This is a genomic window from Colwellia sp. D2M02 (assembly GCF_018860755.1).
GTDB classification, from domain to species: domain Bacteria; phylum Pseudomonadota; class Gammaproteobacteria; order Enterobacterales; family Alteromonadaceae; genus Colwellia; species Colwellia asteriadis.
This window is the reverse complement of record NZ_JAHKPW010000033.1, coordinates 1-57,671: the sequence shown is the minus strand read 5'-3', so window position 1 is coordinate 57,671 and position 57,671 is coordinate 1. Positions and strand designations below refer to the sequence as shown.

The window sequence follows — 57,671 nt, the reverse complement described above, 5'->3', positions numbered from 1 at the left end:
GGTTTTTCTTGTCTGTGTAGCGTTAAAAACACAGTGTAATGGTTAAGGTAAATCTTGATATTCGGCTCATGTTATTTAGTTAGCGGACTACCCTAATAACTTATTTAAAAGGAACAGCCATGACCGCCTCCAACTCAGTTACTGCAATAGCAAATAATTCAGTAAAAAATAGTGCTAATAACATTCACGTTAATGCTGAGCACGTTTTAATTACACCAGCTGCTTTACGAGCAGAGTTACCTTTGTCAGACAGTGGTCGAGAGTTTGTATTACAAGCTCGAAAAACTATTGCTGATATTGTTCACAAACGAGACCCTCGTTTATTAGTAATTTCTGGGCCATGTTCAGTGCACGATGTTGAAGCGGCTAAAGCTTATGCGAGAAAGTTAAAAGCGTTGCATAACAAATACCAAGGTTCGTTATATGTAGTGATGCGTGTTTACTTTGAAAAACCACGCACTACAGTTGGCTGGAAAGGTTTAATCAACGATCCGCATATGGATGGCTCGTTTGATGTTGAAACAGGTTTACGTAAAGCACGTGAACTTATTTTGTACTTAACAGAGCTAGGTTTACCGTTAGCAACCGAAGCACTTGACCCAATTAGCCCGCAATATTTAGCAGAGGTATTTAGTTGGTCTGCTATTGGCGCTCGTACTACTGAATCGCAAACGCATCGTGAAATGGCGAGTGGTTTATCTATGCCTATTGGTTTTAAAAATGGCACAAACGGTAGTTTAGGTGTTGCTGTTAATGCAATGCAGTCAGCGGCATCTCCACATCATTTTATGGGCATTAATCGTGAAGGGCAGGTGGCACTTATTCAAACCTCTGGCAATCCCGATGGCCATGTGATTTTGCGAGGCGGTGGCGGCAAGTCAAATTATGACGCTGATAGTATTTTAGCCTGTGAAGAAGCTTTAGCGAAGCAAGAGCTTGACCCAACAATTATTGTTGATTGTAGCCATGGTAATTCAAACAAAGACTACACTCGCCAAAGTATTGTTGCCAATGATGTTATAGAACAAATTTGTGCTGGTAATAAGTCTATTATTGGTATTATGCTGGAAAGTAATTTGGTTGCGGGTAATCAAAGCAGCGAACTACCTAAAGAAGCGCTACAATATGGTATGTCAGTAACAGATGCTTGTATTGATTTTGAAACTACAGAACAACTCTTAGCTGATGCTAACACTAAATTGTCTAGCTGTTTAAGCGCACGTATTGCATAGTGATTAAAAATAGCTCGTTGGAAGCTTAAAGAATAGGAATTTATGAGTAATATTGACAACAATGCTGATTTTGATAATAAGCTTAATGCATTGCGTAATGAAATTGATGATATTGACAGTGAGTTAGTCAATTTATTGCGTCGACGTTTAAGCGTTACCACTAAAGTGGGTGAGTTAAAAAGCGGTGTTGGGATGCCTATTTATGACCCTGTACGTGAGGCGAGCTTGTTTAAAAAACGCCGACAACAAGCGAGCGAAGCGGGCTTATCTCCAGCGCTTATTGAAGATGTGCTGCGTCGTTTAATGCGCGACTCCTACGTAAGTCAAGATGCGAGCGGTTATCGTTGTGTAAACCCCGACTGCAACAAAGTGGTTGTGGTTGGTGGTAAAGGTCAATTAGGCAGTGTTTTTGTTGATCTTTTTACTCGTTCAAATTATCAAGTGGCGATTATTGAACAAGAAGATTGGCCAAATAGCGCAGCTATTTTGGCTGATGCCAGTGTTGTGATTGTTGCGGTGCCTATTCGCCTAACCTCAATGGTTATTCATCATTTAAATCAATTACCTTCTGATTGTATCTTGGCTGATTTAACCAGCATTAAAGAGTCACCTTTGTATGAAATGAAAAAAGCGCACCAAGGGCCTGTCGTTGGTTTACACCCAATGTTCGGTCCTGATGTAACCGGGTTAATTAAGCAAACAATTATTGCTTGTGAAGGGCGTTTTCCTGAAAAATATCAGTGGCTACTACAACAGTTTCAAGTGTGGGGAGCAAAAATTTATCCCGTTGAAGCCCATGAGCATGATCAAGCGATGTCAATGGTGCAAGTGATGCGTCATTTTTCTACTATCGCTTACGGCTATCATTTAATGGCTGAAGGTGCTGATATAGAAAAACTGGTAGATATGAGTTCACCTATTTATCGCTTAGAGCTGATTATGGTTGGGCGACTCTTTGCGCAAGACCCAGTACTGTATGCAGATATTATTTTCTCAAACAAAGAAAATGTGAATATGATGAAGCGCTTTGCTTATCGTTTCTTAGAGTTATTAGAAGATGTTGAGCAAGATGACAAAGATGCCTTTGTTGATATGTTCAAGCACGTTTCTGATTGGTTTGGTGATTATGCTGAAACTTTCTTGGAAGAAAGCAAATTAATGCTACTTAAAGCGAATGAGCTTAAAAAGCATTAACAGTAATTAAGTTGCCGTTGTAAGCCTAAATGCCTAAAAGAGTGTTTTGTTTGAAGGTTTAATATTATTACTCAGCTTGTTGCCAGTTCTGCTTTGCAGCGTTTAGGGAGTTGTTGATAAAAGTGTTCAGCTAAACTCTTATCAATTTTCATACTCTCGAGGGTGTTATTGAACTCTGTCACAAACTCAGGGGTAACGGACTCTTTGTTAAAAATAAAATATATAGGGGTTTCAAAAAGGACTTCAGTGTTTATAACTATATTGCGATAACCATTACGCTGTAACTCACTACATAATACCATTTCGTCATCTATTACGGCATCGACACGACCTAAGTGCAACATTTTTAACCGGTTAGTCGTTGTAGGGCTATAACTGAAGTTTTGGTATTTACTTTTAGCTGTTTCTATTTCTTCACCATACCAACCCGCATAATTAATGGCTATGATCTTGTTCAAGTTTAATAGCCGCTGTAAGCTTTTTGTCGGTGTGATATCAGCATCATCTGCGCGATAGGCAAATTTGTTTATTTCATTACGATAAGCGGTTGAATAAAAAAATTCTTTAGCTCGATCTGCCGTTTTACTAGCGCCCAGTACAATATCAAATCGCCCAAGCTTTAATTCTAATAAGGCACGACGTTCAGGAAAGTGGAAAACCTCTAACTTGCATCCCATACGCGTTAAAATGAGTGAGAGTAATTCAACATCAGTACCTGTACTTACCCCGTTTTCATCTTGATAAATATAAGGGTACCATTCAGATGTTGATGATAGTCTTAATGAGGTTTTACACTCGTCAAATTTAGCTAATGCAAAACAAGAGTATGATGTTAATAAGGTTAGTAATAAATACTTTATAAATAATGTCATAAGCTCAGTATAGTGTTAGTAAAGTAATAAACATGTGTATTGCTGAGTGAAGCAGCACTTGTTCAGTACTATACTTTTATTATCGTTTACTTTAGCAGTCTTGAAAAAATATCATGTGTAACGAATGTAAAGATTAATCTTCTTGATAGCTTTGAATTAAGCCCTCTATGGTAAAGTTTAAGCGTTGTGTTGAGCTTTGAGAAAACCTCGAAAAGTTAAAGTTGTTAATTTTTTTTAACTGTAAGTACTTGGTAAAAGGTGTAAAAGTGGTGTGCAAACTCGACTCAAAGATATCAATGACTTTAAAGCGTTGTGCAACAGGTAAGTTGTTTTGTTCAATATCTTTAAGCATCACTAACGATAATGCTCCTAAGGTGACATGCCCGCCAAAAGATAAGTTAACAGGGTAGTCTATATCATCTATATCCCAGTTCACCCCGCCAATAATAACAGGGTTGCTAAGCGCAGATTCCATTACCGCTTTTTTTGCGCCAAATGCCATAGCATCGTTGGCGGCCCAAATAATATCTATACGGGCATGATGTAATATGCCTTTTACTTTATTGTAAGCTTGCTCTTTAGACCAATTAGCGGCGGTTTTATCTAATAAATTTATCGTAGCTCTTGTTTTTATTGCGTCTAATAAGCCTTGCTCCCGTTCAAGAGCTGCTGGTGTACTATAGTCGCCCGTTAGCGCTAATAAGTTTGGCGAAGGGAGATGTTTTTCTTTATTTGATGGCGCATAGTAAAGATTCAGTAAACCATCTGTTAGCCTTTTACCAGCAAGGTAATTATTAGGGACTAAACTCCCCTTGATAATGCTTTGCTCTTTTTTGTTTAATAAGCTTAATTCTTGCTCATTAAAGCTATTTAATAACATGAATACAGGGATATTATGGGGAGATAGCTCTTTAATAAGGTTTAAAGCCATCCCCTTTTCATTAACTAAAATAATATATTTAGGCTCGTGAGCAAGTATTTTTGTTGCGAGTGACTTCATTACAATATGATTTCGCTCAGCATATAAGGTGATCAACTCTATATTTAAGTCTTTTGCAGCAGCATCCATAAATAAGTTGACGTTTGGCCAAAAGCTTCCGGTACTATTTTCTTTAGCGTGACCAGGGTTTAAAAAAACTACTTTAAAGCTACTTTCCTGAGCACTTACAGCTGATGTTATTTTTATTAAAAATAATAGACTGAGTAGCAATGTTTTGAGCATAAAGTTATATCTTATCCGTTATATAAAAGTAAGTTTAGCCTACTTATTTTAAAGTAGTATAGTCAGGTTTTTTAACGTTAATAACGTAACGGTATCACTTGCTTTGCTTATTATTCAATAAACTAGGCATTTTTAGTTCATTACTTTTTTAGTCATTATGTTTTTCGTTCATTATTTGATATTTGCGTTAGCATTTGTTTTGCCAAAGGTGCATTATTTTTGACGATTAGCTGCTGTGCTAACTGCTTGGTAATTACGTTTGGCTTGTTTTGGCTTAGCTTAAAATTTCCTTCAATCATGGTAATGGTTAACTCAATAAAAGTAATCGCTTTTAGCATTTGTTTAATTGCACTGACAGGAACATCTGTGATTAGCCATGGATTATCACTATTGCGCTCAAAATACTGACTGGTTTGACTCATTAAATGATATTTTTGTGCTTCATCGGCCACCTCGGTAGCCACAGCGGTTAACTGTACTTTGCAATAATTCCACGTTGGTACTTTATGAGCCCCTCTATTTTGTGCAGTAAGATCATTAGGTGAAATATAGCCTTGCTCTCCGTGAAACACTAAGTTGACACAAATATTGTCAATATCATTTTGCTTGCTATCTCTGTTTGCCATTAACATTTTTGCTAACGGATGCTGATTACTGACATGAGTGATAAGTTGTTTGTTTTTCTGATGATCCTCTTGATCTTTTATTTGTTTGAAGTGACAAGGTATATGGCTAATGTGTAGTGGTTTATTTGTTAAAGCGTTTGTCACTGTGCTCTTTACAACCTCAGTCGATAAGGTTTGCTGAACAATCAATGTCGCTAACGGGTTCTGCTCAATTAAATTAATGAGTGGAAGTTCAATTTTACAGGGATGAGTTAAGCGGTTAGCACCAATTATGAAGTGTTTAGCTGGATACATAGCAAAACTCCTCTTCACTTTTACCGCTTTTGAGTAAATGAGCTTTTATCTTCGGCCATTCATCGTCAATAATACTAAAAATCGCCGTATTACGAGAGTAACCGCAAGGGCTGCGCCTATGCTTGCGTAATATTCCTTCAAAGGTGCCACCTATGCGAATGATGGCATTGCGTGATTGTTGGTTATTTTCATGGGTACAAATTTCAACACGCACCATCCCTAATACCTCAAAAGCATATTGAAGCATTAAAAACTTAGCGTGAGAATTAACATAACTCCGTTGATATGAAGGAGTGATAAAGGTATGACCTATTTCAATAGTTTTATCTTGCTGGTTGAGCCTAAAAAGCCGCGTTGAGCCGACCACAGTATTACTTACTTTATCGCGCGTTATAAAAGCAAGTTGTTGTCCTTGGCTCATCTCATTAATAGCTATTTGCATCCAAGCTTGAGCGGTTGCTTTATCTTGACAGCGATTTGTCGGCATATGCTGCCATACTTTAGGGGACTTTCCTGCGAAGTAAAAATCATTGAGGTGTGCAAGGGTCATCGGCTCAAGCTTAATAAGCTGACTTTCGAGTATTGTTTTCGTTAACATGTCATTTCCTTCTGTATGGCAAAATAAATTACGAGGTGTATATATTAAGTATGTTGTGATTATCGTTATTTTTGGTATAACAACTACAACCAAAAAATATAAAGTAGCTAGACCAAAGTGAAAGCCCTATCTCTTAATTTAGAAAAGCAATACCTCGCGCAGCAAATGATCACCGTTAAAAAGCAGGCTAAGTACTTACAAATCGCAGCAGCGTTTAGAGAGACAATAAAGCAAGGTTTTTTGATGCCAGATGAGCCTTTACCTTCAAGCCGAACACTTGCTAAACAACTTAATGTTAACCGTCATACGGTAATGGCAGCGTTAGCTGAATTGGTCGCTCAAGGTTGGTTAGAAACAAAATTACGCTCGGGTTATCGTGTTGCGGCTGCTTTACCTATTCAAACAAGTAAATCGCTGAGCCCTATTATCATAAAAAAGGGTAATAAAAGTGTGATCAATGAAATAAATCCAGCCACTTTTCAATGGCGGTTTCGTCGTCAAGCAACTGTTGCAGTATCGCTAGCTAAAAAGGCCAGTGATTATCGGTACAATTTTTCTGGCGGTTACCCTGATATGAATAGCTTTCCTTTTGATGAATTTAAAAGCTGTTTTAATGATTTTTGTCAGCGCCCTAAAATACCTTCATTATCTTATGGTGACTCGGCAGGCGAGCCTGAGCTAATTAGTGAAATTTCTAAGTATTTAAGGCGTGTTCGTTCGATCAAAAATAAAGAGCTATTAGTTTGCAATGGCTCACAAGAAGGGCTTTATTTAATCTCACAATTATTGCTGGGAGTAGGTGATGGAGTAGCTGTTGAAGAGCGTGGCTACCCACCGGCCTGGGCTGCATTTAAAAGTACTGGCGCTAACTTAGTCACTATTAAGCAAGATAAACATGGCATTATACCTGAGCATTTGGCGGTGCAATTATCCCATGGCAATATCAAACTGATTTATTTAACGCCTTTGCACCAATACCCAACGACAGTGACCTTAGTGGTAAGTCGACGAATGAAAATTTATCAACTCGCTGCTCAATATGGTATTGGTATTATTGAGGATGATTATGATCATGAATTTCATTATAACAGTCAGCCCATTGCACCTATGGCGGCAGACGATCCGCTAGGTTTAGTGATTTATGTGTCTACTTTTTCTAAATTGATGTTTGGTGGTGCGCGTATTGGCTACGTAGTGGCAAATACAGAGTTAATCGCTAAGTTAACAGCCTATAAAGCGTTAATTAATCATAAAACGAACGTTATGATGCAGCAAACGGTGGCTAAATGGATGCAACAAGGTGGTTTTGAGCGACATTTAAGGCGAATGACCCGTTTATACCACAAGCGGCGTGACTTTATGATTAATGTACTAAAAGGTTATCAGCAGCAAGGACTGCCAATATCTTTTACTTGTCCTGCCGGAGGTATGGCGCTTTGGGTTAATATGGGTAAATCAATCGTCGGACTAAAAGAAACGCTGTTAAGTAAAAACGTTTACTTACAAACCGAAGTTGAATTCAGCTTAGCTACAGATAGCGAAAAGGAGGATTATCGTTTTGTTCGTTTGGGATTTGCTGCAATGAGTGAGACCGAGTGCGTACAAGGTATAAAAATCATTGTGGAAAGCTTGTATCGTTAAATTACCATTTAAGGTTTTAAGAAGATAAATTTAGTAACAAGTTACCCTTGCTATTACCTGTAAAGTAAGGGATAACAGGCTTTTATTTTTTTATTAATTGTTAGTAGTAGAGGTGTTTTTTAGGTGTTAGCAGATATTTTAGCAGGGCCAATATTACGCCGATTAACCGAGCAGCAACTCGTATTATGGTGGCTAAGTCCCTATGAGTGTCAAGGGGAGTTCTGTTGTTTTGAGGAAGATGAAAAAATACTAACGGTTGAATTAACGAGTGATAACTTATCAACCTTTAGAGTAGGCGAATACGCGGTGGTACACTTACTCGATATTGATATTAGCCTACCGAGCGAAACCTACCTTGAATATGACCTGCTGATAACCGCAGCAGATAAAAAAGTGCGTAAACCTTTATCAGAAACAGTGCCGCATATAACCTATGATAATTGCACTAGACCCTCTTTTATTATTCAGCCAACTATTACTAACTTATTACATGGCTCGTGTCGAAACCCACATAACAGTAGTGGTGATAGCCTATTAGTGGGCGATAAAAAAGTCGCAGACGCATTAACCGATGTGACACAAAGGCCGTCACTATTGATGATGAACGGTGATCAAATTTATGCGGATCATGTTGCAGGCGCTACTTTGTATGCTATTCATCAAGTGATTGAATTATTGGGCTTATATGGTGAAAAATTTACTAATGTTGACTTTGTTGATGAAGAAAACCACCCCAAAGACTCAGGCATAAGTTCAGGTATAAGCTCAGATAAAAAGTCAGCTGCCAGCTCAGGTAATAATAAAAAATCGCACCAGCGGCCTGCTAAAGCTAATACCATAACGTTAACCGATAGTGAGCAGCTGTACCAGTTAACCGACAAGTACTTTAAACGTGAAGACGTTTTACCTAGAACGACACTATCAAGTCCGTGGTATAGCCCATCATCGGCACAACCTATTTTTACTTCAACGTATGCACATAACCATTTAATCACTTTTGCTGAAATGATGGCAATGTACTTATTAGTTTGGTCGCCGACACTGTGGCAAGAAGTTGAGTTAACAGGTTTTAGTGTACCTGCAGAGCATGAGAAAACTCATCAAAGCGAAGTGGCTGCCCTAGAAGGTTTTATTGAAGGTTTAGCTAATGTTCAGCGCTTATTAGCTCATATCCCTACTTATATGATTTTTGATGATCACGATGTAACCGATGACTGGAATTTAACAGCGCAGTGGGAGCAAGCGGTTTATGAAAATCCATTAGCCAAACGCATTATTGGAAATAGTTTATTTGCTTATTGGCTATGCCAAGGGTGGGGTAACGAACCTAAGAATTTCAAAGGCGACTTCTGGCAAATGATGAATAACTATCAACAATCCCCTAATGCTGAAAACCAAGATAATGTGATTGATTACCTACTTGGCTTTTCTCAATGGCAATACACTGTTGATACCTCGCCTAAATTAGTGGTACTTGATAGCAGAACTCGGCGCTGGCGCTCAGAGCAATCACTGGCTGAGCCTTCAGGGTTAATGGACTGGGAGGCGTTATGTGAATTACAGCAAGAGTTGATTGGCCATGATGCTATTTTACTTGCTTCACCTGCGCCTATTTTTGGGGTTAAAGTGATTGAAACCATTCAGCGCATGGCAACCATCATAGGTAAACCACTTGCGGTTGATGCTGAAAACTGGATGGCACATTCAGGCTCTGCCAGTACTATTTTAAATATTTTTAAACACCCGAAAACGCCACAACATTTTGTTATATTATCAGGCGATGTGCATTACTCTTTTGTTTACGACATTGAACTACGTTTTAGCCGTAACTCTCCTAAAATTTGGCAAATTACTTCCAGCGGTATTAAAAACCAGTTTCCACAACCACTTATTGGTATTTTAGATCGGCTGAACCGTGTGCTTTATGGGCCTTATTCGCCGCTAAACTTATTTACTAAACGCCGTGCTATGCGTGTAACCGGGCGAAAGTTAGTTACCAAAAATGAGAGTGGTGATCAGAAAAAACATAAACCACTGAGCTTAGGTCATCAGCGTTTGATGCCTAAAGCGGCCTTAGGTTATTTGGAGCTTAATGACGATGGCTCGCCTGAGTATATTGCCGATTTACACCCAAATGGTAGTATTACTGAATTTATTGAAAGTGATGAAGAGTTGATGCATTAATACTTCATCAACATAAATAAAGGAGCTTTATTCATGTTGATTTGCTGTTTATATAAAAATTAGCATAAACACTACTAGCCTTTTGATAATAGCTTGTCTAACCAGTGCGTTGGTAAAATACGTTTAAAAACTGCAAACAATTTAGTGGGGACGGTAATTCGATATCTAATTTTAGGTTTATTACTCTCTAGAGCATGAATAAGCGCTTTGGTTACATCTTTCGGTTCTAACGTAAATGCAGCGGTTGATCTTTCACTCGAAAGTCGAGCTATTTGCTGCTGATATTGAACATGATAAACGCTATTTTTAGCATCAATACAGTGTTGAAAAGCCTTTAATGAATTGGCTCTAAACTGAGTGTTAATAGGACCAAGTTGTAATAAAATCACTGAGATATTGGCTGACTTTAACTCTAAGCGTAAGGTATCGCTTAAGCCTTCAATGGCATATTTTGAGGCGTTATAAGCACCGCGATAAGCCATAGATACAAAGCCTAATACTGAGCTGCATTGAATAATTCGCCCATGACCTTGTTTACGCATTACCGGAATAATCATTTTGGTTAGTGCGTGCCAACCAAACACATTGGTTTCAAACTGTGCTTTAAGTGCTTGCGTTGGTAAGTCTTCTAATGCGCCCGGTTGACCGTAAGCTCCATTATTAAATAAAAAATCTAAGCTACCGCCAGTTTCTTTTAATATGGCAGTAACGGTAGTTTCAATACTGTTCATGTCAGTTAAATCAAGGTGGTAGGCATTTAAGCCTTTGTTTTGAAGACTTTGTACATCAGCTTGGTTACGTGCGGTTGCAAAAACTTGATAACCTCTGATTGATAATGCCAATGCAGCATCTAACCCGATACCACTTGAGCAGCCGGTTATTAATATTGATTTGGTCACGTGGTATTTTTTACCTTCAAATAGAGCTAGTATTTAGCGCTTTATTTACCATAATAAAGCGCTATTCTAACGAATAAAATACCTAATCGGTACTTCAATTGATAACCGTTGACTTAAAATATGTGCTGGAGGTTTAGGTAAAGGGTTTGCCTTAGCAATTAGCTGCACTGTGGCATTATCGAGCATTCTAACACCGCTAGCTTTGGCTAGTGAAGACGAGAGAATTTCACCTTCTTTGTTAATGTTAAATGATAACTATTATTACTTGGTGTTGTGGTTAAGATGTTTTCTAGGAAAGTTTTAGCTAATTAGAATACTTTTTAGGAGTTGATTGACTATTAAGTAAAAAACGGAGAAAAAGCGATTGCTAATTGAGCTGAATTGAGTTTAGCTGAATTGATTAGGTGTGATTAAGCTCCATGGCTGTTTTTTCAATACCATGATCTGGGGTATAACGCTTAAACTCAACAAAACCGTGTTTTTGATATAGTGCAATAGCAGGTGCATTAACAACTGCTGTTTCTACTGTTGCTTGTGCAAAGTTAAACGTTGCTAATGCATAACGTATTAATTGGCTCGCGATACCTTGTTTAAAGTAGGAAGGGGCAACGGTTAGGCTATTAATATGTAAACGATTACTTTCTACAGTAACTTCGATAACCCCAGCTAAAACTTCATCAACATAAAAACCATAAAAGTGCGTTAGTGATTTTTGAATATCCTCAACACTTCTTGATAATGGCGGGAAGTTAAGAGTACCAATAAGGTTAGCCTCTACTTGGTAAGCGCTTTGGAAAACGCTGTAAATTGGGCTAGCAAGACTTAGCTTGGTATTATCGAGTGCTTTTATCATATTTACTTAACCTTATAGACCGATATCAATATCTAAGTCGACATTACCATCTTTATTACGAAAGATACGACCGATAAAGCGTAAAATCCAGATAAAAAACTCTACAGGTAGTTCAATAATAATTTCGATAATATCAACAAAGCGATTTTCTTGGTTTCTTTGACCTCGACGTTTACTGGGCCAAATAAAGTAAGCGATAATAAAACAGCCAACACTGGTTAACACGCTGCCCCAAGAAAAATCATCTATTACAGCATAAATAAGGGCGACAGCTAACATAAAAATAAAAATTGCCAAACATTCTCTTAATGTTTCCATATACATATTCCATTGCATGATAAGGGGAGTTAACTCCAAGACACAGCAGGTAAAAGAATTTATTTTACCTCTGTACTTATTGTTAATAACGCCGTTTGTTATTTATTATGTGGTGAAGGTTAGTAGTTAAGGTTAGTAGTTAAGGTTAGTGGTTTGAGTTTTTTCGCTGAGGTAGCATCCGCGTTAATGTATCATCTTTTTGCCAATAATGATGGACCAAAGCAGCAAGTGCGTGCAAGGCTATTAAGTAATAGCCAACTAACCCAAAAGTTTCGTGTAGTTCTTCAATATCATGACCTAAGGCTTTATCGGGGCTAACTAATGGCGGCAGTTCTAAGCCAAAAAAAGGAATGACTTTTCCTTCTGCGCTTAGAATTAACCAGCCCATAATTGGCATTATTACCATAAAAGTATAAAGCACGATATGGCCTAGTTTTGCTGCGGTGTGTTGTAACGTTGAAAGCATCGGCGTGATTTTAGGGGTGATTTGACTTATTCGTAAATAGATACGTGCAACAACCAACACTAATACAGATAGCCCTAACATAAAATGCCACATTTTAAACAGATCACGTGTTTCTGTACCTTTTTCGAAAAATACGCGGCACTCAATTGAAGCAAACACGAAAATCATCAGTACTACCATTAGCCAATGCATGCTAATAGATAAAGCGCCATAACGGTTTTCGCTGTTTTTCCATGACATCATCAAATTATCCTTTATTAATTTGCGGCACAAAAGTACTCGCTAAGTCACTAATTTCTTCAACACTTTGTGCTAAGGTATGCATTTGTTCTGAGACTTTCTCTGTTTCAAGCCAAGTTGTTTCAGTGGTTTGGGCAATGCCGTGCAGGTGATCATTAATTTCATTGGAAAGCATAGACTGTTGCTCTGCGGCACTAGATATTTGCATGGCGGCAACATTAACGTTTTGCATGCTGTTGACTACTTCATCTATTTTTTGATGAGATATTTCAGCGCTTTCAACACAGTAATTAGCTTCTTCCTTATTTTTATTCATCAATAATACCCATTGCGCAATAGTATCGAGCATTGCGGTCAGTCGTTGATGTATTTTTAACGCTGACTCTTGAGTGCGAGACGATAAACTTCTTACTTCTCCTGCAACTACCGCAAAGCCTCTACCATGTTCACCCGCGCGTGCAGCTTCAATAGCGGCATTTAAGGCAAGTAAGTTAGTTTGATCGGCAATAGATTGTATTTCTTGCATAAGCTCGCCAACACTATTGGCAGATTGCGTTAAGCTATCGGCTGAACTTGAGGCGTTTTCTACAGCATGAGCGAGCTGCTTAATTTTGTCAGTGGTTTGAGCAATGCTGTCTTGAGATTGTTCACATTGACTGAAGGTTTTTTCAAGATCATCAGCGGCACTTACCGTATTTTTAGCGATATCCTCGGTTGAGGTTTGCATTTGCTCCATGGCATCACTTAATTGAGCTAAGTCATGCTTTTGTTGGGCTAATGTCGTTCTGTTTTGCTCTAATCCTTGGCTGACGGCATTCATTACCGACTTTATTGGCGCTGCGGCATCAAGAGTTCGTTCAATAATAGCTTTTATTTTGGTTTTGAGTAATGAAAAAGTAAAGTCAAAAACGCTCGCCGTACCTTTACCAAAATAGACTTTACGTGAAATGGAGTCAAAGGTGTTTTGGATATTTTTAGCGCGTATTGCGGTGGGAATAATATCAGACCAAAACACTAAAATAGGGGTGATGGCACTTAAGGCTGCAACAATCGAAGCGGCTAGCCCTAAATGAGTATAAATAAAACCTTGAGCAATAAGTGAGAGTAAAATTAAAAAAGCAAACTTATGGTTTTTAGTAACTTCAAAAGTAGCCCATGACTGCTCGTTATTAAGCGCTTGATATATATGCTTTGCGTTTGTGATTAACGCTGGCCTTGCCAAAGTACTAATTGACTGATAGCCGATTACTTTACCGTGACTATATTGCGGGGTAATAAAGGTGTCAAACCAGAGTTCTTGTTTGTTATTGCCTTCGATATGTAATAAGCCCTGCCATGATAAGCCTTGTGCAAGTGTACTTGAAAGCTCTTCTAACACTAATCGTGGCATTTTGTGATGAGTTAAGCGGCGAGTATCAGTGTTTAGTAAGGTCTCTTCTGGATAACCTGTAGTTTCACAATAATCATTATTAACATAAGTGTAGTTACCGTTTAGATCGGTAACGGAAATTAATTGAACCGTTGTCAGTGACATAAAAGTAGCTCGCCTTGCTGAGTTTATAAAATACTATCATAGCCAATATAAACGCTACTATAGCAAATATGAGTTAATGCTACTTGATCTAGGTTGTATAAGTGAAAGTTTATCAGGTAATTATTATAAGATTGTAACGTGTCTTAAAGCACCGTTACCTCCTAATTAAATAAGGTTTTTTGTTTCAGCCCCTTTGGCTCGGTGGTTAATTAGGGCTAAAACGATAGAGTACAAGCTATGGTTTCATGGCTTGTACTTTTTCTAATAAGCGTCTAAGTATTTCGCCGCCTACTTGATTACTGGCTAAACCACTTACATCGCCAACCTCACCTAAACTAACGCCTTTAAATGAGTACACCTTAGTTTGCTTATTTTGAGTAACGGTTAAGGTTAACTCATTAATAATAATAGCTTGTACAGCGATACGGGTTTTAGCTTTGCCTAATAGCTTATTTTGTTTTCTTTCTGCTTTTGAAGCAATAACGGCTTTGTTTACTTCTGTTTTTTCGCTTGGTGCTGTCGCTACATGTGACTTTTTAATAAGTTCAGCGTCTAACTCTGGGTGCTCTTTTGCGTAAAGTTTAGCTGCTACATTAGGGTAAAGCGCAGGGTAATCTTTAGCGAGCTGTAGTGTTACTAACTTATTTAAGTTAGCTATGTTGCTGATACTGTTATCTCGAACCTCAAAGTTAACCGACACTTTGTTTAAAGTTAACTGCTCTACGGTAATTATTTGGCTAGTACTTAAACCGCGAGTTAATTGCTGTGGCTGAGTGCTTTCTTGTGGACTGAGTAAAGTGGCACTAATTTTATCAATAATAAGTGCCACTGGTTGAGTGTAACCTTTTAAATTAGTAAGAGAAAATTGACTAAACAGCGCAATATTGGTTTCTGGTATATATTGAGCTTGACCGATACGCGCTTGTTGTCCGCTATAATAATGTCCTTGTAATATCACTTGGCTTCTCAAGTAATCATCTAATGAGCCTTTAGCTAGGTACCATAATATGGCACTTAAAAAGAGAAGTAATGAGAAAGCTAATACCGCTAATTTATTCAATGTTATTATTCCGTTTGCGTTCAATGGGCAGTATTTTAAGCTAAGTTACTGATGGGGTAAATGCTATTAACAGGTCTATCAGTTATAGTAGATAAGCTTTGTTAAGTTATGTTGTTTTTTTAAATTTTTATGCAAAAAATAGTTATTTTAAGTAAGCAATATAAGTGGTCTTTTAAAGTGCAGTTTTAAATAGCTTAGCATTGTTCATATTCTTTTTTTCTTATTCGAGAGCTATGTATGTCAAATAATTCATCTGCAGGTAAGTCATCTTTGGCGAGTCGCATCCCTTTATTATTAATAACAGTAGTATTAGTTGGACTAATTATTTACTTACAATGGCCAGCGAGTGAGCAAGCGCAAAAAAGCTTTAAACGTGAAGTGTCAGTCAAAATGACGAAAGTAGTGTTGGCTGAATTTGTTGATAGTGTTGAAGCCGTTGGTACTGCCAGAGCAAATGAGCAGGTATTATTGACCAGTAAGTACTCTAATTTGATTGATGAAGTGTATTTTGAAGATGGTCAGGTAGTAAAAAAAGGAGATCTTCTGGTTAAGTTTACTAATCAAGAAGAGTTGGCCAAAGTAAGTGAGCTTGAGGCTAATTTATCAGAGTCTACCGCGCAATTAACACGATTATCTGAGTTGCTTACAAGTAAAGCCACGTCAAAGTCTATTGTTGATCAACAAACGGCCAAAACTAAAGCTATTGAAGCACAGTTAGTGAGTGCTCGTTCTAAAGTAGAGGAGTTAACGATTCGTGCTCCTTTTTCTGGGGTTTTAGGCTTTCGAGAAGTGAGCAGAGGCTCTTATATTAACGCTGGTAGCGTCATTACTAATTTAGATGACTTGTCTGCCATTAAAGTTGACTTCTTTTTACCTGAGCGTTTATTAACGCAGATTGTTATTGGGCAGAAAGTAAGTGCGTCAAATACAGCGTATAAAAATGAACAGTTTATTGGTGAAATAAGCGCAATAGATAGTCGTATCGACGCCAGTACTCGTATGATCAAAGTGCGTGCGAGTATTAAAAATGAACACCTTAAATTACGTCCTGGTATGTTACTTAGCATTGAGGTGTTATTAGCAACTGAAAATACATTACAGCTACCTGAAAGTGCCATTATTCCTATTGAAGATAAGCATTATGTTTTTGTGGTTATTGATAATAAAGCGGTACGTAAGGCTATTGTGTTAGGTAGAAGACACCCTGGCGTGGTTGAAGTCGCTTCTGGTTTGATTGAAGGCGAAAATGTTGTTGTTGAAGGCGCGTTAAAGCTTAGAGATGGCGCAGCCGTGAAAGTGATTGGAGCTGTAGAAGATACAGCAACTGATACTAACGATAAAGGAGCGTAACCCTCGTGATATTATCTGATTTATCGGTAAAAAGGCCTGTTTTTGCAACGGTAATTAATTTATTAATTGTTACTTTTGGTATTGTGGCATTTATGATGCTACCGCTGCGAGAGTACCCTGATATTAACCCGCCAGTTGTTAATATTAGTACCAACTACCCAGGGGCTTCAGCAGCAATCGTTGAAACTAAAATTACACAATTACTCGAAGATAGAATTAGTGGTGTTGAAGGTATTAAAGCCATTAACTCTAATAGCCGAGTAGGGCGCTCAAATATCACTATAGAGTTTGAGCTAGACCGTGATATTGATGCGGCAACAAACGATGTGCGCGATAGAATTTCACGCGCGTTAAATAACCTACCAGAGCAAGCGGATCCACCTGAAGTTTCAAAAGCCAATGACGATGAAGACGTTATTGTTTGGTTTGTACTGCAAAGTGAAACCATGAGTTCACTTGAACTAACTGATTATGCTAATCGCTATATTGTTGATCGCTTTGCTGTGGTTGACGGTGTTGCTCGTATTAGAGTTGGTGGCGGACGTACTTACGCCATGAAAATACGCTTAAACCGCATTGAAATGGCGGCGCGTAATATTACTGTAGACGATATCGAAAGCACTTTACGTAAAGAAAATATTGAATTACCTGCCGGGCGAATTGAATCAGTAGACCGTGATTTTTCTATTCGCGTAGAGCGTAGTTATTTAACTGAACAAGACTTCTCTCGTATGGTGGTTAGTCGCTCAAAAGATAACTCTTTAGTGCGTTTAGGCGAGGTCGCTGATGTTTTTGTTGGCGCGCAAGACGATGAAAACATGTTCCGTGGTAACGGGAAAAACATGGTGGGCTTGGGGGTTATCAAACAATCAACGGCTAATACCCTTGATGTTGTCAAATCAGCGCGCGAAGAAGTATTAGCTATTCGTAATGCTTTGCCTGTTGGTACCACAATCACTAATAGTTACGATAGCTCAGTGTTTATTCAAGGCTCTATTGACGAAGTTTATAACACCTTATTTATTGCAATGTTAATGGTGGTATTAGTTATTTTCCTTTTCTTAGGAAATGTTCGTGCAACGTTAATTCCTGCAGTTACAGTACCTGTCGCGTTAATCGGCTCAATGATTGTATTATCTATGTTTGGTTTTTCTATTAACCTATTAACCTTGCTTGCTTTAGTACTTGCTATTGGTTTAGTGGTTGATGACGCCATTGTGGTACTTGAAAACATATACCGCCGTATAGAGAACGGACAAACGCCATTAATGGCAGCCTATGAAGGGGGGCGTGAAGTTGCCTTTGCGGTTATTGCGACCACGTTAGTGTTAGTCGCGGTTTTTGTACCGTTGGTCTTTTTGTCGGGTAATGTTGGTCGCTTATTTACCGAGTTTGCCATTGCCATTGCCGCGGCGGTTGTTTTTTCTAGCTTAACTGCTTTATCGTTAACACCGATGATGTGTTCTAAAATGCTAAAGCATCGTGAGCGAAGTTCATCTTTTGGTCAAAAACTAGATCGCGCTTTTAGCCGTTTTGAGGAATATTACGGTGGAGTACTAAAACACAGTATTCGCCAACCGTTGATGGTAGTGGTGATATTAGCGCTATCGCTTGCATCGGTATATTTTCTATTTAACAAGCTTCCTTCTGAATACACACCAAAAGAAGATCGCGGAAATTTCTTTTTGATTATGCAAAGTGCTGAAGGTGCAAGTTATGAAAATAATGTTGTCAATATGCAGAAAATAGAAAAGAAATTATTAGCTTATCAAGAAGAAGGCGAGTTAGAGCGAGTATTAGTACGTGTACCGGGTTTTGGTGGCTCAGGCGGAATTGCCATTGTAGGTTTACCTGAGTGGGATAAGCGTAGTGTAGATACCTTCAGCTTTATCAATAAAATTAATAAAGATGTGCAAAGTATTACTGATGTGCGAGCTTTTGCTATTATGCGTCGTGGTATTGGCGGCGGTGGAAGTAATAACCCCGTTGAATTTGTTTTACAAGGTAATACTTTTAGTGAGCTAGCGCAGTGGCGTGACATTGTCATTGATGCGGCACAAAAGAACCCTAAATTGGTTAATATTAATAGTGATTACAAAGAAACGTATCCGCAGCTTTTAGTGCAAATAGATAAAGACCGTGCTTATGATTTAGGGGTGTCGGTTGGCGATATAGCTAAAACCCTTGAAACTATGATGGGACAAAGGCGAGTTACTACTTTTGTTGATCGGGGTGAAGAATATGATGTGGTGATTGAAGGGGATGAACATCAATTTAAAAGCCCTGCCGATATTGACCATGTGTATGTGCGCTCAGCAACAACCAATAAACTTATTCCGCTAGCGAACTTACTTACTATTGGTGAGAATGCTACAGCGTCAAGACTTAATCGCTATAATCGCTTACGCAGTATTACCATCACGGCGAGTTTGGCTGACGGTTATACATTAGGTGAAGCGTTAGACTTTTTAGTTGATGTTACTAAGGCGGAACTGCCTGAGCATGTGCAAATTGATTACAAAGGTGAGTCGTTACTACTTAAAGAGTCAGGCAGCTCTATCTTATTCGTGTTTTTATTAGCGTTACTCATTACCTATTTAGTGCTAGCAGCACAATTTGAAAGCTTTATACATCCATTAGTTATATTACTGACCGTACCTCTTGCATTAGTAGGGGCTTTGGCCGGATTAGAGTTTATGGGAATGAGCTTAAATATTTACAGCCAAATTGGTATTGTAATGCTTATTGGTTTGGCGGCTAAAAACGGTATTTTAATTGTTGAGTTTGCTAATCAATTACGTGATCAAGGTATTGCCTTTGAAGAAGCAATTGTTGGCGCTGCACAGCAACGACTGCGCCCAATAGTCATGACCACTTTCACTACGGTTACCAGCGCTATTCCATTGGTATTAGCGGTTGGTCCAGGAGCTGAAAGTCGCATGGTCATAGGTGTTGTAATTTTTGCCGGCGTTTCATTGGCGAGTATCTTTACATTATTTATTGTGCCTGGTGCATATTACTGGCTATGCCGTAATACCGGATCGCCAGAGGCCATTGCCAATGAAATAGCTCAAATTGAGCAACAAACAGGCTCAGCTCCAAACGATGCAAAGCCAGCTAAAAGTTAGCTTAGTACTTATTTAGAATTGATGTAGCATGAAGTCCATAAAAAAACCGTACTCTTTCAAGTACGGTTTTTTTATTTTAAGTAACCTGAATTCAGGTTAAGTAACTAAAGCAAAAAATAAAGCAAAAAAATGAAGACGCTAGATCTCATCACTTGGCACATTGGTTGGGCTAATGTGCTCAATCGGGTAACAACCTAGCACTTTAATGAAGTTAGTGTGCTGAGTAATTGTGTTAATTGCTTCTTGTAAGGCAAAGCTCTTTAAATTAGCTTCTACATCAATGTAAAACATTTCTTCCCAAGGGCGACCTTGAATAGGACGAGACTCTAGTTTACACATATTAATGCCTTTTTCTTTTAACACTAATAAGCATTCAACCAATGCACCTGCTTTTTGTCCTGTCGCTAATATAAGCGCCGTTTTTGCAGGTATTTGTTCAGCAACTTCTACCGACTTACGTGCAACTAAAATAAAGCGAGAGTGATTTTCACGTTGATTAGCAATAGACTTCTCTAAAGCGTGTAATTGGTATAATTGCCCACCTTCTTCACTGCCAATAACCGCAATAGTTTCATCTTGTAATTCAGAAGCTTGCGCCATGGCATCAGCAGTACTGTCACAATACTCAATACGAATGTTTTTTTGCTTATCCAGAAAGTTACTACATTGTGCAAAAGGTTGACCATGCGCATAAATAGTACGGATTTTATCTAAACTGGTATTAACTGCCGTTAGTAAACAATGTTCAATTGGCTGAGTTATTTCACCTACTATAGATAAGTTAGTATGTTGTAGTAAGTCGTATACTTCATTGATGCTACCTGAGCTTGTATTTTCAATGGGTAGCATGCCGTAATCTACTTGACCTGATTCTACTTGTTGTAAAATATCCGCAAAATTTTGACAACCTGATTCAATAATTTTTTCAGCACGACGTGAGAAATAACGGTGACTAGCTAAGTAGCTATACGAGCCTTTATTCCCTAAAAAGGCAACACTAACCGTTGGTACTTGAATATTTGGATTCGCTAAGCTTTGTAAATATGCTTGTTGATTTAATACAGAGTCTTCAATAATAGTTTGAAACACACTGGTAACGTAATGGGCGTCTAAGCCTAAGGTTTTACCATGCTTAATTAAACGTACTAAAAGCTCTTGTTCACGCTGTTGATCACGTATTGGGCGTATTTGTTGTACTTTACTTTTAGCAACATTCAAGGTTAAGGCACGGCGCTTGGCAAAAAGCGTTAACAGCTCTTGATCTAACACGGTGATTTGTTGACGTATTTCGTTTAAGTCTAATATTTCGCTCACTTGCCTGCCTTTTATAAATGTAATGTCTGTAAGTGTGTTCTTATTATTTCGAGCACCTATTATTTCGAGCACTTACTCTAGCTATCTTAGCTAAATAGTGTCAACAATTTCCTTATACCTTTTTCTTAGGTGTTGTAGAAACTTTACGGTTGTTCTATTTATAAGTAAGGCGTAAAGAATAAGAATAGTGACGTTACAATAATATTACTTGGTAATAAAAGAGCAAAAATAGTAGTTAATGCATTAACTGATCGACAAGCTGTGTCATATTTTGTACTTGCTTTGTTTGTTGTATTTATGTGCAATAAAAGCAAATATTGGTATTTTTATTTTTCTATCTTTTTTGTGAATATATTCGCAAAGAGTAGCTTATTTTTAACTCTTAAGTAGGTTTGTTGACAATAAAGAGCAAAAATAATAGTTAACGTATTAACTGGTTGATAAGTATGTGTCATACTTTGTTTATTATATATATCGATTTAGTTGTATTTATGTACCAAAAAGCGTTGTTAGTACTTTTTATTTCTTTTGTTTCTTTTTTTTATATGTTCGCAAAGAGTAGTTTAGCTGAGCCTTTAAGTAGAACAGCACCATTAACTAAAAAAGAGTTTGAACAACTACAAAGCGATATTAGGCAGGCTTATGCTCGAGCACCGCATACTGCTTTAAAACAAGTTGAAGGTATTTTAGAAAAGGTGGCATTGGAGCCCAAACACTATATTGCCTTCTTAAACTATAAAGCTTGGTTTCAGCTCGACACTAACCAACTTTCAGAGGCTATGCGCACTTTAGTGCTTTATAAAAGCAAAGCTGATTCGCCAGAATTCCCAGGTTTGATGTATGGTTATTATAATATTTCCGGTGGTATTTATATTCAGTTAAATTTACATCAGCAGGCATTAGAGAGCCTTTTAGCGGCACTTGAGCAAGCTAAAATCCTTAATAAAAGTTTGATTAATCAAACCTTAAACAATATAGGTAATGTTTATTTAGCCTTAAATAGGTTAGATGAAGCTGAGAAAGTATTTACCGACTATAGTGAGTATGCTGTAAGTGTTAACCAACCGCTTAGTGAAGTTATTGCGAAAAGAAACTTAGCAGAAACGCTATTTTTAAAACATGAACACCAAAAGGCAGAACAATTATTAATTGAGCTAATAACTCTGCAAAAAGAACATAATTTTAATCGCTACTTAGCTAAGTCTTACTTACTATTAGGGCAAGTTAAACAAGTAAAAAAAGCCTATGCTCTTGCTATAAACTATTATGGTCAATCTCTTGAACTGTTGACGAAGTTAAATATCCCTGATGAGATCATTGAGGTATATTTTAATCTAGCAAAAAATTATGCAGATATGGGAGATGATGAACAAGCTCAGCTATATATCGATAAAGTAGCAGCTCAAATTAACAGTGATACTAACTTAGTTTTTGTTTCAGAATTTTATCAATTTAAATCGACTTATTTGGAAGCTAAAGGGCATTATAAAAAAGCGATTAATGCCTATAAAAAACATAATGACGCACAAGCGCAGCTTATTAAGCGACAAGGCGATGTTAATCTCGCCAAAGCAATTGCAGAAATTGACTTAAAAGTTAAAGAAGCTGAAATTGCCGTATTGACTCGTGAAGCTCAACTAAAAGAGGCGAAAGCCAAAGCCTTTCAAAATTTATCATTAGCTATTGCTACCTCTTTACTTGTCTTTTTGTTGGGCGGGTATTTTGCGATAGTTAGCATTCATAAAAAAAATAAGCGCTTAGCTGATGCGTTAAGCAAGTTAGAAAAAACACAAAAACACTTAATTGAGGCTGAAAAGGTCGCTTCATTAACGGTGCTTGTTTCAGGTATGGCGCACCAATTAAATACACCTATTGGCACTATAGTGACAGCCAACTCTATTTTAGAAGATAACTTACAGTCGGTTTCTCAACAATTTAGCGATAAAAAGCTTAGCGCTGCAAGTTTTAGCCAATTCATTGAAAGCTCACATAGTGCCAATCAATTAATCAGTAGTAATACTCAGCGACTTGATAAAATGGTTAATGAGTTTAAAGCGCTTAATGTTTCGATTGAAGCTGATAAACCTTTATCTGAATTATCTTTACAAACTTTTTTAACAGAGCGTATGACAATAGTGCAAGGTTACTTGGCTAAAAAAGTATCTTTTCAAATACAAGGTGATGAGGCAACTATAGTGACAGCTCCAACAATTCTTGGGGATGTTATAAAGACCTTGGTGATTAATGCTTATGAACATGGTTTTAAAGATGTTGAGCAAGCCGCTATTGCTATTGATATTAAAAGAGATTTAAATACGGTGACTATTGCTTTTCAAGATAACGGTAGTGGCATTGATAACGCTATTCTAAAAGATATTTTTGTGCCTTTTTACTCGACTAACATAGGTGGAAACCATTTAGGCTTAGGGCTTAATGTGGTTTTTAATGCTGTTAAATATAACTTGTTTGGGGATATTTTTGCTGAGCCATGTCAGCACGGAGCACGATTTATTATTACATTACCTATTGATGCATCGAGTGCTGCACAGCAGCACAGAGTTGAAACGATATAGCGTTTAGGGAATACATAAATAAACAATGGCAAAACTACAGCCTGTTGCTATTGCCCAAACAATTGAGCGTAATAGGCCAATATTAAGTAAATATAAAATATTATAAGCGATACGCGCAACCACATGAGTAATTGCTAGCGTGGTAATAGTATAGCCGGTATTAAATGTTGAAATTGCTAGCAGCACCGCAGGCGCAAAAATAATTAACGACTCAAAAGCATTTTGGTGCGCTGCTAAAGCTCGCGCACCAAAACCCGTTAGTTGGCTCTGCTGATCTCTTGGATGATTGTTGTTATAGCCACCAAGTTTGGCCATGGCATAGGCGACAGGTCCTTTGGCAATAAAAGGCAATAATAGTGCGATAAACAAGCAAGCAATTAATATAGTCATAGCTTTCCTTTTTTATTTGGTTACTCACCAAATGTTATCAGTTTAATTACGGTACGTTTTTTCTGCTAATAACTCAATAGTGTTAAAGTGTATTTTGTTTTGCCAGGTAGGAAACTTGACTCTAAGCCCTGTTCCCAGTCTTGATGGCCCATACCATAATAAGGGCTCCAAGGGTGTCCAGCTTGGCTGGTTGGCATATGGAAAATGCCTTGTTCTTCATGTCCAGGAGATACCACCATACGCTGTGATGCCCCAAAAGATTTGCCTTGTACTTTTGGCATATAACTGTCGCCAGATAAAGGTTTTTCGGGCATATCTAACCAGTAACCTAATACAGGTACGGCCTTACTTAATGGGTGCTGTATGTTAGTAGTATTTTGTTGCCCCCATGTGGCAGCAAGTAACGACTGTGTTGAACCATTTTCTAACTGGGTCATATCAGTAAAGGTTTGCTGTAATGCTTTAGTAAATAACGCTGACCAACTTTCTTCAGGAAGCATCAAAAAATTATCAGGCTTTTCGGTTATCAGTTGCCATAACGGTGTTTCTATTTGATGGCGAATAGTGTTGAAGCTATAACTTGGATCAATGGCAAGTAAACTATCGTTTAAACGTGAAAATACTCGATCTCGAATAGTTAGTCTAAAGTTACGTACTAAGCGATAAGCAACAGAGTCAGTATTTGCACTTAAGTTACTATCGCGAATTAATAGTGCTTTTATTTGAGCAAAGTCATTATGTTGTGTGAGTGCCTCATCGGTTAGCACTTTATCGAGTATAAACTGATGCCAGCGTTTTAAAAATAGTGCTCTGTCATCTAAAGCGATAGCGAGTAGCGCAGGTTCATCAAATGTGTTTAATGAAAATAAATTATCTTTAATTTGCTGAGCACGAGCACCTAATGCATAGCCGCCATTACCTATTTTTTGTAGATTTTCGCCACCAACCACACGTGAGTTCGCAGTCCATAAACGATTACTTTTTGGGTTTTTAATACGAGGGTAGTCGTTTGCTGTTAAGTAGCCCTGCCAGTGATTACTACTTTTTGACCATGAACTAGGCACTTCACCGGTGCTTTCTCCTCGTTTAGGAATGGGGCCCATAATAGTCCAGCCGATATTGCCTGAGCTATCGCCCACCATCATGTTCTGCGAAGGAATGCCAGAGCGAGCTGCTACATCAAAAGCTTGATCAATATTTTCACTTAGTTCTAATGTGGTAGCGTAAAAGTTAATGGCTTGTCTGTCATGAGCGACCCAACGATATGCCAGTAAGTTACCTTGATGATCTTTACCAATAACCGGCCCCCAAATAGTTTCTTTAATATTTATTTCTTGTGCGGGTTTACCCTTAATAGCAATCACTTGTTTATGGTAGGTAAAATCTTTATAGCCGTCGGGAGTGAGGTACTGTTTGCCATTTTTATTAGCTTGCAGGGTAATAACGTCATTAAAGTCGCCATAGCTGTTAGTAAATCCCCATGCAATATGGGTATTACTACCGATAACCATATTAGGGGTGCCTGGTAACGTTGCTCCAGTAATTTTTACTAACTGACCTAAATGTGAATACTCAAAAGCTGCGCGAAACCAAGTGTTCGGCACTCTAATACCTAAGTGCATATCATTGGCGATAATAGCGCTACCAGATTGGCTAATATCTCCTGAAACAGCCCAGTTATTAGAGCCTGGAAATTCATCATCTTGGTATTTATCATTATTGCTTGCTGCTAATAGTTTATTGCTAGTTTCGGAAAATGCTTCTAGTGAGTTAATAGAGTCAAGTAATGAGTTGTTAAAAAGATTATTTGCGGTAGCTGATGGCCAAGGCAGAGTTGGTAAAGGTGCTGGAGCATAGTTTGTGCCATCGATGGAAGCGTCCCACTGGCTACCCTTAGGGTTTAAAAAGTTATAGACTTGAGATGAAAGTACACTGTTAAGTAATCCTAACGTGCGTTCTCGTTTACCGTCTTGGGATTGTAAATCAAGGTACATACTAAAAATAGTTAATACCGAGTCTTCTTCGCTCCATTGCACAGGCGCCTGTTGTAATAATAAGTACTCAAAAGGGTCAGCACGTAGTGCTGATAAACCACGATTAACGCCACGAGTATAGCCCTTAAGTAATGCTAGCTGATCATCAGGAAGTTGGCTGACTATGGTGCGGGCGCGATCTCTAAAACGATGACGCCTGACAGATTTGTCATAGTTAAGCGCTATTTCACCAAATAAGCTGGCTAGCTCTCCTGCGGAGTTTCGTCGTAACAAATCCATTTGGAAAAAGCGCTCTTGCGCATGAATAAAACCAGTTGCTACGGCAATATCGACACGGTTTTTAGCTTTAATCGTAGGAATACCTTGCTTATCTCTTTCAACAGTAACAACGTCAGATAAACCAAAAACGGTACTTTTTCCTGTAAGTTGTGCTAAAGCACCATCAACTCGGCTATATAACCAAGTGCCTAATGTTGCTACGGCTAATGTTAAGATAAGCATTAGCGCTAAGGTTATTTTAGTTATTATTGTTGTGAATTTTTTCATTATTATTTGAGTAACTTGTCGTATATATGGTGATTAGATGTTTGCGGGTTACCGCTAAGCTTTATCTAAGGTACCGCTTAAGGTATAGAGTACCTGAAAATGAGGAGTTGAGTAAATTGATTCAGTAATTGAATTACCTAAATTACTTAAATGTTAACGATAGTGCGAAGGGCTGGGGAGGGGCATTAACGGCAAACCATTCATTGTTAATGATTAAACAGCATATTAGCTATTTATGATAACTAGGTAGAGTTTAGGTTGATTTTATTAAAATATTATATATGTTAGCAGCTTTTATCTTTGTTGTTTTTAGTGGTGCCAGCATTGTTATCTGTATTTTTATCACGTGAGAAAAAAGATAAAAACTGCTGTAACTTATCATTGAACATCATTGTTGTTTCAAAAAAGGTATTACGTTTTTTTTTGCTGTTAACCATTGAAAACTCATTACCTTCAATAATAGGTTGGCTATTTAATATTAGAGTTGCTGAAAGGCTATGTTTAAAACCAGAAGACAATGTGCTAAGTGCTAGTGTTGGACGGCTATCTCCTAAAGTATAACGATAAACCTTAAGGTGTAAGGTTGATCGTAAACCATTGTTAATCATGTTTTGATCAATCTCAGGTTTTTGTAGCTTTAGAGAGGGAGAGTGTAATACCGGTTGAGCAAGCGCAGGTAAAATAGTTACCGCTAATATCAGTGCGGCGATACAATTTATTAATAAAAGTTTACTGTATTTCATTGTTTGAATCCTTTAAAACAGAGGTCACGCTTATTACTGCAATTTAAAACCCGAATATTTTAAGCGATTACAAAAAAATTACAATTGTTACTATGTATTTTGACTATAGATATATTGTTACAAAAATACTATTGGATTGAGGTAGGTTGTCGATTAATTCAGTTCAGTAACTGGGCTATGCTTACACAAACAAAAAGTACAAACAAAAAAGTAGCCACTTACGAGGTTGGGAGTCGTAAATGGCTACTTTGCTTTTGTTGAAATACTTTACCGCTAAGCGCTTTTTTTAGCTAGCCTAAATTGGTGTAAAAGTGGCTCGGTATAACCATTAGGTTGTTGCACACCTTGAAATATTAAAGCCGATGCAGCTTGAAAGGCAATGTTATGTTCAAGGTTAATGCTCATGGCTTGATAGTTTTTATCATGCTGATTTTGTTGATCAACAACTTTTGCCATTTTTACTAAGCTAGCCTTTACCTGTGCTTTAGTACAAACCTTGTGTTGTAGCCAATTAGCAATATGTTGACTTGAAATACGTAAAGTTGCTCTATCTTCCATTAAACCAACGTTGTTAATATCTGGAACCTTTGAACAGCCAACCCCTTGATCTATCCAACGTACAACATAGCCTAAAATTCCTTGAATATTATTATCAAGTTCAGCGGTTATTTCTGCTTCACTCCAAGTTGGGTCACTTGCTAAAGGAATCGTTAAAATATCGTCTATATTGGCGCGCTGACGCAATTTCAGTTGCTCTTGCAAATCAAATACATTCACTTGATGATAATGTAAGGCATGTAAAGTGGCCGCTGTTGGTGATGGTACCCACGCGGTATTAGCTCCTGCGTTAACATGACCTATTTTAGTAGCAAGCATGTTGGCCATTTGCTCAGGAATAGGCCACATACCTTTACCTATTTGAGCCTTCTGACTAAAACCACACTGCAGGCCCACATCAACGTTATTGTCTTCATAAGCGCTGATCCATGGCGTATTTTTTATATCCGCCTTACGCGCCATTGGACCGGCCATCATCGAAGTATGTATTTCATCGCCTGTTCTATCTAAAAAGCCTGTATTGATAAATACCACACGCTCTTTAGCGGCAAAAATGCAGTTTTTTAAGTTAATACTGGTACGGCGCTCTTCATCCATTATGCCCATTTTTATCGTATTTTTAGGCAGATTTAAAATACCTTCAACTCGTGAGAATAATGTGTTGGCAAAGGCGACTTCATCAGGGCCGTGCATTTTAGGTTTTACAATGTAAATTGAAGCTTCTTGGCTATTGCGATATTTTCCGTTGCCTTGAATGTCATGTAATGCAATTAATGAAGTGATCATCGCGTCCATAATACCTTCGGGAACTTCATTACCGTTAGCGTCAATAATGGCATTATTTGTCATTAAATGGCCAACATTACGCACGAACATTAAACTGCGACCTTTTAAGGTTTTAGTGTTACCTGATAGTGTTTGATAGTGACGGTCGTCATTCATACAGCGGGTAAATTGTTGGCCATTTTTGTTCATATCACACGATAAAGTGCCATTCATTAACCCTAACCAGTTTCGATAAGCGATAACTTTATCTTCACCGTCAACCGCTGCAACGGAGTCTTCACAGTCCATAATGGTGGTCAGGGCTGACTCAAGGAGTACGTCACTTAAGCCAGAGGGATCTGTTTTACCAATAACACTGTCTCTATCAAACACTAGCTCTAAATGTAAACCGTTATGTTTAAAAGCAAGGCTACTGGGTTGATTAATACTGCCAGTAAAACCAATGAAAGCATCATTGTTAACTAAAGTGCTTTGTTTACCGTTAGGTAAACTAACAACCAGTTGTTGCTCATTTAAATGATAACCTAGTACTTCTTCGTGCTTACCTTGGTTTAACGGTAAAATGTGGTTAAGGTAAGCTTTGGCGTAATTGATAACTCGCTGACCACGAGTGGGGTTATAACTCGCTGTTTTTTTAGCGCCGTCATCTTCATTAATGGCATCGCTGCCATATAAAGCATCATACAAACTTCCCCAGCGAGCATTTACCGCATTTAAGGCAAAGCGGGCATTCATAATAGGTACCACCAGTTGCGGACCTGCTATGGTGGCTAGTTCACTATCAACATGATCGGTAGTAATCGAGAAATCTTTTAGGCTAGGTAATAAATAATTAATTTCTAACAGAAACTTTTTGTAATTTTCAAAGCTAAATTTTTCGGCAAAGTTATCTTGATGCCATTGATCTATTTTAGCTTGCAAAGCGTCACGCTTAGCTAGTAACTTGGCGTTTTCGCCGCTTAAGTCTTCAATAAGATATGCAAAACCTTGCCAAAAGTGGCTAGATGAAATACCTGTGCCAACTAAGGCTTCACTTTCAATAAACTCGAATAAACACTCACTAACCGTTAAGCCATTAACCATCACGGTATTATTTACTGCTGTGCTTTCTTTTAACTTTGTTGCTTGTGACATAAGCCCCTCGATATATTTATTGGCTGTGAATAACCATAATCAACACGCAATAATACGGGTATGAGAACGACTATTGAACCGTTAGGTATCGTTAATGGAAGTTTTTTGATTGTTACTATGAAAGCTTCCACTTAATGTTCTATATAAAACAATCCTAAGGAGGAAAGCGCGTTATGGCAATAGCACTAACAGACTGAAAAAAAATAAAACAACAACCTTATCGTTGAGTCAGTATGGTTTTTTTATATTAGTTATTGAAATAAAAGAATAAAAAATTAAAGGTGTCACTTTTTATTTCATGTGTTTATCAATATTTCACTTTATGATAACTACTATTCATAATGTGAATGCTAGTTTTGTTTTTATAGAAAACAGAAATATTAATCAAAGAGTAAAGAAGAAAGAGGTAGTTGAAGTAATCTTAAAAAGACAGGCTTAGTCAGAAGCTAGTCTATACGAGCGAATAAATAACAATAGCTATGCATGGAAGTATTAATAACTATTTAGCTGTAAAACTGCTGCATAAGAGGAATTAACCAAGGGCTGATTAACGCGGTTAACAAGGCTGAAAAAATTAGCGCGACCGAGCTGTAAGCTGCGTGCTCGGCGCTTATTTTAGCCAGTACTGCAGTACCAATAACATGGCTAGCGCTACCAATAGCTAAGCCTTGGGCTTTAACTGAGTTAACGCCAATAAAGTGTAACCAGCGAGGACCGAGTAAAGCGCCGCTAAAGCCGGCAATCATTATCGCAAAAGCGGTAATTGAACTATCACCAGCTTCTTGCTCGGTTAGGGCGATACCAATAGGGGTTGTCACCGACTTTAAGGAAAGTGCTACTGCAATTTCAGGGATAGCAATAAGCGCCATTGTTGCAACAAAGCTGATGATAATAACAATAACGATACCTAATGAAAGAATAGCGAGGATCTCCTTCCAGTGGTATTTGACGTTTCTTAACTGTAAGTATAACGGAAAGCCTAAAGCGACAATCGCGGGTTCAAGCATAAAGTTAAGTAACTGAGTTGCTTGCATGTATTGCTGATAATTTATATTCGCGGAGACTAAAATAGGTGCTAGTACAGTAATGGTTACTAGCATCGGGTTTAGTAAAATAGATTGCCACTTTTGCTGGGCATAAGTGGCTATTTGATAAATAATTAAACTGGCTAATGTGAGCACTATACTGGCGAGTAATTGTTCTTGAGACATCATGTTATTGATTACTTATTGTTGCACTAGTTGAGTTTTTTTCCACGAGAAAGCGTTCACTTAACCAGCCAATTAAGGTCAGAAGAATAAAAGTAGAAATAAATATAATACCAATTAACGCAACGCCATGCTGCTTTATTAAATCAAAATGATTAATAATACCAATACCAGCAGGAACAAAACACACGCCCATGTGCTTTACTAACCACAAGTTAACTTGGCTGACTTTATTGGCATCAAACCAATTTAATTGCAAAAAAACGCAGTAAAAAATCATGCCATACAAACTCGCTGGCAGACCTGATATTAAGGCGTGAGTGAGCTTACCTAACGCTAAACTAAAAGCAATCGCAAACAGGGTGTAACAAAAATTTTTAACCGTCATGTATTTTTCATAATAAATTGTAGTTTCACGGTAGGGCTATGTTCCATATAGATCCTTTGTCGAGGTCTTACTTCATTTTGAGCAATAGACGGTTATTATTTTACACTATTTAATGTAACTCTTGGCACTTTTTAGCGGCAGCTATGACTAATTGCCTAAACCAAACATGGCTTGCATCATGATGCAGTAAAGGGCTCCAGATCATTTTTAATTCAATATCAGGAATATCAAAAGGCGGCTTTACAATAATAAAGCTACTATCATTTTTGTGTAACATCGCCGCTTTTGTCGGCAATGTAGCAATTAAGTTATCTTCATAAGCCAACTGCATTGCAACATGGTAATTGCGGGTAAATACTTTAATGTCTCGCTTTTTACCTAAACGCGCTAGGGCCTCATCAACCCAGCCTAATTTTTGCACATCTTTTGGATCCATACCTACGCCAACACCAAAACCAGTTTTTGAAACCCAAACATGTTTAGCGCCTAGGTAAGTGTTTAAGTTAAATTTACTTACCACAGGGTTATCAGCACTGAGTAAGCAAGAAAAGGTGTCGCGCCAAATTGCTTTTTGATGAAATGATTGTGGTAATTCATCAAAGCGATTAATCGCCATATCAATTTTACCCGCCTCTACGTCATGAAAGGTAACATCACTGGGAGTCATGATATCTAAAGTAATATTAGGGGCGACTTGATTTAACTGTTTAAGTAATGGTGGTATTAAGGTTGAAGCCGCATAATCGCTCGCCATAATCCTAAAAACACGTTGGCTATTGTGCTCACTAAACTCTTCTTCACCTTGTAACGTTTCTTCAAGCTCTAATAATATTTTTCTAATATTTGGCGCTAGAGTACGTGCTCGTTCAGTTGGTACCATACCGTCTGAGGTTCTCACCAAGATAGGATCATTAAAGAGTGTTCTTAGTCTTTTTAAGCCATTACTCATCGCTGGCTGAGTAATATTTAATTGACTTGCTGCACGAGTTACATTTTTTTCGCGTAGCAAAACATCTAAATAAATGAGTAAATTCAGATCAATTTTAGAAATATTCATAAAATCTATGGCTCTCTTATTTTATATAATAAAAATAGATATAAGCTAAACAGCAATAGACTTCAATGCGCCATTAGTCGTAAACAACCGAAAATAAATCTAAATAACCCGAGTTCAGCACCTAAAAGCAGTCTATACCTGTTCTGTGTATTAATTAACATTAACTTCACCGTCAACATTATCTTGAGTTTACTGCGGATAAGATTTTTTATCTATTCATAATGTGAATGATGGTAATAGTTATTATATATTTTATAAATGTTGGTGTATTGGTTTATTGTTTTTGTTGTCAGGTGTGAAAGCTTACATTTTACTATTCAGTTTTGGCGGGGTTATCACCTCGATAATATATCAAACGGAACGCGTAAAATCATGGCTCGAGTGCCCAAATTACACAACATTATAAAGAAGAATACCTAACCACCTTTGGAGAGCGTTATGTCTAATTATCAAAGTGCAATTGAAGCAGTACAAGCAATTAAAGAACAAGCAGGTAACTCATGGGGTGCTATCAACCCTGAGTCAGTAGCGCGTATGCGTGCTCAAAACCATTTTAAAAATGGTTTAGCAATTGCGCAATACACTGCGGATATTATGCGTGCCGATATGGATAATTATGATCGAGACAGTTCTCAATACACGCAATCTTTGGGTTGTTGGCATGGTTTTATTGGTCAGCAAAAAATGATTTCGATTAAAAAACACTTTAATAATACCGATCGCCGTTATTTATACCTTTCAGGTTGGATGGTTGCTGCACTGCGTAGTGAATTTGGTCCATTACCTGATCAATCAATGCATGAAAAAACCTCAGTGGCTAGCTTAATTGGTGAGCTTTATACTTTTTTACGTCAAGCTGATGCCCGTGAATTAGGTGGTTTATTTCGTGAGTTGGATAATGCAAAAGCGGCAGGAAACACCGCAGAGGTAGCAGCTGTTCAAGATAAAATTGATAATCATGTAACTCATGTAGTACCAATTATTGCTGATATTGATGCAGGTTTTGGTAATGCGGAGGCCACCTATTTAATGGCCAAGCAAATGATTGAAGCAGGTGCTTGTTGTATTCAAATTGAAAACCAAGTGTCAGATGAAAAACAGTGTGGCCACCAAGATGGCAAAGTGACCGTACCTCATGAAGACTTTTTAGCAAAAATTAATGCGGTGCGTTATGCGTTTCTTGAGTTAGGTATTGATAACGGCATTATTGTTGCGCGTACCGATTCATTAGGCGCTGGCTTAACTAAACAAATAGCGGTAACCAAAACTCCTGGTGATTTAGGCGACCAATATAATGCTTTCTTAGATTGCGATGAAATATCACCTGAAGAGCTAGGTAATGGTGATGTGGTTATTAAACAAAATGGCAAATTAATGCGCCCGAAGCGTTTAGCCAGTAATTTATTCCAATTTAAACAAGGTACTGGTGAAGCGCGTTGTGTACTTGACTGTATTACCTCACTACAAAATGGTGCGGATTTAATTTGGATTGAAACGGAAAAACCGCATATTGGTCAAATCGGCGCAATGGTTAATGCCATTCGTGAAGTAGTACCGAATGCTAAGTTAGTTTACAACAATTCACCATCATTCAACTGGACCTTAAACTTCCGTCAACAAGCTTATGATGCCATGGTAGAAGCGGGTCAAGACGTATCAAACTATGTTCGAGACGACTTAATGAATGTTGATTATGATACTACTGAGCTTGCGGTACTGGCTGATGAGCGTATTCGTACATTCCAAGCTGATGCGGCTAAAGAAGCGGGTATTTTCCATCATTTAATTACACTGCCAACGTACCATACCGCGGCATTATCTACTGATAATTTAGCGAAGGAATACTTCGGTGAACAAGGCATGTTAGGTTATGTTAAAAATGTACAGCGCCAAGAAATTCGCCAAGGTATTGCCTGTGTTAAACACCAGAATATGTCTGGCTCAGACATTGGTGATGATCATAAAGAATACTTCTCGGGTGATGCAGCGCTAAAAGCATCAGGCAAAGATAATACCATGAACCAATTCTAACCTTGCTTTAGCAAGTTAATTATTGGGATTTATTTACTGAAAGGCATTTACTAGAGATTATTAAATACATTTTTGGTGAAGTAGCAGCGATTACAGTTTTCTGTAATCGCTTTTTTATGCATCAAATAGTCATAAGAATAATAAGGGAAAGGTAAGAGGATGCTTACTTAATAAACCTAAAGAATGTAACATTCACCATGATATTTTAACTGCATTAAAGGGAGTATGTATGGCATTTGAACGTATAATGGGACTTGAAGTTATTGATGATAAGGAATATCAATATTACCGAGAAGCGATGGAACCACTGCTTAAAAGGTTTGGAGGGGCATTTGGTTATGACTTTAAAGTAGCTGAAGTGTTACGTACTAAAACGGTCGATAATATTAATCGCGTATTTACTATTATTTTTCCATCTGAGCAAGTCATGACAGATTTTTTCGCTAACCCTGAATACTTAGTAATAAAGCAGAAGCACTTTCATTCAAGTGTAAAAAGCACCACCACTATTGCTTTACATGAAACACATGATGAGTAAGAGATACTTAAAAGTGTTACTAAAATAACGCTGTTATCAGGTTAGGTAGCGTTTTTTGTACTATAAGCTAATCGAGTAAGAGAATGCCTATTGAAATTGCCAGGACTAATAACCTACTTTCTAAAAGCTTATAAATATGGCTTTATTGAAAATAAAAATACTGGTCCGAAACATTTAACCAGTGAAGAAAAAGGAGCATAAATGCTCCTTTTTCTTATATACAACATCTAGTTATAGTGTTGTATAGCTTGTATTGCCTGCTTTAGTTTATATTAGAAACTATAAACTAAAGTTACAGATGTTTCTGTGTTTGTATTTTCATATTCAGCGTCTACTTCAGTGTCGTAATCAACACGTAAAGCAAATTTAAACTGTAATGAGTCCATTAACTTTGCAGTTAATGATGTTTCAGATTTGTAAATACTGTTTTTGTCAGACTCAAATGCTTGTTTAGCCACAAGGTACTGTTTAAATTCAACAAATTCGTTAAGTTGATTTGTGTAAAGTGCTTGAGCTTGAATAATTGCATTGGTATCACTTGTTTCTGCAACATACGCAGGAGTACCACTTGCACCTTTTGAGCGGTGAACGTCGTGTGTTACACCAGGGCCGATATCAGCAAAAAATGAACTGGTTTCTGTTTTGTACCATTTGCGACCCCAACCAACAGACAATGAACTTTGACTGACAAAACCACTAAACTTGTCTTGTTGGTAAGCAAGGCTACCGTAAAGGTAGTTTTTACCGTCTTGCTCTAGTGAGTAGTTAGTTTGTGCGGTTAAATCCCACTTATTATCTGTACTAACAAATTCTTTTTCGCCATCGTCATTTTCTTCTTCAAGCTTTTTAGCGATAGCGTTAATGGCGAATACGTTTAACCATTGGTCTTGTTCGTGTTTAAGGTTAAAGCCAGCTTTAAGATCGCCGCTTTTAGTGTTACCAGATTTGAATAAAAAGCCTAATTCAGCAGACATAGTTAAAGCTGGTTTTTCTGGGGCTTCTTCAGCCATAGCAAACTGTGTGCTTAATGGTAAAAGGCACAGTGCCGCTAATGTTAATTTAGTGTTCATGATCATCCTTAAATAGGCTAGAAAATGTGTAGGGTGTAATTTTGGGGGGATCCTAACAAATTTTCATCAAAAGATTAATGTAATTTTAAAAAAGATAACCAATAGTATTTATTTTTATCAATGCTATCGAATACGCCTAAGGCATAGTAGCAGCTATAACATTATAGAAATAAACAGGTTAGCAATTAAGTTAACCTGAACTCGGGTTAACTTATGTAGCAGGAACCACAATAACTTCGCCTTCGCTTAAACCTGATATTATCGATACTCGCTTATTATTCACTTCCCCAATACGTACAAAACGGCGTTGTGGTTGGTTATCAATGACTACCCGAACAAAACTTAATTGACCGACATGATGAACGGCATTTTGTGGGATTAAATTTTTAGTGACACGACCTGCGGGTATTAATAGCTTCGCATACATTCCTGGTAGCATTGTATCTTGATATGGAAGGCTAACTTTAATTAAAAAAGTTCTAGAGCCGGTATTTGCTGCAGGCACAATTTCTTCAATTTGACCGGTTAAGGTTTTATCAACGACAGGTAATATAACCTTAATAGATTGACCAACAATAAGCTTAACCGCTAATTGTTCACGTACCTGTGCTTCGACTCTTAATGATAATGGGTTGTATAATGAGAGCAACTTGTTACCTGGTTGTGCGGTGTTTCCTGGCTCTGCAAAGCGATCAACCACCTTACCATTGATAGGTGATCGCAATGTGGTATAGCTTAGAGTTGTTTTTGCTTGCTGTAAGTTTTGTTGTGCTGCGGTTAATTGAGCAATGCTACTTTGGTAATCCGCTTTGCTCTTATCTAGTTCAAAGGTTGAAATCATCTCTTTAGTAAAAAGCTCTTTGGCGCGTTGAAAGTTTTGCTTAATTTCAGTATTTCGCGCTTTTGTGGCATTAACTTGTTCTTGAGCTTCAATAACTTGCGATGCCAAGTCATTGCTCTCTAAAGTAATGAGTACATCGCCTTGTTTTATTGTGTCGCCTGAGCGTACATGAATTTCATCAATGCGTGCTAACAAGCGTGAAGAAATAATAGTCGCTTGCTTTGCGGTAATGCTCGCTGGTACCGCTTCAAAAGTATCGACTGAAGATGACTTTACTGGCATTGTTTTTATAACTACCGTTGGGTTAATAGGCATAACTTCGGGTGCTATTTTGTGATTAAAAGCACCAGCGAGCCATGCAACGGTTAAGGCTAATAGCGCAATAGCTAAAATGGGCAGTAGCCATTGTTTAAAGTGTTTTTGAGTAGCTTTTGATTTTGTATTCATGATGGCACCTTAACCTGTTTTGCTGCTGTGCTATTTGATGTAGAGTTAATAGGGGTTGAATTAGCTTTATTTTTTTTATTGTTTGGTTCAAAAACTAAAGAATAAGCAATTGGCACAACAAGTAATGTAAATACAGTAGATGAAATAATGCCAAAAATAATAGCAATGGCTAAACCACTAAAAACAGGGTCTAAGGTTATGACTAAATTACCAAGTAGTGTGGTGCCTGCGGTTAACAAAACTGGGCGCATACGAACAGCACCAGCTTGTATAAGAGACTCTTTAATCGTTGCCCCAGCTTGTTGAGCTTGGCTAATAAATTCAATTAAAATTAACGAGTTTCTTACTACGATACCTGCCAAGGCAATCATGCCTATCATGGCAGTAGCAGTAAAAAGTACTGGCTCAGGTGCACCAGCAATGGTGCGCTCTCCAAACTGATTAAGCAGGAAGAAACCCGGCATAATACCAATGACGGTTAACGGGATCGCCGACATAATAATACCGGATAAAGCGGCGGAGCCGGTTTGAACTCTCAATACCACGTAAATGGCGAGCAAAGCAAAAACAAAAGCAAGCCCCATATCTCTAAATACTTTGATAGTAATACGCCATTCACCTTCACCGCTCCACACCAATGAAATATTTTCTGGCAAGCTCCATAAGTCACCGCCGCCATTATTTAAAAAGCTTCGGTTTTGCCATGAGCTTTGTTCGTTATCATTGGTATGGATCACTTGTTCGTTATAGCTAGCTGAACTCGTTCTTTCACTAACTAAGTTAGAGGCTAAGTCCGCATGTGAGTCTGCAGATAAATCAGCAGAAACGTCAGCAATCACTTCCCCAGGTGTTCTTCCTGAGATATCAGCGGTTACGTAAACAACTGGTTTAAGGTCTTTATGAAAAATAGGCTTGTCACTATAGCGCTCAACAAATTCTCCTAGCTCACCCAAGGCAACAAATGAACGAGGAGCTATTTCAATTCCTTGTGGGGTGTTTTCTTGCACTATACCTGCTTGTCCTTTAATGGATAGGCGGTTTAAGTCGGCTAAGGTTTCGCGTTCACCTAATGCTAATCGAACCTTAATAGCAAGCGGGGAGGCCTCGTTATCAATATGCATAAAGCCAGCAACTTGCCCTTGATTAGCAACATCGAGTACTTGATTAATATTATCGGTTGATACGCCTGAAAGCGCTGCTTTGGTTTTGTCAGTGATAAAGCGCAATTGTGGTTGTTCGTCGCCAACCGTTGAGTCAACCTCAACGACAAAAGGCTCACGCTTTAAGCGTTGCTCAACTAAAGTCGCAGCATTTTGTAGTTCATGATATTGAGTTAAGTCATCACCATAAAGCTCAGCCACTAAGGTACTCATTACCGGCGGCCCTGGCGGTACTTCAACGACTTTAATTACCGCGTTATGTTCAAGTTTCAGCGCATCAGCTAGCGGTGCCAAATGCTCTCGTAGTCTAAGTACTATGGCATGAGATTGGTGCTCGCGTTTTTCTTTATCCACTAAAATAATACGTAAATCGGCTAAGTAAGGGGCATGGCGCTGATAATATTGGCGTACCATGCCGTTAAAATCGATAGGTGAGGGCAAGCCAATATAGCTTGCTATAGCGGTCACTTCAGGCAACTGTTGAACTTTAGCGCTGACGAGCTTTGCCATGGCGGCTGTTTGTTCTAACGAAGCGCTTTCGGGCATATCTATCATAATTTGCACTTCGTTTTTATTATCAAAAGGCAGTAACTTTAGCGGTACCCAGCGCATTACAGGTAACATGGCGGTGATTAAAAAAATTACTAATACGGCGACTAAGGTTAACTTTCCTTTGCGTGGGCTGTCTAATAATGGTGTGAGTATTTTTCGATACAACTGATGAAGCTTCGGCTCAGCAACGGCTTGATTAAGTGGCTGATTATCGTGTTGATCATCTTGCGGATTGTTTTTCTGGGTTTTGCTAGGTGTCGCTTTTATAAATTTACTGGCTAACCAAGGGGTGACTAAAAAAGCAACGAGTGTAGAGCTAATAACACTTAGCGGAACATTAAAAGCCATTGGTGCCATGTAAGGCCCCATCATGCCGGTAATAAAAGCTAGCGGTAAAAAGGCGAGTACTATGGTCAGTGTTGACATTAGTAGCGGTACACGAATCTCACTAATAGCGCCAACAATTTTATCTTGTACGCTACCCGTATTTTTCTTTAAGTAACGCTCAATATTATCAACACCAGTAATGGGGTCATCAACGAGTAAACCGAGTGATAAAATCAGTGCGAATAGGGTTACACGGTTTATGGTGTAGCCAAATAGTAAGTCGAGCGACAAGGTAATACCATAGCAAATAGGCACAGCTAAACCGACGACTAAGGCGGATCGCCAGCCTAAGAAAATACCGATAAAAATAATCACGGTAAATACTGCAAACGCTAAACTTGTGGTTAAGTTATTTACTTTTTCATTGGCTGTTTGTCCGTAATCTCTAAGAACTTCTACTTTGACATGCTCAGGAAAGAAGCTTTGTTGCATTAAGGCAACTTTGTTGTGCACAGCATTAGCCACTGTTACAGCATTACTGCCGCGCTGTTTGGCAACACTAATAGTAACCATAGGTAAATTATCGTTAGCAACTTGCCCATTGTTATTATTTACAGAGTGTTTAGGTGTAAGGTCTAACCAAGAATAGGTAGTTTGTTCTGCAGGTCCATCAATAATAGTGGCAATGTCTTTTAGTAAAATAACACTACCGTCGATTACGCTGACAGGCATTTGTTTTAATTGCTCAATATCTCGAAACACATCACCGCTTTGTAGTTCGATTGATTGCCGCTTTAAAACAATATTACCGTGTGATGCTAAGGTGTTCGAAGCTTTAATCGCACTAAAAATATCAGTGATAGCTACTTGTCTTGCGCTCATTTGTTCAGGAAGTAAATTGATTTGAATTTCGCGTTCACGACCACCAATAATTTTCACTTCACTGGTATTGTCGATTGCTTGTAATGAGGTTGATACCTCTTGTGCTAATCGCTTTAAACCAAAGTCATCAATGAGTTTTTCGTTAGTACTGTAAAGACCTAGCATGACAATAGGAACGTTATCAACTTCTACAGGGCTAACGCGCCAATCAGCGACAATGCTAGGAATTAAGTGAGTATTGGAATGGAGCTTATTGTAAGTGTTTAATAAAGCCTGCTCTCGATTTTCACCAACATGAAAGCGTAAGGTTACCCAAGATTGACCAGTATGGCTAACAGAGTATACATGCTCAACCCCAATAACTTGCGAAAGTAACTTTTCAAGTGGTGTTGTCACTAATCGCTCGACTTGATTAGCACTAATATTAGGGGCGTTGACTATGATATCAATCATAGGGACAACAATTTGCGGCTCTTCTTCACGGGGCGTTAAATTAAGTGCTAACAAGCCGGAAATCATAGAAAGTATGATTATAAATAACGGTACTTTGCTCATGAGTACGCGGTGCATTATGGTCGAGGTAACACTCGACGTGAATTTTTTGTTTTCCATAGGTTTCACTAAAGCCTTGTTAAATGAGGTAAAGCATAATTAACGTTAAGCACTGCAAAATTCAGCGTGTAATACCGCTAATAGTTTTTCAATTTTAGGGTTAGCTAGTCGGTAGTAAATGGTTTGTGATTCGCGTCTGGTAGTGACAATATTTGCTGATCGTAATTTTGCTAAATGTTGAGATAAGGCTGATTGTGATAAATCTACCTGTTGATTTAATTCACCTACAGTTAACTCTTGGTTGCTCAAAGTACACACTATCATCAGGCGGTAGTGGTTGGAGAGTTGCTTTAATATAGCGGCAACTTCTTGAGCGTTGGCGGCTAATTTGTCAGCTTGAATATTCATAACTTATATCTCTTGCGCTAAAGGAAAATACTTCTTTGATTTATCAGGTTAATGCAAAGGGTCATGTTTTTTTCGCACACTTACGGGTGAAAAAGATGTACTCAAGCGATCAGCTGCTTCTAACCTAACCAGATTTAAATTTAGTTTATAGTTGTTTTCTAAATTAGTAAAGTCTAATATATGTTATATTAGTTTTAGCTAATGTAATGTTATTTGAGGTCTTTGAGGTCTTTGAGGTCTTTAAAGTAAATAGCATTCGTTAATAAACCCAATTTACTGTGTCTAGCGACTAGGTAATAAAAGACAAGGGTGTCGCCGTATTAATATTTCCCTGAGACATTAGGGGTAAGCAATCACTCGTAAAGAGACTGAGGAGAGTTATGATGACAATTGATGAAGCACTGCGATTAATCGCCGGTACTATGATTTTAATTTCACTATATTTAGCAGTAACACTGTCATTAAACTGGCTGTGGTTTACTGGTTTTATTGCGCTAAACCTTATTCAATCAGCGTTTACGCAGTGGTGCCCAATGATAACCTTGTTGAAAAAATTTGGTTTGAAGCAAAATCATTAAACCGTTAAACCAGGTAAAATAAACCAGTAAAATAAGCTAGGTAAGATAAAATGGTGAGTTGTGAGAAAGTAACTCCCATAAAACGAACACTTTTTTTAAATAATATCAATCATAAGGAACTATGATGTTAACGACCATTCCTGAACTAGTTGCACAGATAAAACAATCAATTAATTTTACCAGCGCCAGCGATGCTCGCAAAGTTATAGACCAAGGAGACGCGGTCTTGATTGATGTTAGAGAGCCTGATGAGTTTGCACAGCGTAGTGCAGCAGGCGCCATTAATATCCCGCGCGGTTTAATTGAAATGAAAATGTTGCAATTATACCCTGACGCACAGCAGGCTATTTTTGTGCATTGCGCTACCGGTGCTAGAGCGTGTTTTGCTACCGAGCAATTACAGCGTTTAGGGTATAGCAATGTGGTGGCGATTACTTGTCCACTTGATGGCGTATGTGACGCCTGCCAGCCCTAAGCCTTAGCTTGAATAGCATAAAGTAAAAAGGCTAAACCGTATTACGTGGTTTAGCCTTTTTCAATGTGCTATTAATTCAATCAGCAGAGTTTACAGCCACTGTGGAATAGTATCAGCGTTAATAACGTCATCGTAGTTTGGTCTAGCTCTAACCACACTATATTGCTCACCTTTTACCATGACTTCTGGTGCTAACATACGGGTATTGTAGGTAGACGACATTACAGAGCCATAGGCACCAGCACTCATAATGGCGACTAAATCCCCCGCCTTTGATTGATGAATTTGACGAGATTTCGCAAAAGTGTCACCGGTTTCACAAACAGGACCGACAATATCGTAAGTATTTAGTGATTTATCTTTTTGTGACACTGCGACAATGCCGTGATATGCGTCATACATGCTCGGTCTTATCAAGTCATTCATGCCGGCATCAAGTATTAAAAACTCACGCTCTTCACCTTGTTTAACAAACACTACACTCGACACTAACACACCAGCATTACCTAATAATGAACGGCCCGGTTCAATAATTATTTTACAACCTAAGTGGTTTAATTGTGCTTTAACTATATTGGCATAATCTTGCTTACTCGGTAGTACTTCGTCTTGATAAGTGATCCCTAAACCACCACCGACATCAATTACGCTAATGTCATGGCCATCTGCTCTAAGGTCTGTCACTAATGTTGCAATGCGTTGATAGGCTTCTTCAAACGGGGCTAGGTTGGTAAGTTGTGAGCCAATATGAACGTCAACCCCTTGCACTTTTATACCAGGTAACTCTGCGGCGCGGTTGTAGGCTATACGCGCTTTAGAAATAGGGACGCCAAATTTATTCTCGGCTTTACCTGTTGATATTTTTGCATGGGTTTGTGCGCACACGTCAGGATTAATACGAAAAGCAACCGCAGCGGTAATGTTTAATGCAGTAGCCACCTCACTAATTAACTCAAGTTCAGGCTCAGACTCAACGTTGAATTGCAAAATACCTTGGCGTAAAGCGTAGTGTATTTCTTCTGCGGTTTTCGCAACACCAGAATAAACAATTTTATTAGCAGGAATACCGGCGGCTATTGCGCGGCGTATTTCACCCATTGACACCACATCAGCACCAGAGCCCATTTTAGCTAAGGTTGCTAATACGGCTTGGTTACTGTTCGCTTTTACAGCGTAGCAAATTAATGCATCTTGCTCACTAAACGCTTGTTGATAATTAGTGTAATTTGTTTCTATTGCTGTTTGTGAATAACAGTAAAATGGCGTAGCAACTTGTGCTGCTATATCAGCAATACTAACATTTTCAACAAACATCTCATGATTCACATGAGGAAAACTAAGTTGGGCTGTCATGTTTTTTTTCAATTATGAGGAGGAATTAATACATTCTATCGTAAAGTGTTATTGAATAAAAATGAACATTTTCATCTGTTTTATACGAAAACAATCACATCAATACACTGAGCTTTTATCTGAGTAGCTATTCATCATCGTAATGGTGATCTTAAAGGTGGTTAAGTTGTGAGAGTAAGGTTTACATAGCTGAGTTCTATTTATGTAAACCTTTGAATAAAAATAATAGTGAGCTAAACCAGTTGAGCTAAGCCAGTTGAGATAAGGCATGAGCGAGTTTTTCTTGTAACTCAGAATTAGTTAAGGTTTGTGTTTGACTATCAAAGTTATCAAAAAAGCTTGGGATTGATAACGAACCTTTGACCTCGGCAGCAAAAAATCCAGCTGAGCCATTAGCTTGTGCTAAAACGGTAGCGGCACCGCCAGGCCCCGGAGATGTTGCTAGTAATACCATAGGCTTATGTTGAAATACTTTCATATCAATACGTGAAGTCCAATCAAACAAGTTTTTATAGGCTGCGGTATAAGTACCATTATGCTCAGCAAACGAAATAATAATAGCATCAGCTTCGCCCAATTTAGCGTAAAACGCCTGAGCTTGTGCTGGCTGCCCTAAAAGCTCTTCTTTGTCTTGGCTAAATAGTGGCATTTCATAATCATTAATATCTAGTATTTCAACATCAGCATTATGTTGTTGCGCTGCAATATTAGCGGCATAGCTGACTAATTGTTTATTAATTGATTTTGAACTGCTGCTGGCGGCAAAAGCGACTATTTTCATGATAAATTTCCTTAACGTTTATATAAGATAAACAAACAGCTGTTTGCTGTTTTGACTATAAAGCTAGTATATATTACTTATATAATGTAATTAATAACGTGAAAAGCATATAACTATTTCCATATGACTATTAATAGCGAAAAGCGATGAATAAAAACAATAGCCTACTTAATGGCAGTAATAGTAAGGCAACACAGCTATTTGATGGTGTTGTTATTTTTACTCAGGTGGTGAACAGTGGGAGTTTTGTAAGCGCTGCCACTGCAACGGGCCATTCTAACTCTTATATTAGTAAAGAAATCAATAAGCTGGAAAGTCGCCTGGGAGTTCGTTTGCTTAATAGAACGACACGTTCAATTAGCTTAACTCCTGAAGGGCGTGTGTACTTTGAGCAGTGTCAACAGCTTGTGCTAGATGCTCAAGGTGCTATGGCGACCTTAAATCAAAGTCAGCTTACACCTCGCGGCACACTCAAAATAAGTTGTCCTATCTCATTTTCACAAGAGCATTTGCATAATATTATTTCAGATTATATGCGTTTATACCCAGAGGTTGATTTAGTACTTGATTTGAATGATCGCCAAGTAGACTTAATTCAAGATGGCTTTGATTTAGTGATCAGAGCAACAGATAAACTGGCTGAGTCAAGTTTAGTTTCTCGACGTATTTATCGCTGTAAAAGCTATACCGTAGCCAGTAAAGCTTATTTAGCTAAAGCCGGTTGGCCTACACGACCAGAGCAGCTTGTTGAGCATCAATGTATTTGTTATAGCAATTTAACAGCGCCAAACAGATGGCACTACCAAAATAAAAGTGGTGATGACATATACGTTGATGTTCATTGTAAGTTACTTTGCAACAGTGCCGGTATGGAGCTAGCTATGGTATTAGCGGATAAAGGTATTTGTCGTTTGCCTGAATTTGCAATGGCGCAAGCGATGAAGAATAAAGAGCTAGAAGTGTTATTTGAAGATTATCCTGCCCCTATTATTAATGTTTATGCCATTTACCCGAGCAGAAAGCACTTATCACCTAAGGTGAGAAGCTTTATTGATTTATTAGTAAAAAATATGCCAAAGGGGAGTAACTGAGCTCGGCAAAATAAGTATCTTTATTAATCTGAGATCAGGTTGAATAATATAAGCGAAGCTCAGATAAACTTAGATAAGGCAAAATGAATTAAACTATTTTCCATCAGTGCCGTTGTCATCGGTGTTGCTATCAGTTGCATCGGTATTACTTTGATAATGTGCTGAAGCCCTTTTACAGTCTAATAACAGTGCTGAAAATTGAGGTAAGTCTCTGTCTACGCTCGTAGCGGGAATAAATAAATGGTAACCAAATGCAGCGTCGAGTGCTTGGCAGTGATAAAGAAAGGCTGCCAAGGGGCCAGAGATGGTGGTGCCATCACTGAGTTTATAAGGCTCAAAATGAAGAATACCTTGCTTAAGCGCCATCAGTTGATAGCGAATAGCAAAACTAATGAGTGGTTTTTGCTCGTGAATAAGGCGGTTCGCCATACGTGGCGATATTTGCGCTAGTAATTGCTCAAGGTTTAGCAGTTTTATACCAATGTAGGGGAGTTGTATATGCTCTAATGCCACGGTTTCACTGACGATACTTATGCGGCGGATTTGTTGCCAATGCAGTCGCCATTGACCGTATCTGTGATGATAAGTGATGTGATCAGGAGTTAAACTAAAGCTAAACTGTGGCTCTAGTCGCTTGGCAACTCCTGCAATAGTAATAACTAAGGAAGTTAAATAAGCGAATACCATCACCAGCTGGAATTGCCGCCAATACCATTGTGCGACGATTAATAGCACCATGAAAAGCGTTAATCCAAGCACTATCAAAAATAAAGCGTGATGGTTCGCTTGTGCTTTTATTTTTATGATTGGGAGTGGCTCTGGCATCATTTTCCTACAGGGTTAACCATAGTGTTTAGTTCACTCAATTATGTATTTAAGGTCTATCAACAGTTAAGCCCTAGCAACAGTAATATCTATAAGTATTTCGCTGCTTAGTGACCAGCGTTTGTTAGCGACAATGTTTTTTTAGCGCTTTTGATAGTTGAGCTTTTTCTTTATCAATTTGCTCTGATGTTAGGTAGTTTCGCTCGCCATTATCATCTAAACGATAAGTTCTCCCATTTTGGTTATGAATAGTCAATTGGCGTTTTAGTTCTTTACATGTGTCTTCATTTTCTTGTTTTTTAAGTTTCTCTTGCTCTTTTTTTTCGGCTTTTTTCTTTTGTGCTAACTGGTAATCTTTTTGCCATTGGCTGTCTTTATTGTTTTCTACAGCAACACTGTTATGGCTTTTTGGGGTAATTGTTTTTACTGTCGTTTTAGTGGCGTTTTCGGGGAATGGTCTGTCACTAAAATGTGTTTTACCGTTTTCATCTACCCAAGTATAAATCTCAGCATTAGCGTTGTGCATTATGCCGATACTTAAGCATAATAAGGTGGCAGGTAGTAGCGTAAGTTTTATCATTATTTTTAATCCCTTAAATACTTCTCTATTAGGTACTGATTACCAATAGAGTGTTAACCAAATGTTCTTAGATTGATAGCATAGTAAGTTAGTCTAAGGTTTTTTTAAAGCGCAATGCGGAAAAAAGTAAGCCTATACAAGTAAATGCAGCTAAGCAGAGTATATCAAAACAGAGTATCAAAACTCATATCCATTAAATGCGCATTGTGTAATATTACCTCGTTTACAAGCGCTTAGTAGATTGAGGGATTACCAAGGAAAGAAAAGTAACAAGGCGGTTTGATAACAATAAACCTTCCGTAGATATTTATCTCATTAAGTAATAGTCTGTTTTGGTTTAAGTCTGTTTTGATGAAAGTCAGTGCTACTTATCAGTGAATACTCACACAGTCGCGGTTATTCAAACGTTAAGCAATAAGCTCAACCACAGCGGCAAGGTAATAATACTAAATATTGTGCTCATTACCACGGTACCAGCAACCACGGCTTGTTGTTGCTTTTCATTTTTTGCGACTAAATAGGCATTAACCCCAGTTGGGCTGGCGCTTAGTATTACTAAAACAGTGGTGGTAAATTCCGACAAATTAAAAACAATACTGGCGAAACACCAAACAAGAGAGGGCAGTAGTACCAGTTTAGTAAGTGTTGCAAGGTAAAGCAGTTTCAGTTTTCCGCTAATGGTGTAAAAGCTTAATGAAGCGCCAAGTACAAATAAGGCGAGGGTAATCGCAGGTTTGCCGAGTAAGTGCAAGGTATCATTAATACTTGGTGGTAGCTCAATAGCCAATACATTAACTAATGCCCCTAAAGTGATACTTAAAATAAGTGGATTTTTTACATTATTGATTACAAAACTTTGCCAGCGAAAAATGTCATTACTCGATCTAGCGGTAATAACACTCGTTAGCAGAAAAAGTAAGGCGCTGTGAAAGGTCACAATTAAAAAAACGGTGGTGATCACTTGCTCACCTATAACAAGTAATAAAACAGGTAAGCCGATAATGACGGTATTAGAGTAACTCGCGCCAAGGGCGAATAATGCCGAAGCGCTATGACGTTTTTTAGCTAAGATATTACTTGAGACGGTGCTAGTGTTTTCTAATTTATTTGCGCCTAACTCGTTTTTAGCTCGCTTACTAGCGATTAACTTACTGCGCTCAAAGGTGATTGAGTTATTCACAAACCAAGCTAAGCCATAACAAATAAGTACCGGCAAATAAAATGCGGCAAATAAACCAAGGTTAATTGGCTGATTAAAATCAGCGTGACTCATTTGGTAGAATAAAAAAGCAGGAATAGTAACAAAGAAGGTGAATTTACTGAGTGCTTCAATTTGCTGGCGCGATAACCACTGACTTTTAGCACAAATTAAACCGAGTAGAGCCACTAAAATAAGTGGCAGAATAATTGTGATAATTTCAGTCATGGTTAACTAATTTTTGTGGTGTTGAGTATAAGTTATGTAGTGAAAAAATAGCGCGTAAAGCAGCGTAGTAATCGTTATAAGCTTTGTGAAAAGTTAAATAAGTTAAGTGCTTACTCATACTGTTGTTCTAAATAGCTTTCAATAATCAATCGCGCTGATTCAGCATCAATATTATCTTTTTTTAAATTTTTAAAACCGCCACGAGCAAATAATTGTTCTTTGGCGTCAGCAGTTGTTAAGCGTTCATCTTGATATTCAATCGGAATACCAAAGCGCCCGAAAACACGTTTACCGAACTTTTTGGCATCTAAGGTAAGTTGCTGTTCACTGCCATCCATATTTAACGGTAAACCAACGACAATAATATCAGGTTGCCACTCGGTTAAAAAAGCAGTTAATTGCTCCCAATGGGGAATGCCATCGTTAGCTTTTACTGAGCCCAATGGCGTTGCGCTGCCAGTAATCTCTTGTCCAACGGCAACACCAATATACTTTTTACCAAAATCAAAGCCAATAATAGTACGCTGACCGATAGCTGTTTTTGTTTTTTTAGACATTTAATGACCTAGTATTACGTTACTACACTAGCTAGCGTGTGATAACGAAAATAGAGTTAATGAAAGTAATGTTTAGCGAGAATGACCTTAAGCAAGAGTGCCCTTAAGCAGGAGTAACAACATACCTGCTAGGCGTGACCTACATCGTTAGATAAATGCGCTAAATCAATACCGAGCTTGTTGGTTGCTTTTTTCCAACGTTGCTCAATAGGGGTATTAAATATTATGTCATTATCTGCTGGTGCGGTTAACCATGAGTTATTTTGAATTTCTTCCTCAAGTTGTCCTGGCCCCCAACTAGCATAGCCTAGTGTCACCATAAATTTTTCAGGCGCTTTATTCGTGCCTAATGCTAATAAAATATCCTTCGAGGTAGTTATCATTAACTCTTTATTGAGTGCTAATGAACTGCTCCAGCCTGGTTGAGTGCTATGTAAAACAAAGCCGCGTTGTTGCCCTACAGGGCCGCCAGAAAGCACCAGTTGCTCTAGGCTATTGGTGGTATCTGCTAGCACTTCACTAGGGCTAAACTCAGGGCTTTCATCGTTATCAGCTAAGAGTGTTTCATTAGGCTCTGTGCTGTCACTAAGTTCTCTTACTGGGTGCTTTTCATCTTCATCATCGATTTGTTTGAGTAAGTCACCGAGCGTAATATTAACGGGTAAGTTAATGATTAAGCCCATTGCGCCTTCTTCATTATGCTCACAAACATAAGTGACGGTTTTATTAAAATAACCGTCATCTAATGAGGGCATAGCGATTAAAAATTGATTTTGAAAACTGGTCATTGCCACCTCTAATAAGCACTTATGTAGGCTGTTTATTTTATATTGTGAGTTTTACGTTTTATTACGTACTGTTAAGCTAGTTACATGTGGTTATTTACGAATATTAGCTGCGATTGCATCCATTAATTTACCGCTAATATTAATATCGTATGCGGCTTCAATTTCACGAATACAGGTTGGGCTAGTGACATTAATTTCAGTCACTTTATTACCAATAACATCTAAGCCAACAAAATAGAGACCACGCTTTTTAAGCTCTGGTGCTATGGCATCGGCAATCGCTTTATCGCTCTCGCTTAAGGGTTGTGCAACCCCTCTACCACCAGCGGCTAAGTTACCACGAGTTTCACCAGTCGCTGGAATACGTGCTAAACAGTATGGCATTGGCTCGCCGTTAACAATTAAAATACGTTTGTCGCCATCTACAATTTCAGGCATGTATTCTTGCACCATAGCATACTGCTGACCATGGTTGGTTAAGGTTTCAATAATAACGCCCACGTTAGCATCTTCTTCTTTGATACGGAAAATAGACGCGCCACCCATGCCATCAAGTGGTTTGATAATAATATCTTTTTCAGTTTGGTGGAATTGACGAATTTTATCACTGCTACGAGTTACTAAAGTGCGCGGTGTTAAGTCACTAAACCAAGCGGTAAACAGTTTTTCATTACAGTCACGTAAGCTTTGTGGTTTGTTCACTATTAACGTGCCTTCAACCTCAGCGCGCTCTAACATGTAGGTGGCGTAAATAAACTCTGTGTCGAAAGGCGGATCTTTGCGCATTAAAACAGCATCAAGGTCGCTTAATGGAATATCTTGTGGGTCAGAAAGTTCATACCAATGATTGCTATCGTCAAACACTTTCACTTTATGGGTGGTGGCAAAGCAGCGGCCTTGATCAAGGTATAAGTCTTTCATTTCAATGTAGTAAAGCTGGTAACCACGAGATTGTGCTTCAAGCATCATTGCCATTGACGAGTCTTTAGCTACTTTGACTTGCGAAATAGGGTCCATCACAACGCCAAGTTTTATTTGTTTAGTATTTGTCATTTTTATCCTGCTCTTAAAGTTGTGTTTACGCTAAATCGCCATAGCGACATTGTAATGCGGTAATCGCGGTGAGTGCTGCGGTTTCAGTGCGTAACACTCTAGGGCCTAATAATACATCATGAAAGTTTGCTTGATTAGCTTGTTTTATTTCTTCATCACTTAAACCGCCTTCAGGGCCAATAAGTAATCTCACGCGATTGTCACTACTCTCAAGTGGTAATCCCATAATGGAGTGCTCAGCTTTTGGGTGTAAATTAATTTTCAATGCCGATGTTTCTTGCCCTAGCCACTCATTGAGTAATATTGGTTGAGTAACTTGTGGTACAAAACAGCGACCACTTTGTTCACAGGCGCTAATGACAATTTTTTGCCATTGTTGACGCTTTTTCTCTAACCGCTCACCGTTAAGTTTTACGCCACAGCGTTCAGTAAACAAAGGCGTGATGGTATTTACGCCAAGTTCTACCGACTTTTGCAAGGTAAAGTCCATGCGATCACCGCGTGAAATCCCTTGCCCTAAATGAATGTTCAGCGGTGATTCGTTTTCAACAATAATTTTCTCATGAATAACCACACTGGCTTCTTTTTTACTGACCTGAGTAATTTCTGCTTGGTATTGCGCGGCTTCACGACCATTAAATAAGGTTACTAAATCACCAGTAGTTAAACGCAATACTCGAATTAAATGACCGAAGGCATCATCAGATAATTTCACCGTTTCATTGATAATAAACGGATCAGCTTGGTAAATACGTGGATTAGACATGGCAATGGGCAAAATAAGGAATAGTTACCCATAACATAGGGGCAGAGGTGAGAAAAAACAACTCGTTAGGCAATAAAAAAACGCTACATTCAATAAAGCAATGTAGCGTTCGGTAATATTATTTTGTGGCCTATATTTGTGCTAGTAACGGCACTAAATTAGCACAGGGCTAGTTGTGACTTATAAACCCGCTGCTTTACGTAAATCGTCAGCTTTGTCAGTTTTTTCCCAGCTAAATGCTGTAAAAGTGTCATCGCCTACTGTCATTTCAAATGGTTCACGACCAAAGTGACCGTATGCTGCAGTTTGTTGATACATAGGGTGTAACAAGTCTAACATTTTAGTAATGCCGTAAGGGCGTAAGTCAAAGTGTTCACGAACTAATTCAACTAAGCGCTCTTCTGATACTTGACCTGTACCGAAAGTATCAATTGAAATTGACGTTGGCTCAGCAACACCAATAGCATAAGAAACTTGAATTTCACAACGTTCAGCAAGACCTGCAGCAACAATGTTTTTAGCAACATAACGACCTGCATAAGCAGCGCTACGGTCTACCTTTGATGGATCTTTACCTGAGAAAGCACCACCACCGTGGCGAGCCATACCACCGTAGGTATCAACAATAATTTTACGACCGGTCAAACCACAATCGCCTACTGGACCACCAATAACAAAACGACCCGTTGGGTTGATGTGATATTTAGTTTCAGGTGTTAATAACTCAGCAGGAAGGGTGTGCTTAATAATGTTTTCCATTACCGCATCGACTAAGTCTTCTTGCTTAATGTCTGGGTTATGTTGAGTAGAAAGTACAACGGTATCAATTGCTACCGGTTTGTTATCTTCATAAATGAAGGTTACTTGTGATTTAGCATCAGGACGTAACCAAGGTAAAATTCCTGATTTACGTGCTTCAGCTTGACGCTCTACTAAACGGTGCGAATAATAAAGTGGTGCAGGCATTAAGGTTGGTGTTTCGTTAGTTGCGTAACCAAACATTAATCCTTGGTCACCAGCGCCTTGCTCTTCTGGGCTTTGGCGATCAACACCTTGAGCAATTTCAGGAGACTGCTGGCCAATTAAGTTCATAATGCCACAAGTTTCGCCGTCAAAGCCAACATCAGACGAGGTATAACCAATTTCGCTGATCACATTACGTGTTAAAGCTTCTAAATCAACCCATGCATCAGTTGATACTTCACCTGAAATAATAGCAACACCAGTTTTTACCATAGTTTCGCAGGCAACACGGGCGTTTTTATCTTTGGCGATAATCGCATCGAGTACCGCATCAGAAATTTGATCGGCAATTTTATCAGGATGTCCTTCAGAAACAGACTCAGAAGTAAAAAAATGTCTAGACATAAAATCCTCAGCAGTATTTAACAAGGTTATAAAAGTTTATAAAGATACTTACAAACTCTAAAAATAGTTCAATAACGCGAATGATACACGTTAGATAACATTATTTCTACCTTTTTACGCCTAGACGTCTAAACGTCTTGTGTAAATGTTTATTTAGCCGGTGATTATCTAGGTAGATAGTATTGAGAGATAGTTTTTATAAATAGTATTGATCGATAGTCTAGGTAATCATTTTGGTGAACAATTTAGATGAATTATACAGTAGGACTATTTAGGGGGGGATTTAAGCCAATAATACAAAAACTTTCTATGAGTGCTGCTTAAACAATTTTTATCGCTATTTAACAATTAAAATGACTGTAAAGTGATCGGTTGCTCCCACAAAGATGACATTAGCTTTTGTTGCTGCAAAGTTGCTGCCGAGCTGTAAAAACTATATTGCGCTTGCTGTTGATTATTTGCAGCTAAATTAGTTTGTATTAGTTGACGACTTAATTGCAAGGTTACAGGTGCAGACGTTTCAATAATCGTTATTTTATTATCGGTAATGTCATTTATTTGCGTTAAGAGAAACGGATAATGGGTACAACCTAATACAAGTGCATCAACACCTTTATGTAGTAGTGGTTCAATATAGCGCTTTAATAGTTGCTGACAGGCGGCACTATTTTGTTGACCCTGCTCGATAAACTCAACTAAGCCGGGGCAAGGTTGAATTAATACCTCTGCGCCATTGTGATGTTGAGCGATTAAGTTTTGAAAGCGTAGATTAGTACTGGTGGCTTGCGTTGCTAATACCGCTACTTTTTTTGTTAAACTAAATTTCGTTGCTGGTTTTATTGCTGGCTCAACGCCAATAACCGGAATTGATACCCTAGCTCTTAATTGCTCAATGGCATTAACGGTTGCGGTATTACAAGCTACAACTAATGCTTTAATCTCTTTTTGGATTAATTGTTCTGCAATATAAAGTACACGCTCGTTAATAAACTGGATTGATTTTTCACCATAAGGCGCATGTAAACTATCAGCGACATAGATAAGGTTTTCATGGGGCAGCTGTTTAGCAATACATTTTGCAATAGAAAGTCCACCGACACCTGAGTCAAATACGCCTATGGCTTGCGAATTATTATGTTGGCTGGGGATATTAATAACTTTAGATCTTTCTTAGGCTTATGGGATAGGCTAAATTGTATGGCTTTATTGGTATAGAAGTAAACAAAAATAGAAGTAAACAAAATATTACTGATAGCTTAGCTTAAGCTAACTTGGTTCTTTGCATTATAAGGGCAAATAATGAAGCAAAATATGCAAACCTTTATTCGTTTATTAACAAGTGGCGCAGAATTAACAAATACCGCTGTATCAACAAGTGACCATGTTGACCCATTGCTTGAGCATTATTTAGCTTCTAGCGAGCCAGAAAACATCGCCCAGCTTGCTTTTCTTTATCAGCAAGGTCAAAAAAGTGCGGTTAAATTTGGCTTTTACCAAGCAATAGTCACAAAACTAATCAAAGGGAAGGGCTTACCACTTGCATTGATTGCGCTATTAACGAGTAGCGATTTATTAAGTTTTTTTACGCCAGCCTTACAATTAGCTGGCAACTTTAATAAAACCAATGCGCAGCAACGCAATGTTTTGCACTATTTACTCGCTGGCTCATCAACACAAATTCATGCAATAGAGCCGCCGTGTAATTACTTGCGCTCTATGATGTTATTTGAAAGTAATGAAGCGTTATGTAATGGTTTATGTCAAAGAGACAATGAGAATTTAACCCCAGTTGAGCTTTACTTATGCGTTAATAAAAATCTAAAAGCACTGTCTAATCATGAGTTAAGTGCGTTATTTGCTTTAATTGAAATAGAGCAAAAGCAACAAAGTACAAACCACGATAATTATGTGAAAGTCATTAAAGGCGTCGCTGCTATTTTTCGTGCTCAAGCACAGGTAGCTAATCGTGAATTACAGCGTGTATTAGTCATTGCAACTTATTATCACAAGTCGATTAACGAAGTACTTGGCGATATAGCTTAGCAATATCGCTTAGTAATATAGCTTAAAAATACCGCTTAGTAACTGAGGTTTTACTTTTGATAGTTAGCGCTCTAACTGAAGCATTTCTTATTAAAGCATTGAGATATCTTCAAAATACTTAACGGTATTACGACCACTTAGCTTACCTTGATATAGCGCCTGATCTGCTTGGTTTAGTATCTCTTCTAATGTGAGCTCTGCGTGATATTGTGAAACCCCAAAAGTGGCAGTAATTGATAGTGATTTATCTTCAAAGGTAAACTGTTTAGCGACAAGCTTCTCTCTAATACTATTAAGTAAAGTTACCGCACCATGAATGTCGGTGTTAGGTAAAATAAACACAAATTCTTCGCCGCCCCAGCGTGCGACGACGTCTTGTTGTCTAATACTGCTTTTTAACAAGGCTGAAAATTCGCGCAATACGTAATCACCACCATCATGACCATGAAGTTCATTAAAGGCTTTGAAATGATCAATATCGGCTATGGCAATACACAACGACTGCCCTGAACGGTCATTTAATGGAGTGAGCGAGTAATAGCTTTCAGTTAATGCTCGTCTATTAGGTAGCTGGGTTAAAAAGTCAGTATATGCCACCGACTTAACATTAGATAAGGTCATTGCATTCATCACTGCAACCGAGACATAAGAGGCAATACTTCGTAAAATACTCAAGTCGTACTCACTAAAGAACTGGTCATTTGAGTTATTATCAAGGCGTTTTTCAACACCGATACAGCCAATAATATTATCTTTAAGTACTAGCGGTAATATTGCTTCTACTTCAACTTTATTAGCGAGTAAGTTAAACGACTCTTTACCGGTTAATACACTATTAATTACACTGTGCGAATTATCACTATTGCCCTCTAATGTTAAAGGGAGCGTATATGCTGACACACCATCACTATCACAGCGGGTGAAATGTAAACTATTGCTGTCATTATCAAGTACGGCAATACGAAAACAGCTTGAGCCAAATAGTTGTTCAAGCTGCTCAAAAACAATACTTGCGACTTTATTGATTTCTATTGCGGCGGTAATTTCTTTGCCCATTTCAGCAAGCTTGAGAATGTGTATGGTTCGCTGATGAACTTGTTCTGTTAATAAGCTTGCTTGTCGCTTTAAGATAAACCGACGATATGAAGTGATTATGATGATTGTGATTACTACAACAATAAAAATTGTTAAGCGCTGCACGTTAACACGTTCTGCATTTTTAGCTTGGCTGATTAACTCATTTTGCTTGAGTTGCTCTATTTCATTACGGGCTTTTAATAAAGTTAAGGATTTATTTAACCGGGCTAATGACTTTTGATTATCTTGCTGCAGTAGATCGCTATTAGTTGCATGGTATTGTGCAAAATAATGATAAGCATCTTTATAGTTTTCTTGCTTTAAATACACTTGATAGAGCTGTTGATACGCATCTCTGATAAAGGCACTTAAATCTAGGCGTTTGGCCTTTTCTAATGCGGAAAAAATATTTGTTAATTTTTGCGTATCGTTATGTGATATTTTTGCTAGCTCAAGTAGCACTTCTATTACACTATCCTCTGCTTGAATATCTGTAGCAATACTCTTAGCGAAAGAAAAGTGTTGCTTCGCTTTATTAAATTCGCCTTGTTTTGCTTCAAGTTTACCAAGCACAATTAAGTTAAACAGTTGTGATTGTACTCGCTCGCTTTCTTGAGACAGTGTTAACGCGTGCTTAATATGTACAATGGCTTTTTCTAAGTCATCTATTTGAGCATACGCTTCAGAAATATTAGCTTGAATTAGCGCTTGTTCATCGTTTTCACCAATTTTTTTTGCCTCATTCAGTGCGTAATGATAATACTCAATCGCTTTTTTATAATTTGCCAAATAATAATAAGTCGCGCCAATAACGTTATACACTTGCGACTTACCATAAGTGTCACCTAACGCAGTCATTATTTTTAAAGCTTTTTCGTTTTCAATTAGCGACTGTTCCAGTTCTCCTAAATAGGTATAGCTCGATGCGATAGCCATTAAACTGTGGGCGCTCATACGTTGATTGCCAATTTTTGAGAAACTGGCATGTGCCAAACGGTAATTCTCTAATGAAGCCAAGTAATTACCTTGATTATATGCTAAAGCGGCTAAGCTAAAGTGGACTTCTGCGGTAATTTCATCGTTGTTATGAATAAGCGATTCATCAAGTGCTTGTTGTGACGCAAATTGTGCTTTGGAAAATTCACCTATATCTAAATAAGCTTGCGCTAGTACTATCTTCAACATAGTCAGTGTTTCACTACTATGCTCTGTTGATGTTAATTCTTGTTGAAGTAATACAATGGCATTTTCAGGGGAGCTATCAACTTCATTTTGCATATGAGCAATAAATTTATCGTTCAATGACGCTGCATGGCTGGGCAAAATAATGGCACAGAACAGCATTAATATGAAAAAAGTTCTAAAGTTCATAATAGGTCGGCAATCCAATGTTACGTTAATTGATTTTATTTACGTAAGAGAAGCTGATAATACCTTAAATTAGTTAAGTAAGTAATTTGAAAATAACTTTATAAAATAAATTAACAAACGTGGTGATGTTATTGCAAAGTTGACGCTTTCAAGATGCTGCAGAAATATCGTTGATATGCTCTTGAGGGGAAAATTGATGCTTCCAAGGCGTGGCAGCTTACTTAGTCTAGAACACGGTGTGTTTTTCTTTGGGGAGTACCGTGTGCTTTTCTTTGGAGAACGCGGAAATATCGTTGCTATGCTATTGAGAAGAAATTGATGCTTCCAAG

Annotated in this window: 48 protein-coding genes; 13 read left to right on the top strand and 35 right to left on the bottom strand. The window is 38.1% G+C overall.

Annotation, left to right across the window (positions count from 1 at the left end; all coding sequences use genetic code 11):
- Window positions 1-119 precede the first annotated feature (119 nt).
- Both KO495_RS05335 and tyrA read left to right on the top strand, forming a co-directional pair.
- Window positions 120-1,232 (top strand): 3-deoxy-7-phosphoheptulonate synthase, encoded by a 1,113-nt coding sequence (locus KO495_RS05335; RefSeq protein WP_215979358.1) that lies wholly within the window; start codon window positions 120-122, stop codon window positions 1,230-1,232.
- 42 nt (window positions 1,233-1,274) lie between these two features.
- The gene (gene tyrA, locus KO495_RS05330; RefSeq protein WP_215979357.1) at window positions 1,275-2,426 is read left to right on the top strand and encodes a bifunctional chorismate mutase/prephenate dehydrogenase; all 1,152 of its coding nucleotides are present in this window, start codon (window positions 1,275-1,277) and stop codon (window positions 2,424-2,426) included.
- A gap of 71 nt (window positions 2,427-2,497) precedes the next feature.
- On the opposite strand, the gene KO495_RS05325 is transcribed toward tyrA, so the two are convergent.
- The 4 genes from KO495_RS05325 to KO495_RS05310 form a co-directional block, all read right to left on the bottom strand.
- Window positions 2,498-3,298, bottom strand: a complete 801-nt coding sequence (locus KO495_RS05325; RefSeq protein ID WP_215979356.1) for a transporter substrate-binding domain-containing protein — start codon at window positions 3,296-3,298, stop codon at window positions 2,498-2,500.
- A 133-nt stretch (window positions 3,299-3,431) separates the two neighbouring features.
- Window positions 3,432-4,520, bottom strand: coding sequence for an ABC transporter substrate-binding protein (locus KO495_RS05320; protein ID WP_215979355.1), 1,089 nt, complete (start codon window positions 4,518-4,520; stop codon window positions 3,432-3,434).
- A 155-nt stretch (window positions 4,521-4,675) separates the two neighbouring features.
- On the bottom strand, window positions 4,676-5,440 hold the full coding sequence (locus tag KO495_RS05315; RefSeq protein WP_215979354.1) for an FMN-binding negative transcriptional regulator: 765 nt from the start codon (window positions 5,438-5,440) through the stop codon (window positions 4,676-4,678).
- Complete coding sequence (locus KO495_RS05310; RefSeq protein ID WP_215979353.1) at window positions 5,427-6,038, bottom strand: GNAT family protein; 612 nt, start codon at window positions 6,036-6,038, stop codon at window positions 5,427-5,429. The genes KO495_RS05315 and KO495_RS05310 overlap by 14 nt, the downstream gene beginning before the upstream one ends.
- A gap of 165 nt (window positions 6,039-6,203) precedes the next feature.
- Here KO495_RS05310 and KO495_RS05305 point away from each other — a divergent pair, with 165 nt between their 5' ends.
- Window positions 6,204-7,679: a PLP-dependent aminotransferase family protein gene (locus KO495_RS05305; RefSeq protein WP_215979383.1), complete on the top strand. Its 1,476-nt coding sequence runs from the start codon at window positions 6,204-6,206 to the stop codon at window positions 7,677-7,679.
- 123 nt (window positions 7,680-7,802) lie between these two features.
- Window positions 7,803-9,863, top strand: a complete 2,061-nt coding sequence (locus KO495_RS05300; RefSeq protein WP_215979352.1) for an alkaline phosphatase D family protein — start codon at window positions 7,803-7,805, stop codon at window positions 9,861-9,863.
- 74 nt (window positions 9,864-9,937) lie between these two features.
- On the opposite strand, the gene KO495_RS05295 is transcribed toward KO495_RS05300, so the two are convergent.
- The 7 genes from KO495_RS05295 to KO495_RS05265 all read right to left on the bottom strand — a co-directional run bounded on the left by KO495_RS05295 (window position 9,938) and on the right by KO495_RS05265 (window position 15,233).
- Complete coding sequence (locus KO495_RS05295) at window positions 9,938-10,762, bottom strand: SDR family oxidoreductase (RefSeq protein WP_215979351.1); 825 nt, start codon at window positions 10,760-10,762, stop codon at window positions 9,938-9,940.
- Window positions 10,763-10,828: 66 nt separating this feature from the next.
- Complete coding sequence (locus tag KO495_RS17720) at window positions 10,829-11,005, bottom strand: energy transducer TonB (protein WP_215979382.1); 177 nt, start codon at window positions 11,003-11,005, stop codon at window positions 10,829-10,831.
- A 157-nt stretch (window positions 11,006-11,162) separates the two neighbouring features.
- Window positions 11,163-11,615: a GNAT family N-acetyltransferase gene (locus tag KO495_RS05285; RefSeq protein ID WP_215979350.1), complete on the bottom strand. Its 453-nt coding sequence runs from the start codon at window positions 11,613-11,615 to the stop codon at window positions 11,163-11,165.
- A 12-nt stretch (window positions 11,616-11,627) separates the two neighbouring features.
- The gene (locus tag KO495_RS05280; protein ID WP_215979349.1) at window positions 11,628-11,933 is read right to left on the bottom strand and encodes a hypothetical protein; all 306 of its coding nucleotides are present in this window, start codon (window positions 11,931-11,933) and stop codon (window positions 11,628-11,630) included.
- Window positions 11,934-12,078: 145 nt separating this feature from the next.
- The gene (locus KO495_RS05275; RefSeq protein ID WP_215979381.1) at window positions 12,079-12,639 is read right to left on the bottom strand and encodes a cytochrome b; all 561 of its coding nucleotides are present in this window, start codon (window positions 12,637-12,639) and stop codon (window positions 12,079-12,081) included.
- A 7-nt stretch (window positions 12,640-12,646) separates the two neighbouring features.
- The gene (locus KO495_RS05270; RefSeq protein WP_215979348.1) at window positions 12,647-14,173 is read right to left on the bottom strand and encodes a methyl-accepting chemotaxis protein; all 1,527 of its coding nucleotides are present in this window, start codon (window positions 14,171-14,173) and stop codon (window positions 12,647-12,649) included.
- A gap of 235 nt (window positions 14,174-14,408) precedes the next feature.
- Complete coding sequence (locus tag KO495_RS05265; RefSeq protein WP_215979347.1) at window positions 14,409-15,233, bottom strand: hypothetical protein; 825 nt, start codon at window positions 15,231-15,233, stop codon at window positions 14,409-14,411.
- 237 nt (window positions 15,234-15,470) lie between these two features.
- On the opposite strand from KO495_RS05265, the gene KO495_RS05260 reads away from it, so the two are divergent.
- Together KO495_RS05260 and KO495_RS05255 are read left to right on the top strand one after the other, a co-directional pair.
- Window positions 15,471-16,583, top strand: a complete 1,113-nt coding sequence (locus KO495_RS05260) for an efflux RND transporter periplasmic adaptor subunit (RefSeq protein ID WP_215979346.1) — start codon at window positions 15,471-15,473, stop codon at window positions 16,581-16,583.
- A gap of 5 nt (window positions 16,584-16,588) precedes the next feature.
- Window positions 16,589-19,711 (top strand): efflux RND transporter permease subunit, encoded by a 3,123-nt coding sequence (locus tag KO495_RS05255; protein ID WP_215979345.1) that lies wholly within the window; start codon window positions 16,589-16,591, stop codon window positions 19,709-19,711.
- 138 nt (window positions 19,712-19,849) lie between these two features.
- Here KO495_RS05255 and pheA read toward each other — a convergent pair whose 3' ends face one another.
- Window positions 19,850-21,025, bottom strand: coding sequence for a prephenate dehydratase (pheA, locus tag KO495_RS05250; RefSeq protein WP_215979344.1), 1,176 nt, complete (start codon window positions 21,023-21,025; stop codon window positions 19,850-19,852).
- A gap of 491 nt (window positions 21,026-21,516) precedes the next feature.
- Between pheA and KO495_RS05245 the strand changes: the two genes are divergently transcribed.
- Window positions 21,517-23,598, top strand: coding sequence for an ATP-binding protein (locus KO495_RS05245; protein ID WP_215979343.1), 2,082 nt, complete (start codon window positions 21,517-21,519; stop codon window positions 23,596-23,598).
- A 3-nt stretch (window positions 23,599-23,601) separates the two neighbouring features.
- On the opposite strand, the gene KO495_RS05240 is transcribed toward KO495_RS05245, so the two are convergent.
- From KO495_RS05240 to KO495_RS05210, 7 genes are all read right to left on the bottom strand, one after another.
- The gene (locus tag KO495_RS05240) at window positions 23,602-23,988 is read right to left on the bottom strand and encodes an MAPEG family protein (protein WP_215979342.1); all 387 of its coding nucleotides are present in this window, start codon (window positions 23,986-23,988) and stop codon (window positions 23,602-23,604) included.
- A gap of 65 nt (window positions 23,989-24,053) precedes the next feature.
- Entirely contained in the window at window positions 24,054-26,528 is a 2,475-nt protein-coding gene (locus KO495_RS05235; protein WP_215979341.1) for a penicillin acylase family protein, read from the bottom strand.
- Between the two features lie 284 nt (window positions 26,529-26,812).
- Window positions 26,813-27,271, bottom strand: coding sequence for a hypothetical protein (locus tag KO495_RS05230; protein ID WP_215979340.1), 459 nt, complete (start codon window positions 27,269-27,271; stop codon window positions 26,813-26,815).
- Window positions 27,272-27,544: 273 nt separating this feature from the next.
- A complete protein-coding gene (locus KO495_RS05225) occupies window positions 27,545-29,698 on the bottom strand; it encodes a malate synthase G (protein ID WP_252738822.1) in 2,154 nt (717 codons plus the stop codon).
- 554 nt (window positions 29,699-30,252) lie between these two features.
- Entirely contained in the window at window positions 30,253-30,963 is a 711-nt protein-coding gene (locus tag KO495_RS05220) for an LrgB family protein (RefSeq protein WP_215979338.1), read from the bottom strand.
- 1 nt (window position 30,964) lies between these two features.
- Window positions 30,965-31,345: a CidA/LrgA family protein gene (locus tag KO495_RS05215; RefSeq protein WP_215979337.1), complete on the bottom strand. Its 381-nt coding sequence runs from the start codon at window positions 31,343-31,345 to the stop codon at window positions 30,965-30,967.
- Between the two features lie 109 nt (window positions 31,346-31,454).
- Window positions 31,455-32,402, bottom strand: coding sequence for a LysR family transcriptional regulator (locus tag KO495_RS05210; RefSeq protein ID WP_215979336.1), 948 nt, complete (start codon window positions 32,400-32,402; stop codon window positions 31,455-31,457).
- 438 nt (window positions 32,403-32,840) lie between these two features.
- On the opposite strand from KO495_RS05210, the gene KO495_RS05205 reads away from it, so the two are divergent.
- Together KO495_RS05205 and KO495_RS05200 are read left to right on the top strand one after the other, a co-directional pair.
- Window positions 32,841-34,433: an isocitrate lyase gene (locus tag KO495_RS05205; protein WP_215979335.1), complete on the top strand. Its 1,593-nt coding sequence runs from the start codon at window positions 32,841-32,843 to the stop codon at window positions 34,431-34,433.
- Window positions 34,434-34,662: 229 nt separating this feature from the next.
- Entirely contained in the window at window positions 34,663-34,971 is a 309-nt protein-coding gene (locus KO495_RS05200; RefSeq protein WP_215979334.1) for a DUF1330 domain-containing protein, read from the top strand.
- 272 nt (window positions 34,972-35,243) lie between these two features.
- Here KO495_RS05200 and KO495_RS05195 read toward each other — a convergent pair whose 3' ends face one another.
- From KO495_RS05195 to KO495_RS05180, 4 genes are all read right to left on the bottom strand, one after another.
- The gene (locus tag KO495_RS05195; RefSeq protein ID WP_215979333.1) at window positions 35,244-36,041 is read right to left on the bottom strand and encodes a DUF481 domain-containing protein; all 798 of its coding nucleotides are present in this window, start codon (window positions 36,039-36,041) and stop codon (window positions 35,244-35,246) included.
- Between the two features lie 211 nt (window positions 36,042-36,252).
- Window positions 36,253-37,329 (bottom strand): efflux RND transporter periplasmic adaptor subunit, encoded by a 1,077-nt coding sequence (locus tag KO495_RS05190; protein WP_215979332.1) that lies wholly within the window; start codon window positions 37,327-37,329, stop codon window positions 36,253-36,255.
- Window positions 37,326-40,820 carry an efflux RND transporter permease subunit gene (locus tag KO495_RS05185; RefSeq protein ID WP_252738821.1) on the bottom strand — a complete coding sequence of 1,165 codons (3,495 nt, stop codon included), beginning with the start codon at window positions 40,818-40,820 and terminating at the stop codon, window positions 37,326-37,328. Before KO495_RS05185 ends, KO495_RS05190 begins: the two co-directional genes overlap by 4 nt.
- 87 nt (window positions 40,821-40,907) lie before the next feature.
- Entirely contained in the window at window positions 40,908-41,210 is a 303-nt protein-coding gene (locus KO495_RS05180; RefSeq protein WP_215979330.1) for a metalloregulator ArsR/SmtB family transcription factor, read from the bottom strand.
- A 383-nt stretch (window positions 41,211-41,593) separates the two neighbouring features.
- On the opposite strand from KO495_RS05180, the gene KO495_RS05175 reads away from it, so the two are divergent.
- Entirely contained in the window at window positions 41,594-41,788 is a 195-nt protein-coding gene (locus KO495_RS05175) for a DUF2892 domain-containing protein (RefSeq protein WP_215979380.1), read from the top strand.
- Window positions 41,789-41,909: 121 nt separating this feature from the next.
- Window positions 41,910-42,263, top strand: coding sequence for a rhodanese-like domain-containing protein (locus KO495_RS05170; RefSeq protein WP_252738817.1), 354 nt, complete (start codon window positions 41,910-41,912; stop codon window positions 42,261-42,263).
- A gap of 90 nt (window positions 42,264-42,353) precedes the next feature.
- Here the strand turns inward: KO495_RS05170 and lysA are convergent, their stop codons facing one another.
- Both lysA and KO495_RS05160 read right to left on the bottom strand, forming a co-directional pair.
- Window positions 42,354-43,616, bottom strand: coding sequence for a diaminopimelate decarboxylase (gene lysA, locus KO495_RS05165; protein ID WP_215979329.1), 1,263 nt, complete (start codon window positions 43,614-43,616; stop codon window positions 42,354-42,356).
- A gap of 247 nt (window positions 43,617-43,863) precedes the next feature.
- Complete coding sequence (locus KO495_RS05160) at window positions 43,864-44,397, bottom strand: NAD(P)H-dependent oxidoreductase (RefSeq protein WP_215979328.1); 534 nt, start codon at window positions 44,395-44,397, stop codon at window positions 43,864-43,866.
- A 146-nt stretch (window positions 44,398-44,543) separates the two neighbouring features.
- Here KO495_RS05160 and KO495_RS05155 point away from each other — a divergent pair, with 146 nt between their 5' ends.
- Window positions 44,544-45,488, top strand: coding sequence for a LysR family transcriptional regulator (locus tag KO495_RS05155; RefSeq protein WP_215979327.1), 945 nt, complete (start codon window positions 44,544-44,546; stop codon window positions 45,486-45,488).
- 93 nt (window positions 45,489-45,581) lie between these two features.
- On the opposite strand, the gene KO495_RS05150 is transcribed toward KO495_RS05155, so the two are convergent.
- The 9 genes from KO495_RS05150 to murI all read right to left on the bottom strand — a co-directional run bounded on the left by KO495_RS05150 (window position 45,582) and on the right by murI (window position 53,910).
- The gene (locus KO495_RS05150) at window positions 45,582-46,313 is read right to left on the bottom strand and encodes a DUF2982 domain-containing protein (protein WP_215979326.1); all 732 of its coding nucleotides are present in this window, start codon (window positions 46,311-46,313) and stop codon (window positions 45,582-45,584) included.
- Between the two features lie 124 nt (window positions 46,314-46,437).
- The gene (locus KO495_RS05145; protein WP_215979325.1) at window positions 46,438-46,893 is read right to left on the bottom strand and encodes a DUF4124 domain-containing protein; all 456 of its coding nucleotides are present in this window, start codon (window positions 46,891-46,893) and stop codon (window positions 46,438-46,440) included.
- Window positions 46,894-47,293: 400 nt separating this feature from the next.
- Window positions 47,294-48,319, bottom strand: coding sequence for an AEC family transporter (locus KO495_RS05140; protein ID WP_215979324.1), 1,026 nt, complete (start codon window positions 48,317-48,319; stop codon window positions 47,294-47,296).
- A 110-nt stretch (window positions 48,320-48,429) separates the two neighbouring features.
- Window positions 48,430-48,876, bottom strand: coding sequence for a Holliday junction resolvase RuvX (gene ruvX / locus KO495_RS05135; RefSeq protein ID WP_215979323.1), 447 nt, complete (start codon window positions 48,874-48,876; stop codon window positions 48,430-48,432).
- Between the two features lie 128 nt (window positions 48,877-49,004).
- A complete protein-coding gene (locus KO495_RS05130) occupies window positions 49,005-49,664 on the bottom strand; it encodes a YqgE/AlgH family protein (protein ID WP_215979322.1) in 660 nt (219 codons plus the stop codon).
- A gap of 90 nt (window positions 49,665-49,754) precedes the next feature.
- A complete protein-coding gene (gshB, locus tag KO495_RS05125; protein ID WP_215979321.1) occupies window positions 49,755-50,717 on the bottom strand; it encodes a glutathione synthase in 963 nt (320 codons plus the stop codon).
- A gap of 25 nt (window positions 50,718-50,742) precedes the next feature.
- A complete protein-coding gene (gene rsmE, locus KO495_RS05120; protein ID WP_215979320.1) occupies window positions 50,743-51,483 on the bottom strand; it encodes a 16S rRNA (uracil(1498)-N(3))-methyltransferase in 741 nt (246 codons plus the stop codon).
- A gap of 180 nt (window positions 51,484-51,663) precedes the next feature.
- Entirely contained in the window at window positions 51,664-52,851 is a 1,188-nt protein-coding gene (gene metK, locus KO495_RS05115; RefSeq protein ID WP_215979319.1) for a methionine adenosyltransferase, read from the bottom strand.
- 348 nt (window positions 52,852-53,199) lie between these two features.
- Window positions 53,200-53,910: a glutamate racemase gene (gene murI, locus KO495_RS05110; RefSeq protein ID WP_252738820.1), complete on the bottom strand. Its 711-nt coding sequence runs from the start codon at window positions 53,908-53,910 to the stop codon at window positions 53,200-53,202.
- A 240-nt stretch (window positions 53,911-54,150) separates the two neighbouring features.
- Between murI and KO495_RS05105 the strand changes: the two genes are divergently transcribed.
- Window positions 54,151-54,894, top strand: a complete 744-nt coding sequence (locus KO495_RS05105) for a hypothetical protein (RefSeq protein WP_215979318.1) — start codon at window positions 54,151-54,153, stop codon at window positions 54,892-54,894.
- A gap of 90 nt (window positions 54,895-54,984) precedes the next feature.
- Here KO495_RS05105 and KO495_RS05100 read toward each other — a convergent pair whose 3' ends face one another.
- Window positions 54,985-57,342 (bottom strand): diguanylate cyclase, encoded by a 2,358-nt coding sequence (locus KO495_RS05100; RefSeq protein WP_215979317.1) that lies wholly within the window; start codon window positions 57,340-57,342, stop codon window positions 54,985-54,987.
- Window positions 57,343-57,671 lie beyond the last annotated feature (329 nt).

Coding starts and splice junctions, on each gene's coding strand:
- KO495_RS05205 (WP_215979335.1), top strand. CDS start 32,841: ATGTCTAATTATCAAAGTGCAATTGAAGCAGTACAAGCAATTAAAGAA.
- KO495_RS05145 (WP_215979325.1), bottom strand. CDS start 46,893: ATGATAAAACTTACGCTACTACCTGCCACCTTATTATGCTTAAGTATC.
- KO495_RS05195 (WP_215979333.1), bottom strand. CDS start 36,041: ATGAACACTAAATTAACATTAGCGGCACTGTGCCTTTTACCATTAAGC.
- rsmE (WP_215979320.1), bottom strand. CDS start 51,483: ATGTCTAATCCACGTATTTACCAAGCTGATCCGTTTATTATCAATGAA.
- KO495_RS05225 (WP_252738822.1), bottom strand. CDS start 29,698: ATGGTTAATGGCTTAACGGTTAGTGAGTGTTTATTCGAGTTTATTGAA.
- KO495_RS05315 (WP_215979354.1), bottom strand. CDS start 5,440: ATGTATCCAGCTAAACACTTCATAATTGGTGCTAACCGCTTAACTCAT.
- KO495_RS05305 (WP_215979383.1), top strand. CDS start 6,204: ATGATCACCGTTAAAAAGCAGGCTAAGTACTTACAAATCGCAGCAGCG.
- metK (WP_215979319.1), bottom strand. CDS start 52,851: ATGTCTAGACATTTTTTTACTTCTGAGTCTGTTTCTGAAGGACATCCT.
- KO495_RS05270 (WP_215979348.1), bottom strand. CDS start 14,173: ATGTCACTGACAACGGTTCAATTAATTTCCGTTACCGATCTAAACGGT.
- tyrA (WP_215979357.1), top strand. CDS start 1,275: ATGAGTAATATTGACAACAATGCTGATTTTGATAATAAGCTTAATGCA.
- KO495_RS05320 (WP_215979355.1), bottom strand. CDS start 4,520: ATGCTCAAAACATTGCTACTCAGTCTATTATTTTTAATAAAAATAACA.
- KO495_RS05245 (WP_215979343.1), top strand. CDS start 21,517: ATGTACCAAAAAGCGTTGTTAGTACTTTTTATTTCTTTTGTTTCTTTT.
- KO495_RS05185 (WP_252738821.1), bottom strand. CDS start 40,820: ATGCACCGCGTACTCATGAGCAAAGTACCGTTATTTATAATCATACTT.
- KO495_RS05180 (WP_215979330.1), bottom strand. CDS start 41,210: ATGAATATTCAAGCTGACAAATTAGCCGCCAACGCTCAAGAAGTTGCC.
- KO495_RS05130 (WP_215979322.1), bottom strand. CDS start 49,664: ATGACCAGTTTTCAAAATCAATTTTTAATCGCTATGCCCTCATTAGAT.
- KO495_RS05230 (WP_215979340.1), bottom strand. CDS start 27,271: ATGAAATACAGTAAACTTTTATTAATAAATTGTATCGCCGCACTGATA.
- KO495_RS05310 (WP_215979353.1), bottom strand. CDS start 6,038: ATGTTAACGAAAACAATACTCGAAAGTCAGCTTATTAAGCTTGAGCCG.
- ruvX (WP_215979323.1), bottom strand. CDS start 48,876: ATGTCTAAAAAAACAAAAACAGCTATCGGTCAGCGTACTATTATTGGC.
- KO495_RS05210 (WP_215979336.1), bottom strand. CDS start 32,402: ATGAATATTTCTAAAATTGATCTGAATTTACTCATTTATTTAGATGTT.
- KO495_RS05325 (WP_215979356.1), bottom strand. CDS start 3,298: ATGACATTATTTATAAAGTATTTATTACTAACCTTATTAACATCATAC.
- KO495_RS05220 (WP_215979338.1), bottom strand. CDS start 30,963: ATGATGTCTCAAGAACAATTACTCGCCAGTATAGTGCTCACATTAGCC.
- KO495_RS05235 (WP_215979341.1), bottom strand. CDS start 26,528: ATGAAAAAATTCACAACAATAATAACTAAAATAACCTTAGCGCTAATG.
- gshB (WP_215979321.1), bottom strand. CDS start 50,717: ATGACAAATACTAAACAAATAAAACTTGGCGTTGTGATGGACCCTATT.
- KO495_RS05280 (WP_215979349.1), bottom strand. CDS start 11,933: ATGGAAACATTAAGAGAATGTTTGGCAATTTTTATTTTTATGTTAGCT.
- KO495_RS05190 (WP_215979332.1), bottom strand. CDS start 37,329: ATGAATACAAAATCAAAAGCTACTCAAAAACACTTTAAACAATGGCTA.
- KO495_RS05200 (WP_215979334.1), top strand. CDS start 34,663: ATGGCATTTGAACGTATAATGGGACTTGAAGTTATTGATGATAAGGAA.
- KO495_RS05175 (WP_215979380.1), top strand. CDS start 41,594: ATGACAATTGATGAAGCACTGCGATTAATCGCCGGTACTATGATTTTA.
- KO495_RS05285 (WP_215979350.1), bottom strand. CDS start 11,615: ATGATAAAAGCACTCGATAATACCAAGCTAAGTCTTGCTAGCCCAATT.
- KO495_RS05170 (WP_252738817.1), top strand. CDS start 41,910: ATGATGTTAACGACCATTCCTGAACTAGTTGCACAGATAAAACAATCA.
- KO495_RS05100 (WP_215979317.1), bottom strand. CDS start 57,342: ATGAACTTTAGAACTTTTTTCATATTAATGCTGTTCTGTGCCATTATT.
- KO495_RS05335 (WP_215979358.1), top strand. CDS start 120: ATGACCGCCTCCAACTCAGTTACTGCAATAGCAAATAATTCAGTAAAA.
- KO495_RS05160 (WP_215979328.1), bottom strand. CDS start 44,397: ATGAAAATAGTCGCTTTTGCCGCCAGCAGCAGTTCAAAATCAATTAAT.
- KO495_RS05215 (WP_215979337.1), bottom strand. CDS start 31,345: ATGACGGTTAAAAATTTTTGTTACACCCTGTTTGCGATTGCTTTTAGT.
- KO495_RS05150 (WP_215979326.1), bottom strand. CDS start 46,313: ATGCCAGAGCCACTCCCAATCATAAAAATAAAAGCACAAGCGAACCAT.
- lysA (WP_215979329.1), bottom strand. CDS start 43,616: ATGACAGCCCAACTTAGTTTTCCTCATGTGAATCATGAGATGTTTGTT.
- KO495_RS05105 (WP_215979318.1), top strand. CDS start 54,151: ATGAAGCAAAATATGCAAACCTTTATTCGTTTATTAACAAGTGGCGCA.
- KO495_RS05140 (WP_215979324.1), bottom strand. CDS start 48,319: ATGACTGAAATTATCACAATTATTCTGCCACTTATTTTAGTGGCTCTA.
- KO495_RS05260 (WP_215979346.1), top strand. CDS start 15,471: ATGTCAAATAATTCATCTGCAGGTAAGTCATCTTTGGCGAGTCGCATC.
- KO495_RS05275 (WP_215979381.1), bottom strand. CDS start 12,639: ATGTCATGGAAAAACAGCGAAAACCGTTATGGCGCTTTATCTATTAGC.
- KO495_RS05155 (WP_215979327.1), top strand. CDS start 44,544: ATGAATAAAAACAATAGCCTACTTAATGGCAGTAATAGTAAGGCAACA.
- KO495_RS05240 (WP_215979342.1), bottom strand. CDS start 23,988: ATGACTATATTAATTGCTTGCTTGTTTATCGCACTATTATTGCCTTTT.